The organism is Mycobacterium noviomagense (assembly GCF_010731635.1).
In the GTDB taxonomy this organism is placed as follows: Bacteria; Actinomycetota; Actinomycetes; order Mycobacteriales; family Mycobacteriaceae; genus Mycobacterium; species Mycobacterium noviomagense.
This window is the reverse complement of sequence record NZ_AP022583.1, coordinates 803,362-859,319: the sequence shown is the minus strand read 5'-3', so window position 1 is coordinate 859,319 and position 55,958 is coordinate 803,362. Positions and strand designations below refer to the sequence as shown.

Sequence of the window (55,958 nt, the reverse complement as noted above, 5' to 3'; positions counted from 1 at the left end):
GCCAGCGGGAACCCGGCGTAGGTCAGATCGGGGATCTCGGTGAAGAACGCATAGTTGCCGCCGCTGGCCTGAACACCGCATTCGATGACGTGACCGGCCACCACCGCGCCGGCCAGCTGGTCGTAGTCGGTGCGGCCCCACCCGAAGTGCGCGGCCGCCGGCCCGACGATCACTGAGGCGTCGGTCACCCGCCCGGTGACGACGACGTCGGCGCCGGAATTGAGGCAGTCGACAATGCCCCATGCGCCCAGGTAGGCGTTGGCGGTCAGCGGGGTGCCCAGCCCGAGCTCGTCGGCGCGGGGCAGCAGGTCGTCGCCTTCGACATGCGCCACCTGCACGGATAGACCCAGATGCTTGGCCAGCCCGCGCGCCGCATCGGCCAGGCCGGCCGGATTCAGGCCGCCGGCGTTGGCGACAATGCGCACCCCGCGATCGTGGGCCAGCCCGAGGCATTCCTCCAGCTGGGCCAAAAACGTCTTGGCGTAGCCGCGCTCGGGGTGCTTCATCTTGTCCCGGCCGAGAATCAACATGGTCAGCTCAGCCAGGTAGTCACCGGTGACGTAGTCGAGCTCGCCGTCGGTGAGCATCTCGCGCATCGCGGAGAGCCGGTCACCGTAGAAACCCGAACAGTTCCCGATTCGGACCGCAGGGCTCATTGGCGCCGCTCCTCCTCATCGCTCCGCCGGGCCGGCCGCCAGACGCACCAACCAACCGGTAGGTTAGCGGGTACCGCGGGTGCCACGTCAAGGATGCTCCTTTCGGGCAGGCGGCGTCGCCGGCGGGGCAGTTTTGGCGCTCACCAGGACAGCGACTATCGTGGACCGCAAATATCGCCATCTGCCGAAGAGCCGTTTTCATGGCGATACCCCAGCATTTGAGGAGTAAGGCCCGATCATGGCTGTGCCCAAGCGCAGGATGTCGCGCGCGAACACCCGCAGTCGGCGCGCGAACTGGAAGGCTGCCCGCCCCGAACTTGTCACCGTCACCGTGGCCGGCCGGCAGCACAAGGTGCCGCGCCGGCTGCTCAAGGCCGCTCGCCTCGGTCTCATCGATTTCGACCGTCGCTAGCCCACCGCGGGTCCCACCCGCCGCGCGCTTCTCAGGTCGCTCTCAGGCGATTGGATGACACTGGTGGCCGTGCGAATCCTTGTGGTCGATGACGATCGCGCCGTGCGCGAGTCGCTGCGCCGGTCGCTTTCGTTCAACGGCTACTCGGTGGCGCTGGCTTCCGACGGTGTCGAAGCGCTCGACATGATCGCCAGTGACCGCCCCGACGCACTGGTGCTGGACGTGATGATGCCGCGGCTGGATGGCTTGGAAGTGTGCCGCCAGCTCCGTAGTACCGGCGACGATCTGCCGATACTGGTGCTGACCGCGCGAGACGCGATCTCCGAGCGGGTGGCCGGCCTCGACGCCGGCGCAGACGACTATCTGCCCAAGCCGTTCGCGCTCGAAGAACTGTTGGCCCGGATGCGGGCTTTGTTGCGCCGCACCAAGCCTGACGACGCAGCCGAGTCGGTGGCGATGACGTTTTCTGACCTGACGCTGGATCCGGTGACTCGCGAAGTCACGCGCGGGCAACGTCAGATCAGTTTGACCCGTACCGAATTCGCGCTGCTGGAGATGCTGATCGCCAATCCGCGACGAGTGTTGACCCGCAGCCGCATTCTCGAGGAGGTGTGGGGATTCGACTTCCCGACCTCGGGTAACGCGTTGGAAGTCTACGTCGGGTATTTGCGTCGCAAGACCGAAGCCGAGGGAGAGCCGCGGCTGATCCACACCGTGCGCGGCGTGGGCTACGTGCTGCGCGAAACGCCACCCTGATGTCCCTGTTCCGCCGCCGGCGCCGAGCTCCGCTGCGAGCCACCACCTCGTTGTCGTTGCGGTGGCGGGTGATGCTTTTGGCGATGTCGATGGTGGCGATGGTGGTCGTGTTGATGGCAGCCGCTGTGTACGCGGTGATTTCGGCGGCGGCTTACAAGGAGATCGACAACCAGCTGCAAAGCCGGGCGCAGATGCTGATCGCCAGTGGATCACTTGCGGCTGATCCGGCGAAAGCCATTGAGGGCACAGCTTATTCGGATGTCAATGCGATGCTGGTGAACCCGGGTCGGTCGGTGTACACCGCGCACCAGGAGGGCCAGACGCTCCCTGTCGGAGGGCCGGAGAAGGCGGTGATCCGCGGTGATTTGTTCATGTCGCGGCGCACGGCTGGCGACCAGCGGGTGTTGGCGATCCATCTGCCCAACGGCAGTTCGCTGCTGATCTCCAAGAGCCTGGCGCCGACCGACGCGGTGATGACGAAACTGCGGTGGGTGCTGCTGCTCGTCGGCGGTCTCGGTGTTGCGGTTGCCGCGGTTGCCGGAGCGATGGTCACTCGGGCCGGGCTGCGCCCGGTGGCCCGGCTGACCGAAGCGGCCGAGCGGGTGGCCCGTACCGACGACCTACGGCCCATCCCGGTGTTCGGCAGCGACGAATTGGCAAGGCTCACAGAAGCATTCAACTTGATGTTGCGAGCACTGGCCGAGTCCCGAGAACGGCAGGCGCGCCTTGTCACCGACGCCGGGCATGAACTGCGCACCCCACTGACGTCGCTGCGCACAAACGTCGAGCTGTTGATGGCCTCGATGGAACCCGGAGCACCGCCGCTGCCGGAGCAGGAAATGGTCGATCTGCGTGCCGATGTGCTGGCCCAGATCGAGGAATTATCAACCCTGGTAGGGGATTTGGTAGACCTCACCCGATACGATGCGGGCGAAGTCGTGCACGAGCCGGTCGACATGTCCGAGGTTATCGATCGCTGCCTGGAGCGAGTCCGTCGGCGCCGCAACGACATCCAATTCGACGTCGAGGTAATTCCGTGGCAGGTGTACGGCGATTCCGGTGGTTTGTCGCGCGCGGTGCTGAATCTGTTGGATAACGCGGCCAAATGGAGTCCGCCCGGTGGGCGGGTCGGCGTGAAGATGCGACAGCTCGACTCCGCCTACGCCGAGCTCGTGGTGTCCGACAACGGCCCGGGCATCCCGGCACATGAGCGCAATCTGGTGTTCGAGCGGTTCTTCCGCTCGGCATCGGCACGGTCGATGCCCGGTTCCGGTCTGGGGCTGGCAATCGTCAAGCAAGTGGTGCTTAAACACGGTGGCGCACTACGCGTGGAAGACACCGTGCCAGGCGCTCAGCCCCCGGGCACCTCCATGTTCGTGTTGCTTCCCGGGCGTCCGATACCCGGTGCCACCTATTCGGCACCTGCGGCCGATGCTGCCCACACCGCAAACTCGGAAAACTCTCCAGGTTCCGCGAACGTTGTCTCAGTGGATTCTCAGTCCACGCGGGCAAGGTAGTTGCGGCTACTGTTGAGTACGACGCCACCTCCAAGAAAGAGCAACCCAGCGACATGACGAATCACCCGAGGTATTCGCCACCGCCGCAGCAGCCGGGATACCGTCCGACGCCCAACCAGCCGACGGCGCCCGGTTATGCCGGCCAAGGCCAGCAGTACGACTGGCGCTACCCGCAGCAACCTGGCTACCGGCAGCCGTACGGGCCGTTTGGCGGTGCTGGGCAAGGCCCCGCAGTCGGTGCGCCGCCACCGGCGTACGGTGGTGTGGGCCAAAAACGTTCTCGCGCAGGGCTGTTGGCGGTTGGTGCGCTGGCGATCGCGGTGGTGTCGGCTGGCATCGGCGGCGGAGTTGCGTCGGTTGTCGAGCAGGGCCGGCAGCCGGCAGGCAGCGCAGCCGGCGGGATCGGGGGCGGCGCCGCTCCCAGCGTGCCCGCTGCCAACGCGCCGGCGGGCACGGTCGAGCAGGTCGCCGCCAAGGTGGTTCCGAGCGTGGTCATGCTGGAGACGGACCTGGGCCGGCAGTCCGAGGAGGGCTCCGGCATCGTTTTGTCTCCCGACGGGACGATCCTGACGAACAACCATGTCGTCGCCGCAGCTGCCAAGGGTGCGCGCGACGGCGCACCGCCTGGCGGACCGCCCGGCGCACCGCCCGGCGCGCTGAAAACCACCGTGACCTTTTCTGACGGCCGCACCGCGCCGTTCACGGTTGTCGGAAGCGACCCGACCAGTGACATTGCCGTGGTTCGCGTTCAGGGCATGTCCGGGCTGAAACCGATCACGCTCGGATCCTCGGCGAACCTGCGCGTCGGTCAGCCCGTGGTGGCGGTCGGCTCGCCGCTGGGACTAGAGGGCACGGTGACGACAGGCATTGTCAGCGCGCTCAACCGGCCGGTGTCGACCACCGGGGAGTCGGCCAATCAGAACACCGTGCTCGACGCCATCCAGACTGACGCCGCGATCAACCCCGGCAACTCCGGTGGCGCGTTGGTCAACATGAACGGCGATCTGATCGGCGTCAACTCGGCAATTGCGACACTCGGCGCTGACTCCGCCGACGCGCAGAGCGGCTCGATCGGGCTGGGCTTCGCCATTCCGATCGATCAGGCCAAGCGCATTGCCGATGAGCTGATCAGCAGCGGCACCGCGACGCATGCCTCGCTCGGTGTGCAGGTGACCAGCGACAAGGACACGCCAGGCGCCAAGGTGGTCGATGTGGTGCCCGACGGAGCCGCGGCCAGCGCCGGCCTACCGAAGGGGGTCACTGTCACCAAGGTCGACGACCGTCCGATCAACAGCGCCGATGCGCTCGTCGCTGCCATTCGGTCGAAGGCGCCGGGCGACAAGGTGACCCTGACCTACCAGGACCCCGGCGGTAAGCGGACCGTGCAGGTAACGCTCGGTAAGGCGGAACAGTGATGATGAGAGTCGCCGGTTCGCCGTCAGACCCCAGATATACGGTGGCAACTATGGAACAGCGTGCGGACATCGTCGGCAGGGCACTGGTCGTGGTGGTCGACGACCGCACCGCGCACGGCGACGAGGACCACAGCGGACCGCTCGTCACCGAATTGCTCAACGAGGCAGGGTTCGTCGTCGACGGAGTAGTGGCCGTCGCAGCCGATGAGGTGGAGATCCGCAACGCGTTGAACACCGCGGTGATCGGCGGTGTTGACCTGGTGGTGTCGGTCGGAGGCACCGGTGTCACACCTCGCGACGTCACCCCGGAAGCCACCCGCGACATTCTCGACCGGGAGATCCTCGGCATCGCCGAAGCTATCCGCGCATCGGCGTTGTCGGCCGGCATCGTCGACGCCGGGTTGTCCCGCGGTCTGGCCGGGATATCGGGCAGCACGCTGGTGGTCAACCTTGCCGGTTCGCGCTATGCGGTGCGCGACGGAATGGCCACGCTCAACCCGCTGGCGGCGCAGATCATCGGCGAACTCTCGAGCTTGGAGATCTAGCTCCGGCTCTCAGCGCCTCTCCGCGGGCGCCGATATCACGGCGCGGTCAAGCCTGCGTCACTAATTGCGGTGAACACGCGTAATTGCGCGCGTGGGGACATACCGTTCTTCGGGGCGGCGTCGCGTCGTCCTGGCCATTCGTCCTGGTGGGAGGTGTCGCGTGTTAAAGGGATTCAGGGATTTTGTGATGCGCGAGGACGTGATCACGGTAGCCGTCGGCCTGGTGGTCGCCCTGGCGTTTTCGAACCTGGTCAAGGCCTTCACCGACAGCGTGATCAACCCGCTGGTCGCAGCCGCGCAGCCGCACGCCACGTTCGGGTTGGGCTGGCAGCTAGGCAAGGCCGGCAACAAGGCGACCTTCCTCGACATGGGGGCGTTCATCTCCGCGATCATCTACTTCCTCGTCTTCATGGGGGTCGTGTACTTCGTGATCGTCGTGCCCTATCGGCACATTCAGAAACGCCGCGGGGTCACGGTCTTCGGCGAGGAGCCGGCGACCAAGGCATGCGCGCAATGCATGTCCGACATCCCTGAGGCCGCCAAGAAGTGCAAGTACTGTGCCAGCGAACAGCCGGCGCCGAGCGGCGGCCAAACGCTCAGTGCAGGGTGAGCGTCACCGTCTGAACCAGCGCGGCGCCGGCCACCGCGTGCGCGGTGCGGGCCGGTAAGGCAACGAGGACGACTCGATCGTCATTGCCGCTCTGCACCTTGGGTTTTGGGGACACGAGAACCACGATGGCATCGGTTGCCACGACGCGCGGAGCGTCCTTCGAGTCTTTGTCAGAGGCCGCCAAGATGTCGACGACGTCGCCGGGGCGGACCAGGTCGATCAGCGCGGGATCCGCCGGGTGCAGCGGCACGATCCGCGCACCCTGACCGGCCGCCGATTCGGCTAACCGGCTGCCGAGTAACCGGACATCGGTGAGTACCTCGCCACGCCGTGTCGGCCCGGCCAGTGTCAAACCGACCACACCCCCCAACTCGGCCTGCGATCCATCGGGAATGGTTGCGGTGAGCCGCTTTTCGAGCCGGACGTCATCGGCGGCCAACGCGACGCCTGGGCTGAGGTCGCGTGCGGCGACCACGACGTCCCTACGGTCACCGTCGGGGTTCGAGCGCACGGCCGCGATGCCGGCCAGCACGACGAGCGCGGCAGCGGCAACGCGGCGAGCCAAGACAGTGCGGGTCCAGTCAGGACGCAGCGCCTGCGTGATCTGGGTCAGCAGCGATGGGTTCAACGGCTCCCGCATGCCGCAACGCTAGGCGCGGCATAAGGACGGGGCCGCCGGTCGCGGCCCCTCCTTGTGGATAACCGCCTAGGCCGCCGCGGTGCTGGAGGATGCGGTCGACTTCTCCGCTGAGGTGCTCTTCTCGCCTGAGCTCTTCTCGCTTGAGCTCTTTTCGCTCGAGCTCTTCTCGCCCGACCCGTTGGACGAGCTCTTCGCCGACTCCCGACTGTCAGTGCGGTAGAAGCCGCTGCCCTTGAACACCACGCCGACGGAGTTGAAGATTTTGCGCAGCCGCCCGGAGCACCGCTGGCAGGTGGTCAGCGCGTCGTCAGTGAAGGCCTGCACAATGTCGAAGCGGTTGTCGCATTCGGTGCACGCGTAGCTGTAGGTCGGCACGGATACCTCCGAGTGTGTGAGCTTCGTTAGCACTCTACCGTCTCAAGTGCTAGAACCGCTACATTGGCCGCGTCATTCCTGCGCCGTGCAGGGCGATCATCCCGCGCCCGGGTGTGAGGGCATGCGTCATCGGCACGTCGTGTGGTTCGCACGGGAGCTCGTCGACCAGCTCCTCGTCGCGTACCACTGCAACCAGATCCGCGTGCGGGTACCGGCACCCCAGCGAGCGATCGTAGAAGCCGCGGCCACGACCCAGCCGCACGCCGCGGCGGTCGACCGCCAGTGCGGGAACCAGCACCAGGCTCGCGTCGGCCAGCGCCGACGCCGGCAACCACGGCTCGGCCGGTTCGAGCAGACCGAACCGCCCGGCCACCAATCGGCCGGGCCGGTACTCGCCCCAGCGCAGCGGCATCGGCGTGTCGTCGCTCGTCGTACGCACGACCGGCAGCAACACCCGGCCCACTCGGCGCAGCAGCACGTCGAGCATCTCTATCGACCCGGGTTCTGCGCCCACTGGCACATATGCGCAGACGGTGCCGCCGCTGGTCACAAGCAGCTTTAGGTGCTCGCTGAGCGCGCGCGCCTCGGCGGCGCGAACGTCGTCGGGGACTGATCGGCGAGCAGCCATCAGCTGTTCCCGCAACGCTGCCTTGCCGGCGGTGCCCATCCCCCAACGATGACAGCACCGGCTTTCGTACCGCCACACCGGTCGGCCGGCCTAGTGCGGTTATCGTGTGACCCATGGCGCGCGCATACGTTCCCCGCACGGCGGTCGTACCCGCGGCCGGCTTGGGCACCCGGTTCTTGCCGACCACCAAAACGGTGCCCAAAGAGCTGCTGCCGGTAGTCGACACCCCCGGCATCGAACTGGTGGCCGCCGAGGCGGCCGAAGCCGGTGCCGAACGCCTGGTGATCATCACGTCGCAGGGCAAAGACAGCGTGGTCGCGCATTTTGTCGAAGACCTGGTGCTGGAGGGCACACTCGAGGCCCGCGGCAAGAAAGACATGCTGGACAAGGTTCGCCGCGCGCCGCGACTGATCGAGGTCGAGTCCGTGGTGCAGGATGAGCCGCTCGGCTTGGGCCATGCAATCAGCTGTGTGGAGTCGGTGTTGTCGGCCGACGAGGACGCGATTGCGGTGCTACTGCCCGACGACCTGGTGTTGCCCACCGGTGTGCTGGAGACGATGTCGAAGGTGCGGGCCGAACATGGCGGCAGCGTGTTGTGCGCCATCGAGGTCTCGCTGGAGGAGACCAGCGCATACGGGGTCTTCGACGTCGAGCCCGTTGCCAACGCCGACAAGGACGTACTCAAAGTCAACGGGATGGTGGAAAAACCCAAGCCGGAGGAGGCTCCCTCGAGGTTTGCGGCTGCCGGCCGGTATGTGCTCGACCGCGCCATCTTCGACGCGCTGCGCCACACCGACCGCGGCGCGGGAGGCGAGGTGCAGCTCACCGACGCGATCGCGCTGCTGATCAAGGAAGGCCATCCGGTGCACGTGGTGGTGCATCGCGGGTCCCGACACGACCTGGGAAATCCCGGCGGCTACCTCAAGGCTGCGGTTGACTTTGCACTGGACCGTGATGACTACGGCCCGGACTTGCGGGAATGGTTGGTGGCGCGGTTGGGTCTGGCGGAGCGCTAGCGGCGCTGCCACCGGCGACGATGCGGGCCGCGGAACCGGGCCCTGATGCGCGCGAGGAGAAGCCGGGCAATCGGATCGGTCCGTGAACTTCTCAAAGCTTGACGGCAGGAAGGCGCGCCGTGCGTTCTGTGGAAGAGCAGCAAGCCCGGGTGTCGGCGGCAGCGGTGGCCCCAAGGCCGGTCCGCGTCGCAATCGCGGAGGCGCAAGGCCTGATGTGCGCCGAGGAAGTGGTGACCGAACGCCCACTGCCAGGCTTCGACCAGGCCGCGATCGACGGCTACGCGGTACGCAGTGTCGACGTGCTCGGTGTCGGCAACTCCGATCACGCTGACGGTGAGGGCGCGGAGGCGAGCCTGCCGGTCATGGGCACAATCGAAGCCGGTGCCCGCACGGCCGGAAGGCTGCAGCCCCACCAGGCTATGCGGGTGCAGACCGGAGCGCCGCTGCCCACTTTGGCCGACGCGGTGCTGCCATTGCATTGGACCGACGGCGGACAGTCTCGAGTCCGGGTGCTGCGCGGTGTGCGGTCCGGTGCCTATGTGCGCCGAACCGGTGATGATGTGCAACCGGGTGACGTCGCCGTGCGAGCCGGCACGATCATCGGCCCCGCCCAGGTGGGTCTGCTGGCGGCGGTGGGTCGCGACCGGGTGCTGGTGCACCCGCGCCCGCGGCTGTCGGTGATGGCGGTCGGAGGCGAACTGGTCGATATCTCGCGCACGCCAGGCCCGGGGCAGGTCTACGACGTGAACTCCTATGCCCTGGCGGCAGCCGGCCGCGACGCCGGCGCCGAGGTGAACCGCATTGGCATTGTCAGCAGCGATCCGAAGCAACTTCGTGATGCCGTCGAGGGTCAGATCAACCGCGCCGAGATCGTGGTGATCGCCGGTGCGGTGGGCGGCGCGGCCGCCGAGGCGGTGTGCTCGGTGCTCTCCGATCTCGGCGAGATGGAGGTCACCCGCGTCGCCATGCACCCGGGATCCGTTCAGGGCTTCGGTCAGCTGGGCCGCGAGGGGGTACCGACGTTTCTGTTGCCGGCCAACCCGGTGAGCGCGCTGGTGGTCTTCGAGGTGATGGTGCGACCGCTGATTCGGCTGTCGCTGGGCAAGCGGCAGCCGATGCGCCGGGTGGTGCAGGCCCGGACCCTTTCCCCGATCACGTCCGTGCGCGGGCGCAAGGGTTATTTGCGCGGGCAGCTAATGCGCGATCAGGACACGGGTGAATATCTGGTCCAAGCCCTCGGCGGCGCCCCTGGTGCCTCATCGCATTTGCTGGCGACGCTGGCTGAGGCAAACTGTCTAGTGATGGTTCCCAGTGAGGCCGAGCAGATCCGCACCGGCGAGATCGTTGACGTCGCCTTCCTGGCTCAGCGTGGCTGAGCGGCACGACGGCGCACTCCCGTGACTCTCTGGCCTAGCAGTTCCCGCCATCCCGGCTGGCCGATGGTCGTCGGACCGCTGCGGGTTCCGGCGGGTGTCATCCGGCTGCGGCCGGTGCGGATGCGTGACGCCGCCCAGTGGAGTCGCATCCGGCTGGCCGACCGCGCCCATCTAGAGCCCTGGGAGCCCAGCATCGGGGCGGATTGGACTGTCCGGCATACGATTTCGTCGTGGCCGGCGGTGTGCTCGAGTCTGCGTTCTGAAGCCCGCAAAGGCCGGATGCTGCCGTACGCGATCGAGCTGGGTGGGGAATTCTGCGGTCAGCTGACCATCGGCAACGTCATTCACGGGGCGTTGCGGTCGGCATGGATCGGCTACTGGGTGTCCAGCTCAGCGACCGGCGGGGGAGTGGCTACCGGAGCACTGGCGTTGGGACTCGACCACTGCTTCGGCCCGGTGACATTGCATCGCGTCGAGGCCACCGTGCGCCCGGAGAATGTGGCCAGCCGCGCAGTACTGGCAAAAGTCGGTTTCAGGGAAGAAGGCCTGCTGCGGCGCTATCTCGAGGTTGACGGGGCCTGGCGTGACCACTTGCTGATGGGACTCACCGTCGAAGACGTGTACGGGACGGTGACCTCGACGTTGGTCCGGGACGGGCACGCGAGCTGGGCTTAGAGCTGTGTGCGTTTTCCGGTGGCCACAGCAAGCCACTTCTGCACCGACAAGGTGGCATGACATGGTGCTCGAAAAAGATGGCGTATGTGATATCAGCACCGCTTGGAACCGTGGGGCTGCGAATTCACTTGGCTGGCAACGCATTCTTTACTTGAGGGCGTTTAGAGCCCCGCTTGATAGCGCATCTGACATCAAGGTCGACCAGGCGCTAGCCCTGAAGTAGCGACGCTGAGCCGGGGCGGACAGCCTTGGAGTTCTCGCAGCAAATCCACGTACCTCGGCGTGTTACGGAAGTGACATTTGTGGTTTGCGGTGCTTGTAATCAGCAAATTACAGGTGTGTAATTGTCCTGGCCGGCTGCGCTCAAGCCGGGAAAGGAGCAGGTCACCATGCCAAGCGTCCCGCAATCATTGCTGTGGATTTCGTTGGTGGTGCTGTGGCTGTTCGTGCTGGTTCCGATGCTGATCAGCAAGCGGGATGCGGTACGGCGCACCAGCGATGTGGCACTGGCGACCCGGGTTCTCAACAGCGCCGCCGGTGCCCGGCTGCTCCGACGCACTGGGCCGGCCGCGGGGCACCGCAGCGATCCCGATTGGCAACCACCGGAGAGCTCGGATCTCGACGACGAGCTCGAAGACGAGAACGAGGATGTGCCACTGGCGACGCAGGCGGTCGCGCAGGCGTCTGCAGTCACCGCCGCTACTGACTCCGATGACGAGGGCTCGGCGGCGCAACCCATAGAAAGTGCCGCCGACGAAGGCGAGGCCGAGTCGGTCGCCGAGGAGCAGACCGCTGATGCCGCAGTCGGCGAAGCCGACGTCGACGATATTGACGGTGACGAGGCAGACGAGGACACCGCTCAATACGAATATGTGGACGACACGTCAGGTATCGAAATCGCGGTTGAACCGTCGACGGTGGCCACACCGGTGCCGGCGCGGCGTCATCGATACGAATCGAGAAGTTTTGCCGCGGTCAGTGCCCGCAAATACCGCTTCCGCAAACGGATGCTGATGACGATGTCGGTCAGCATGCTGGCCGCGGGGTTGGCGGCGTACTTCGTGACGCCGACCGCGTGGTGGGCCTGCGGAGGCGTCGGTGGTGTGACGGTGCTCTATTTGGCGTATCTGCGTCGGCAGACCCGGATTGAGCAGCGGCTGCAGCGTCGGCGGATGCAGCGGGTGGCGAGGTCCAGGCTCGGCGTCGAAAACACTTACGACCGGGAGTTCGACGTGATACCGGCGCGGCTGCGGCGCCCGGGCGCGGTGGTGCTGGAGATCGACGACGAAGATCCGATCTTCGAGCACCTCGACTATGCGGCCTTCGCGCGCCACTACGACCTGCCGCGAGCGGCCGGGCAGTAGCGCTGCGGGTTTTAGCTGCCGGCGCCGTGACTGGTAGCCTGCTAGCGGCTAGGGGCTATGGCGCAGTTGGTAGCGCGACTCGTTCGCATCGAGTAGGTCAGGGGTTCGAATCCCCTTAGCTCCACAAAGCAGAAACCCTCTCTGAGCAGCATCAGAGAGGGCCTCTTTGGTTAGCGGGCTAGTCAGGTTCGGGTGTTCCGGCCCGCAACCGGCCCGCAGCAGCCTTTGATTTCGGGTCTCGATCCGCTCGCGCGGCAGCAGCTTTGATGGCCGTATCCAACTCGACCGCCACGGCGTCTAGATCGGTGTCGAACAGGTCCGCGTACACGTCCAGCGTCATCGACGCCTTGGCGTGCCCGAGCATCCGTTGCACCGCCTTCACGTTGGCCCCGGCGCTGATCGCCAGAGACGCTGCGGTGTGGCGTAGGTCGTTCGGGGTGATCGTCGGAAACGACTCGTCGGCCTTCTGGCACGCGGCGACCGCTGGCGCGAACACCCGCGCCCGCCAGTTCGAGTTACGCAGCACACCCCCGCGCATGTCGGTGAACACGAGCGTGTCGCGTGACTTGCCCACCATGAGTGCTGACAGTTCGTCGGCCAGCGCGGCTGGGAAGGGCACCGAGCGACGCTCCCATGTCTTCGGCGTGCGCCACACCAGGCCCCCCGCCTCGGTGACCGACCGCGATACGTTGACCCGGCGACGCAGCATGTCGAAATCCCGCACGCGAAGCGCGGCCATCTCACCCCACCGCAGACCCGTGTACGCCAGGAACCGCACCACAGTGCCGTCCCGCTCGACGGTAGCCGCGAGCGCCACCACTTGAACGTGCGTCAGGTATCCACGGTCAGGGTGTTCGCGTTTGGGCAGCTTCACCCCGTCGCACGGATTACGCGGTATACGGGCCTCCTCGACCGCAGCGCCGAGCACCTGACGTAGCAGACCGAATGCGTTCTCAATGCCCGGCACACCGACACCTTCGCTCTTGAGTTTGGCGACCCACGCCCGCACCGCTGCGGTCTTCACGTCGGCAACCGCCACGGCACCCCACTGCGGTTCAACGCGGCTGCCCCAAGCACTTTTGCGCGTCGCCGCTGTCTTGGCGCTGATGTGGCCTTGCGAGGCGGACCAGGACGTGTAGACCTCGGCGACGGTGAGCACACCGGCTCGTGGCGGCACATACGTGCCGGTGGCGACCTTGGCGGTTATCTCGGAATCGAGCCATTGCTTGGCTGCGCCTTTGGTGTCGAACGACTTGGATTGCTCACAGCCGTCGTCATCGACCCAGCGGGCCTGCCAGCGCAGGCCCCGCCCGTACTTCGCGCTAGGCTCGCGCTTCTCGTTGCCGTGTTCGTCACGGATTGTCTTGTGCCAGCGATCCTCTACACCGGCACGGCGGTTACGACTTGTCATTCGATCGATTCCTCTTTTCGGACCTGCGTCTCCCTGTGTCATGCCGCGGTTCGAACCGTGCGATCTCGTGTAGGGCGTCTCGTGCGCTGTGAAGATCGCGCAGCACCGTTCCGACCGCGCTGCCGAGGGGCTGCCACATAGTGTGTTCACGCGTCATCTCGGGTGTGACGTCACTCCGCGGAACCACCTGGACGCCACGGGCGGCCTCTAGTTCCATGAACCAGTCCTGGATATCGTCCAGCAGGCCACCAATCTCGTGTGCCGCCTTGCTTGCATCCTGTTGCATACTGCGAAGGATGTACGCCACGTCGGTGCGGAGATTCGCCTTCCGCCCGAGCAGCACATCGAGGGACACCCCGAAGAGGTCCGCTATCATCGCTGCCTCATCGACCCTGACACTGCGCTGGCCGTTCTCAACCTTGGCGGCGGTCGTCCAGTGCCAGCCGAGCATCTCCGCGAATTGTCGCTGGGTCCAACCCCTTGACTCACGCTCTGATTTGACTCGTTGCGAAAACAGGTCGTTTTCACGTTTGTGAGTTGCCATATTGGTGCACTGTACTGATTTCGCTTGTTACTTGCAACCATCGTAGTTAGCGTTGTGACAACACCGAAACGGTGTACTACACCAAATCGTCGGCCTGGCCCGGCAACGGAACAGAAAGGACGACCAACATGGACAGCAGCGACTATCTCAGCAGCAGCGACCTCGAAGCACTCACCGGCACCAAGGCCTCTACCTGGCGGTATTGGGCAATGACCGGAGAAGGACCGGCCAGCTTCAAAATCGGACGCCGCCGCGTCTGGCGGCGCTCCACCGTCATGGCCTGGCTCGCAGAACAAGAAGAGGCGACAGCATGACCGCGACCGAGTTCGAGGCACCCCAACGGGTCGTGTCAGTTGTCAGTGCCAAAAAGTACGCGAGCTATTCCTATTACGCCGCCACGGTCTACGAATTGCAACCACGCCGCCGCGATGGCGTACTGACATACCGGCGATGCGAACAATTAGAGCCGCACCGATCATTGCGGCTCGCGCACAACGACGCCGTGGAGCTAGCCGCCCGACTCGACATTCCGTTGTGGAAGCACTTGAGCCACAACATGACTGCGACACTTGCGGTCGAGCTTGCCGATGTTCTTAGCCGCGAATACGACATTGAACCGGCGTGACGGTGATTGATGATGGTGCTATATCCGAAAGAGTTCGCGTTTGCGGACAACAAGCTCGCCAAGGCCATGGGCCTGCCACCACGTGATGATGACTGGGGATGTCTCTTCTGTCTTGATGACCGAGGATTGCGATACACGGTTGTCGGTAGCGGCGACTTCCTGCGCACACTGCTCGACCTCCCGCCAGGGCACGACGTAACAAAGCATCCGCCCTCAATCAACCTGCGGTCTCTGGGGTTTGACGAACTACCCGCCGAAGCATTCCCACTCAAACGGCGCGGCTGGCCCGACCAGTGGACGAACAAACGGTATACCAGCAGTTGGGGTGAGTGAGCGATCATGACCAAACCCACAGACGCCCAACCGGAGCCGCTGGTTCCTGCCCCGGCCCCGGTTGAGCCACTACAACCTTCGTGCTCTATCTGTTTTCAGTGCCCACGTATTCGGGGCTATAAGCGGTGCGCCGTCTGTGGCACCAACGACTTTCGAGGCCGAGCGAGGTAATCTTATGGGCCGCAAACACAACCGATCAGTACGATTCTCGACACGCGTCGAGATGCGGCGACGGCTTGGCGATGGACGGAAACCCAAGAGCAGTAGGACAAATGACTCAGTGATCAAGGGAGACAATGAAGTAGGCTGAGATGCACGAAAGCCCCGGCGTCAGGAACCGGGGCAATCGCAACAGGTTTCGGTGACCAGTTAAACCTTTAGGAACCCGAGAAGGGAACTCCCTTGAACCATGAACCCTCAGAGAAAGGAACTCCGTTGATCCATGTCAGATACTACAGCATACGAGCGCATTCTCGCCGCGCTCGGCGATAACGGCTGCACCGTCAATGCCAATGGCCAACGCGCTCAGGCGCAATGCCCTGCCCATCATGACCGTAATCCGTCACTGTCCATCACCGAGGTACCCGATCAAGCACTCGTCTACTGTCACGCTGGCTGCGACATAGAGGACGTGCTCGCGGCGCTCAACCTCACGCTGACAGACCTTTACAACAATCCGAAGGGTAGGACTACCTACCTCTATCCCGGTGGCCGAAAGGTCCACCGCACGTCCGATAAACAGTTCCGGCAGAGTGGGAACACTAAAGACACCAGTCTGTTTCAGGTCGAGGACATCGGTGATGCCGAGACCGTATACGTGACCGAGGGCGAGAAGGACGCACTCAACCTCACGCACATCTACAAGACGGCAGCTGTCAGTCCAGCGCAAGGTGCTGGCACCGACCCCGACAAATTCGACTGGACACCACTATCCGGCAGACACGTCAAGATCGTTCAGGACAAAGACGAGAAGGGCCGCGAGCACGCGAGCAAGGTCGCCGCGCACCTTAGATCAATCGCCAAGTCCGTTGAGATAGTGGAATCTGCGGTCGGTAAAGATATGTCAGACCACATTGCGGCAGGTAAGACACTCGATGAACTGGTCACGCCATCGCTGCTCGACAAGCTCGGCGTAACCAGCGAATGGCTTGAGAAGCAGACATTTCCAGAGCTTGAAGAAATCGTGCCAGGTCTGATCGTTGAGGGCGTCACCGTGCTCGCAGGACCGCCCAAAGTCGGCAAAAGCTTCCTCACCGGCAACTTGGCGATAGCCGTCGCATCTGGTGGTAAAGCGTTGGGATACATCGACGTTGCTAAGCGCCCGGTTCTGGTGCTCGCGCTTGAAGATGGTCACCGGCGACTACAGAGCCGCTACCGCGACATCCAACTGGGAAAACCGATACCACCCGGTATCACGTTCGTTACGAAAGCCACGCCGGCAGAATGTGTCGCCGTGATGGCCGAATTCCTACAACGCTACGGCTATCTGAAACCGCTGGTCATCCTCGACACGCTCGGGAAAGCCAAGCCGCAGAGGCGGTCCGGCCAAGAGGCATACCTTGTCGATTACGAAGTCGGCGGCAAATTCAAAGCACTGGCCGACTCCTGCCCTGGCGCAGCCATTCTCATCATTCACCACACCCGCAAGGCCGACTCGGGCGATTTCGTGGACCTGGTATCGGGCACACAGGGTATCGCCGGATCGGTGGACTGCATCATCACACTCGCCCGTAAGCGCAAAGAGGCTGAGGCCGTGCTGTCGGTGACCGGGCGCGACATCATGGAAAACGAGTACGCGCTGCTCGTGCAGGACGGATTCCTCTGGCAACTCGACGGCGACAACCTCACCGGCGCGTCGGAACGGTTAGACGTTCGGCGTGAGGAGGCAGCCAAGCAGGTGCAGATGAAAAAGCATGGGGCGAACGGGCAACGGGCCGTGCAAATCATCAACGGGCGCGGCCAGGTGAGGGTCGAGGACATCTCCTTCAAGCTCGGGATGACACCCAAAGCCACTAGTAACCTTCTCAACCGGCTGGCCGACAACGGTTTCATAGTGCGAGTGGAGCGTGGCATATTCCAGTCGCGTAGATACGCGGAGCAACACCCTAGATGGGGTGAGGAATATGAGGAATCCGGGGATAGCGGCGAAAGTCAAGACTACGCGGCAACCAGCGAGAGCAGAGGTCAACCAGACGACCCCTCACATTCCCTACACTCTCCACAATCACTACATTCCTCAGATTCCTCAGGTGTCGCAGCGTTGAAGCGGAAGAACACATGTGGTTGTGGTGCACCTCTGGCACTGCCAATATCCCTTGAGACAGGCCTGTGCGTCGAATGTCGTACAAGTGACTAGTTGCGTCAACCGGATCAGACCTCCGACCACCGAATCCTAGGGGGTTCGTGAACGAACTGCTGGACGCCCTCGGCCCGCACTCAGTTGTTCGACGCGAAGATCAACGAGGGATAGGAGCGAGAGGACGACCTAAGCTGGGTCCATGGGGGTGAAACTGGTCGCACTTATCACGTCGCTGATGCTCGTGTCAGGGCTCGCCGCGTCTTGCAGTGCGGTGCGCCCGCTTCTTCAGACTGAGACCAAGACAGTCACGGTCACCGTCACCGCTGCGCCACCGTCGTCGGCGTGGCCGTCCCCGTTGTCGCCGCAGACCACCACCCGGGCCCCATCTGCTGGCATGGGTCAAGAAGCGCAAGACGGCAACCTAGCTTTCACAGTCACCGAAGTACAGGGACCAAAAAGCGGCGCACTAGCGGTGATCTTGACAATAGAGAACCTGGGCATTAGCGCGCAGACCTACGTCGCCGACTACCAGAAGCTCATCGACGCTCAGGGCCGTGAGTTTTCCGTAGATCTGCACGGACTAGAGGAGGCATCGGCGTTCAACTCACAAGCAATAATCCAGACCGATATCAACCCGGGCGTCAAGCTGAAGGCTGTCTTGGCGTTCAGTGTGCCCGACGATGTGAAGCCGGCTCACGTGGTGCTTCGCGAGTCGATGCATTCACCCGGAGTAGTTGTCAACCTGTCCTAGCGTCTCCGATTTCTTGGTGGCACCCGCTCCCCGAGTGCTAGGCATCCCAGCTTTTCGCGGACGGTTTTGGGCGTCGCGCGCGACTCGGTATCTGTAACCACGAGCTAACCACAGCAAACAATCCGGTGGCGACCGCTCCAGTCCGCTATCGTATCGACAGCCGCGCCATTTGCTGATACAAAGGGAATTCGATTCGGAGACAACGCGATCCGCGCGTATCATAAGCGTTTATGAATGAGCAGGGTAGGCACGGTCGCAGCGCGTATCGAAGTGGATGCCGCTGCAACGTCTGCCGCGCCGCCGAGGCCGCAGCCCGTCGTCGCCAGCGCGCAGCCCGGCCAGACCCGGTGCCAAACGTGGTAGCGCTGCCAAACACCGGCCAGCCGGTGCAGCAGCCGGGGCCGAACGAGCTTGCCGTCCTGGCCGAGGTCGAGTTGCTTCCCCGTGCCGCCGAACACCCGGCCATCGTCGCAGCCGCGATCACCGTGGCTCAGCGGCTCGATGACCCGGCGCACGCGGCAATGACGGCAAGAAACGCGCACGAACTCCGAAACCTGCTCGGCGAACTGAAGGGCCCGCGCAAAAAGACGGGCGGTCGTTTGGCCACGGTCTCGGCAATGGCTGGGAAAGCGGCAAGGAGGGCGCAGTGATACGCGAACGCGAAGACCTGGAACGCGCCGCGACGATGGCGTTGGCGGTGATCAGTGCATTTGAAAGCCCGGATTGGTTGCGCGATATGGCGTTTCGAACATATGAAGACCTTTCCTGGAATCTTCAGTGGAATTACGAGGTATCTGACGGGTCGGAGCGCGGGTTGTTAATCTGGCCGAATGAGTACAGCTGCGCCACAGAGGAATTCATTGTCCGTCTGCCTGACGAGGTCAAAACACGATGCCCCGCCGACGTGATCATCGCCAGGGAAGCGGCTAAAGCAATCGACCAGCAGGGCCATTCCGCAGACTTCCGAATCGAGTGCGCAACATCGTTATACCGCACATTGTGGCGGCTGCTGGATTACGCCGAGGACGCCGGTATCGACCTCGACTGCACTGAGTCAAATGACTCAGATGACTACGTGCTGTTTGAAAAGTACGAGTTACTAGCGCATTTGGCCAAGGTCGCTAACGGCCTCGACGATGACGATGACGAAACAGACGACGACGAAACACATTTGAAACGGAGCACCAATGGCACTCACTAAAGGGTCGATTAGCGGCGACAGCCAGCCGCCGCGCGCACCGGCGGCAGACGCTGCGGCGGTTTACGCCGGTAACGACGCGACCCGTATCCACCGCGAGGCAGGCACAGCCGCCGTGGCAGCGGCGCATACCACCGGCAGCGCGGGCGAATCCGCAATCGGCGCACCGTTTATCGGTGAAGACCACAAGTTGGACGAAGACCGCCGGCACGCGCGACGCTGGTTGCACAGATCAAGGGCGACACGGTTTTCCCGGACTGTACGGCCCATACCCCGGCCCATAGGGCCTGTTCGCAACGTGAAAGGGGCAAGGCAATGGGAGACAAGCCAATTCGGGTGACTAGCCGTGTGGATATGGGTGGACAGTGGTACGGCAAGCATGATGTCAGGCGTGGTGACACCCTTGAAGTCCCAACACCCCTGGACGCGAAACGTCTTGTAGCGCAGGGCTTAGCCGATTACGGCAAGGTTGGCCTGGATCAACTGGGCCGCGCCTACGAGGAAAACCCGAAGTTGATGGACGAGGTCATTCAACAAACGCCGAACCCGGTACCTGAGGAAGCACGCCCGTTACCGGAGTCGATTGTTGGCCGTCACCCGGCTTTCCCTAAGGGACGCGGCGAAGGGTGGTCGGTGGCCTGATGTTTGACGACGAAACTCCTATCTCCAAGCCGTTTTTCACCTGGGACGTCGAGGACTACACTCCTGATCAGGCGCGAGAATGGCTGCGCGCCACGGTTACTGACAAGCGCAACTTTGGTGCGCTCTACGGTCAGATGTATCAATTGGACGAGCGCAGCGGAATACGCCCACCACTGATCTGGGTTGCTGCGCTCCATGACCGCGACAGCATCGTGGACAGCGCCGTGTGGCCGACGTTGGCCGACGACTTGCGCGCTTTCCTTGTGCTGGTTGATGATTCCCAGATTGCACAAGTCACCAACACAGTCATCGAGGCGTACCTGACCCGTTATCGACAAAGGGAGGTATGTCAATGAGCAGTGATCCATCGATGGAGCGGCTACATACAGGTGTGTTCTCCAATGGTCTGCGAGTTGAGACGCGCAGTCTCAACGGCGGCCAAGCCCGCGTAATCGGCGGCTACGCAGCCGTGTTCGGGAAGCGTTCACACCCAATGGGCGGCATCCGAGAGGTTGTAGAACCGTCGTTCTTCAACAAGTCAAAGAGCGACGGCTGGCCCATGGTTGTCGCACGTTTCGAGCACGACCCGCGAATGCTACTGGGTAGCACCGCATCTCGGACGCTGGAATTGAAGCTGGACAACACCGGGCTGGACTACTCAGTCCGGGTCCCCGAAACCCGCAGCGATGTCTGGGAATTGGCCGAGCGCGGCGACCTGCCTGGATCGTCGTTCAGTTTCCAGGCGTACGATGACGACTGGCGTCTGGGTGACGGCGGGATGCCTGAACGTCACCTGGTGAGTGGTCGGCTGATTGACGTCGCGCCAACGGCGATTCCGGCATATCCCGACGCCACCGTGAAGACCTTGTACCGGTCGCTTTCACTGTTCGCTGATGTGGACGAAGAAGACGTGATCGCCCTGGCCGCGCAGGGTGAGCTACGTTCGTTGTTCACGCGCACTGACCTAGCGGTATCCGCGCCGCCGACCGTGTTGCCGGGTGTCGAACACCGCAGCAATGACGCGGCGCAGCGTGAACTTACCCTGAGGCGCAGGCTAAATGAGGAACGCGGCAAGCGATACGGCGGGCTTGACATGACCGATCCGGCCCAGGCGTTGCTGGATCTCTACCGGCGTCGAAACCGTAATCGCGCCAGGCGCTTCGCGCCGGAAACCCGCAGCGTTCTTGACGATTACCAACGCGCCGCGTTCTTGCGGCACTAGAGATTTGCGCGGGCTATACGCCCGCTCACAGCCAGCAGAACAGACGAACGAACACTGACAGGATGAATCCCACGACTCGCCACCGAACGTCGCTCAGCGGTCAATTGGGCGGGAAAACGGTGGCCTAGACGTGCCCAGCCGTCGCCCGCGAAACATGGGGGCGGGCCAGTTCCTGGCTGGGCACCCTGATCACCAAGCCGCTCTGGTCTTTCTGCGTCTTGTCCTTCGCACAGGGCGGTCTGGTGTCTCAGTGCAGGGCTTCCCATGACTCTCAACAAACGGTTCACTACGGGCGTGCATTCCAAGTCCAGCCGGGCAGCCCTTCGAGTCGGCGTTGGCGATCGGCATCAAGTAATGCTTTCTTCTGCCTTTGGCGTTGCGTTGTGACCCATGCACCGAGTTGGTAGCCATCGACGGTGTGAGACTGCGGGACACGGGCATCACCATGGCGTTCGACATAATCCACGAGTCGGCGATAACCCTCCTCCCACTTGTCGGCGCGAGGGTCCCATGTCCATCCGGCCAGTTCCTGAAGTCGGCGTTCGCGGTCTGCGTCAAGTGCGCCTCTGGCGCGGAAGCTGCGTTGGTTGTGCACCCAGTCGCCGAGTTTGTAGCCATCGACAATGTATGGCTTCGGGACGCGGGCATCACCATGGCGTTCGACATAACCCACGAGTCGGCGGAAACCCTCCTCCCACATATCGGCGCGAGGGTCCCATGTCCACCCAGGCAGTTCCTGCAGTCGGCGTTGGCGGTCGCCATCAAGCAGACCGTCGGCGAAGGAACCCCGCTGGATCTTGACCCATGCACCGAGCTGGTAGCCATCGACGGTGTAGGAGTATGGGACACGGGAATCACCGTTAGATTCAACGTATTGCATGAGCCGGTGGTAACCGTCCTCCCATTTGTCGGTGACAGCGTCCCATGTCCACCCCGGCAGGTCTTGCAGTCGCCGTTCGCGATCTGCGTCAAGGGTGCCTTTAGTGCGATTGACGCGTTGCGTCGTGGCCCATGCACCGAGCTGGTAACCATCGACGGTGTATAACTGCGGGACGCGGGCATCACCGTGGCGTTCGACGTAGTCCAGGAGTCTGCGGTAACCCTTCTCCCATGTGTCGTCGTGCCGGTCCCATGTCCAACCGGCCAGTTCGAGGAGTCGGCGTTCGCGGTCGGCCTCCAGGATGCCTTTGGCATGTCTAGTGCATTGTTCGTTTACCCACGCGCCTAGCTTGTAGCCATCGACCATGTAGGACACTGGGACGCGGGCATAACCGTGGCGTTCAACGTAGTCCAGGAGTCGGCTGAACCCCGCCTCCCATTGGTCGGCCAGAATGTCCCATGTCCAGCCGGGCAGGTCTTCAAGCCGATGTTGCAAATCCGCGGCGAGGGTAGCCTTGCGGTGGCGACTGCGCTGCGTGCTAACCCACGAGCCGAGCGAGTAGCCATCCAGGGAGTAGGACTGCGGGACGCGGGCGTGACCGTTGTCATCGAGGAACCGTTCCAGCAGCCCGAACCAGAACTCCCACGACGCGGTGGTCTGCTCAATAAGGCGCACCTCGAAAGCGCGGGCGAAGTCGGCACCGCAGACATCTGGAATCTCGACAATCTTGGGCGGCAGTCGTAATGAACCACGGCTGCCACTAGGTAGCCGTCCGAGCATCCGGCGCAGGTCATCTAACTGTTGGGCCAAGTCTTCGTCGTGGGATCGTAGTGCCAGCAAAACGTCCCAAACCGCCTTGAATGCTGAGTCTTTAAGGACGACATCAGGATTCGGTTCGTCAGTGTCGATGAAAACGGGGATGACGATGGTGCCGATTGTCTTGTCGTCAGCAAGCCGGATGGCACGACCGACAGCCTGGGCGATGTCGATGTCTGATCGTTTTGGGTCGATGAAGGCCACTCCGTCAAGGGTGGGAACGTCGATTCCTTCGGTGAGGCAACGTGCATTAGAGATAACCCCGTGCTCGCCATTACCTACATCGCCAAGACGTTGCAGCCGACGCTGGCGTTCCCAGGCAGACATCGTGCCGTCAACATGATCCGTCCACAGCTTGCCCTTGGGTCGCTGCCGTGCGGGCATCCAATCGATGACGCCAGGAAACGACGCCTTAAACTCTTTGGCCCCCTTGACGAGCCGGTGGAAAGTGATGACCCGGTGCAGTTCGTACTCGCGCATCGCTTTGGCTAGCCCGATCTGTCCAGCCACGGAGCGAGCGTCCTTCACTTCCTTACCGTCAACGGTAATGAACCAACCCTTTTCGGCCCAGTCTCGGTAGGTGGCGTTATCGACACCGATGATGGCGACCTGGTAGTCGGTCAGTAGCTTCAGCTCTATCGCCTGGTGAAAGGTGAGACGGTGGAATACTTTTCCGAATTTCTCCTCGTCGTCCATCGAGGCGAACTCATAACCTGCCTCCTTCGCTGTCTTCAGGACATGAGCCGAGTAGATGCGCGGGGTAGCCGTCATGAACAATCGGCGGTGAGCCTTGATCTTGTTGTCCAGGATGTCCGGATCGATCGCAGGCGTCTTGAGATCAAGCAGCTATTGCGGTGACGCAACTGTTCGACGTTGCGGACCGGGGTGTTGACTTCGGGTGGTACTTGGTTTCTGGTCGCTCTTTTTATTCGCTATTCCGAGCAACAAAACCTTGATGCGGATCATTATGTGCTAAGGGCATCAGCGCGTTTCGGTTGATGACCGGGCGCTATTCGGCTCATGTCAATTAAAGACATGAAAGAGAAATGAGATGAATGACAACAATGCGATTACACAAGCGATCACCGCCGCCATGCTCACCGGGTTAACGGCAACCTGTCTAGGCTTAGCCGCCCCTGCTAGCGCTGACGAGGGGTTCATCGTCTGCCCTGATGGCCATTCGGGTGTCGCCACAACCGTAACCAGCTGTGAGTTCGCGCATAACGTCCTCAGAGGCTATTTCAACCAAGGCGAGCCTGCGATCGTGGTGGCGTACAGCCCGGTGACCGGTGAGGTCTACGACATGCAATGCCAGCCTGGGTTTCCAGCCCTACTCACCGACGGTGAGCGCGTGAGCGCGGTGCGCTGCGTCGGCGGCAACGACGCAGTTGTCGTCCTGTTCTGAGGAGAAGGGAAGTGATTCGAGAATTGATCGGCGGACCGGATTGGAGGCCCGCGACGAAAACCGCGTACTAACCGCGGTGGGGATAGCTGCTGCAATGTTTCTTCGGAAGCGGCCTCCCCTAGCGAGGCGCTATCGCTTAGACGTTATTGCGGGTGTGCGATTGGCTCGCAATGCCAACGCTGGGATCGAAAATCACGTTGCCTTGGCATGGTACTGAGCGCCGGCCGGTGATCGGAACAGCCGAGTGATCACCGGCCGGGCCCAAAGTGTCTCAGCCGGCAACCAAGACGTAAGACACCGGGTCGTCAAGCTCTTAAGCTGTTCGTGCTCTGCAACTTGCGCGAACCGCAGTCTTCGCCGCTGGCTGGTGAAAAAATTGCCGAATGACCGGCTCCCGCGGTGGCTCACGCGTCGGCGAGATGTTCGGACCCTACGAGCTCCGTTCGCTGATTGGGGCGGGCGGTATGGGCGAGGTGTATCAGGCCTATGACACCGTCAAGGATCGCGTGGTCGCCGTGAAATTGCTGCGCCGCGAGTTCGCGGCCGATCCGTCGTACCAGGAGAGGTTCCGTCGCGAATCGCGGGTAGCGGCGCGATTACAGGAGCCGCACGTCATCCCCGTGCATGACTTTGGGGAGATCAACGGGGTGCTTTACATCGACATGCGCTTGGTGGAGGGCCACGACCTTAAGACCGTACTAGCGGAGAACGGCCCGCTGGATCCGGCCCGCGCGACCTCAATCGTCGCGCAAGTGGCCGCGGCCCTGGACGCTGCACATGCCTGCGGACTCGTCCATCGCGACGTCAAGCCGGAAAACGTCCTTCTCAACCGGAACGACTTCGCCTACCTGGTCGATTTCGGCATCGCGCACCTGGGCGGGGAGACAGGCCTTACCAGCGCCGGGGCCGCGATTGGGTCGTGCGCGTACATGGCGCCGGAACGGTTCACCGGCGAGCATGTGGGCCCGCCGGCCGACGTCTACTCGCTGGCATGCGTGCTATACGAATGCCTGACCGGCCATACCCCTTTTCCGCCAGGGGACGTATTGCAAATGATGGCTGCGCATACTATGAGACGCCCCGCTCCACCGAGCGTCACGCGTCCAGAGCTGGCGCGCGATTTCGATGACGTCATTGCCCGCGGCATGGAAAAGCGGCCGGAGTCGCGGTTTGCGTCAGCGGGTGAGCTTGCGCGCGCAGCTAATGCTGCAGCTTCACGCCAGAGGCCGGCTGAAGCTACTCACCCCGATCAGCCAAGGGACACTCGCAGATTTTCTCAACGGTGGCCGAACCCCGAGGGATCCGATTACATTCCGTACAGGGATCACATTCAGCAAGCCGAAGCACCACCGGCAAGGAATAGGTTTGGACGCGGCCCACTGATCCTAGCTGTTGCATCCGGCATCATGCTGCTTGCGGCGCTGGTCGTCGTTTTTTCGGTAATTGTCCGCGACCGCAACGGCGAACGAAATGGCAGGGGGCCGCAAAGCCCGATGGCACCTATCGCGCCAGCGACGACCGAATCAGCAACAACAACTGCGCATTTGCGCCCCAGTAGCCTGCCGGGAACCGACAACCTTGGCTGGACCAGTTACCCTGGTGCGCGTTGCGATCCGGGAACTGAGCCGGCAGTCATGGCTCGCACCACTCAGTCCGTGTTAGTGGTATGCGAGATCCAGCCCGGAAACTTCTACTATCGCGGGGTTCGTCTAAGTGACAGCGCCAGCATCGAGCTGGCAAATGCAGTGCGGTCGTCACAAGGCTTCGACGTGACGAACCCGACGGACGGAACCCGCTACCAGATTCGTCCGACAGGTCTGACTATCGCGCCAGCAACTGGACAAGCGTCTTCCGAGCCAATGCTCGCGTACGCAGCGGGCTGAATGGCGCAATCCTGTTGCCTAGCGCAAGAGCGCAACTCTACTGCCCGGGCGGATATGGCTGCCGGGCTTATGCATTGCTGGTGCGGCAATGAGTGCGCTCGACTATGCCCCAAACAAGGGTGCACCGCGACGGCAAACGTGGATCTCGGGAGAAGTGCTCACTCAGCGTTCCCAGCGACACCGCTAGAATCCGGCGCTCCGGAATCGGGCGCTTTTTTAATTAGGCCCCTGCCATTCGGGGTTGAAGCGCGAGGCAACCGCGCCTGATAGGGATGGGTGGCGGTGTGCTCCAGCCACGCCTGTACGGTGCCCCCGTTGTCCAGGTAGCCCTTCTACTCCTGCACCGGCGCCTGCGCCTGGGGGAAGATCGCGTAGGAACCCACTGGAAGCCAGCGCCCCGGCGCGATTACGTATAGCTCGTACCAGGTATGGGCCTGGACGGTTTGGCGCAGCAGGGTAAGCGTGACTTCACCGATCTGAGTCGTGCCCACCGGCGTAGAGGTGCGGGCTGCATCATGCGGTTCGCCCAGGTACGGGTGGCACCGGCCGACCCGCCGAAAACCGCCCCGTTCACAAGGCTAGCGATCAATCCATACATGTTTCCTCCCGGTTGCATCAACGGCAACGAGACCAGGGTGTTCCGGTCCCCTGCCCGTTGTCTTTTGTGCCGTACTCCCAGTCACCGGAGGCGGGACTAGGGCAACCTCTTCTCAGTTGCAGCTGGTCACGCGGTGATAGCCGGTGTCGCCGCTGTCGTAGCACTGCGTCTGGCAGTCGGCGTGAGCCACACCGGTGCCCAGCGCCAGCGCGCCGATGGCCGCGGCTACCGCAGTAAGAGCCTTGATCATTCCGTCACCTCCTCTCCCAAAAGCACTCACTAATTGGACTCTTCACGGCAATCTCTACGCCTGCAGTTGGTGGGCGATTCATCGGTGACGTCCCGGGCGGATCACTGCCGCGGCGGTTGCGCCGCTAATGGCGGCGCTGAGGATGTGACCGCCAGCGATCTTCATCATGCGAGCGACCCCGATCTCGAGCCGCCGTGGGGCATGCTCTGGTAGAAGCCCTGGCCGAAGTGCCAGGGGCATAGGTCGCGCACGGCGATGCCGACGAACCGGCCCGAGCCGAAGTCGGACAGACCGCTGTGCACATATAGGTCGTTGCTCGCCTCTGCGGGCGTCGACCCGGCGTCTAGCTTGTTGCAGACGTTGATCCCCACAACGAGTTGAGCGCCCGCGCCGCCCTGGTTGTAGAACCCTGCGTTAGTGACGTCTGCCGTGAACTGGCTCGCGGCCACGGCCGCCGCCGCTGCTGCGTCGGTGTCCAGGGTGTCCGCGTGGGCTGACGCGGCCGGGAATGCCGCGCTGCCGATCCCGGCGGCGACGGCGGCGAGGCCGCCGACAATGATCTTTTTCATGGTGGTTCTCATTCGTGTACTGGCAGGACGAATCCCTGCTGTGGTCCGGTCGGGTTTGAATCCTTGGCCGGAGTCGGTCTTGGTGGCCGACACCGTTAGATTCCGGCAAGTGTTTTTAGGAATTTTCAACAGATCTTTGAGGAATCTTTGTGTTTGCCAACGCAGCCTTCGCAGTCAATGTCGACGCAGCTGCCCCAACGTTGCGGTGATCCATCCTTGCCCGACGCTGGTGTCACGCCATCCCCACTGCCCATCAGCCTGCCCGGAAAGTGTTTCGACCAACGTTTCGTCACCAGCACGGAGTCGGCGGCCGCTCTGGAGTACTCGACTGCGAGCACCCACCGGTCCTGATTCGCCTCCCGGACTTAGTACCGCGTCGGAGTGGTTCTTTTCCTTTAGCGCGAGTGAATTTCGAATATGAACTCGTGACTGCCGATGCGAATATGGTCACCATCGACAAGGTCCGCGCTTATGTCGATTCGCTGGCCCTGCACTTCGACACCGTTGGCCGACCGCAGATCCCTAATCATGAAACTGGTTCCGGTGTCGATGATGGCGGCGTGGTGGCGGCTGACGTCGGCATCACTCAAAACGATGTCGTTGTCACGAAGGCGCCCGATCCGGATGTCTGCGGCTTCCAGCGGATAGTGGCGCCCGGCGGTATCGCGCAGCCGAGCGATTACGAACTGGGTGGGAGCCGCCATGCGACGTTTGGAGTGGATTAAGGTTTCCGCTGCAGTGGCTTGGGCCGCTCGTTTGGTGTCCAGGGGCACCTGGCGCAGGATCTTTTCATATAGGGCACTGACGGTGGGATCGGGGTCGATGCCTAGTTCCTCGGCCAGGGTCGTTTGCAGTCGCTGATAGGTGCGCAGAGCATCCGATTGGCGTTTAGTGACGTAGTACGCCGTGATCAGTTGCGCCCATAGCGGTTCATCGTGAGGGTTTTCGGCGGCGAGCTTCTCGAGCTCGCCGACAATGGTGTAGGCGCGTCCACACGCGATTTCGGCTTCCGCGAGGGCGGTATGGGCCCGCAGTTTGTCTCCTGTCAGGGCGGTGGCCCACGGTTCGACGAAGGCAAAGTCGCGCAAGTCCTCGAGGACTGGCCCGCGCCATTCGGCCAGCGCCGCCGACAAGTGGCTGCTGGCTTGTTCGAATCGTCCCGCAGCGGCGGCGTGCACTCCGGCGGACTGTTCGGTGTTGAAACGATCAAGATCACAGGCGGCCTCAGCGACATTGAGTCGATACCCTGGCGGTGCTTTAGCTAGCACCTCGCGCGCGTCGAACCCAGCGTTGCTGAGGAGTCGGCGCAAGTTCGAGACGTAGGATTGGACGGTTACTCGCGCTGCCGGCACTGGTCGTTGATCCCACACGGCGTCAATCAATGACTCGATTGCAACCGGGCGGTTGCGGTTCAGGACGAACATGGCGAGCACCGCCCGCTGTTTCCGGGCGCCCAGGTCCACAGGCGTGCCGTCCACTCTCATCAGCAACGGTCCCAGCACGCCGAACTTGAGACGCGTTCCCCCCATCGTCGCTACCAGCCTTCCAGCTAATCCGGGGGCGTCAGGTCCCCATTATGGCCGCCACCGGCCACGCTTCGGACGGGATCGCCGGATCGGATCCGGGCCGCGGTCTTTAGTTGCGGCAACCGAGTACAGATGAGCGTTGTCGATCGCCAGCCCAGTTTTGGCAACTCAACCAATGGTTTCGGTTTGTCGCACTTGGCGCTGTCACACGGCTTATTGTGTCGCTGAACCGCACTTGCCGTGGAGGTCGAAGTGGACGGGACGCCGTTCGGTCGTTATCGGCTGGTGGAGTTGCTCGGCCGGGGCGGCATGGGGGAAGTCTGGCGCGCCTACGACACCGCGATTGACAGGGTGGTGGCATTGAAGAAGCTGCCAGTGAGTTTCGCGGACGACAAGGTGTTCCGGGAGCGGTTCCGGCGGGAGGCCAGGGCAGCAGCTGGACTTGACGCACCTCATGTGGTCCCGATCCATGATTTCGGCGAGATCGAAGGACGACTGTTTGTGACCATGCGCCTGATCAACGGCCGCGACCTGCAAGAGCTTCTCAACGACGGCCCGCTGCCGCCAACGCGCGCAGTCAAAATCGTTGAGCAGATCGCTTCGGCGTTGCACGCTGCCCACCAGAAAGGATTGGTCCACCGCGATGTGAAACCGTCCAACATCTTGGTTACCGAGGACGACGACGTGTTTGCCTACCTCATCGACTTCGGGATAGCACGAGCTCCGGAAGACAGTGCCCTGACGGGCACTGGAGTACCGATCGGCACTTGGGACTACATGGCCCCGGAGCGTTTCAAGGACGGTACAGCCGATGCCCGCGCGGATGTTTATGCGCTCGCGTGTGTGCTGTACCAGTCGCTTACCCGTCAACTGCCTTTTCCTGGTGAGAGCCTTGATCAGATCGCGGCGGCACATCTGTTCTTGCCACCGCCGAAGCCATCGGAGTTAACCCGCGCCATTTCCAAGCGGATGGACGAAGTCATCGCAAAAGGGATGGCAAAAGATCCAAACCGCCGCTACGGCACCACGAAAGCGCTGGCGAAGGCGGCACGCGCAGCGTTGAGCACACAGTCGGCAGGCGTCCAGCGTGGCCTTGCCATAGAGGAGCTGCAAGAGCGCTTACTGCCGGCCGACATCCGCCCGGTGGTTTCTACACCATCACCCCGGTGGGCCCGGCTTGCCGGCCGACCGCAGGACACTGACCCGGTCGGGCGTGCAGGTTCGGTTACGTCGTCGGCGTTGTCGCCTTCGGTGATGCTTGTGCTTCGATATGCCGTTCGCAGCGACCGCGGTCTGGCATATGCCCAAAACGAAGATTCTGTCTATGCCGGCGCGCGGCTCCTCGCCGTTGCGGACGGGATGGCTACGTCCATCGGCGGCAGCATCGCGTCGCAACTAGTGATTGCGGCCCTGGCTCCACTGGACGATGAACCACCGGGCGACGATATGCTTGCCCAGCTCGAAGCCGCGGTCCGGAGGAGCAACTCGGCCATCGCCGCGCAAGTTGATGTGGAGCCCACGCTCAAGGGAATGGGCACCACGCTGACTGCACTGTTCTTCGTGGGCAATAGAGTTGGGTTGGCGCACATCGGCGGGTCCCGCGCCTATCTGCTCCGTGACGGTGTCCTTACTCGACTGACTCAGGACGAGTTCGTGATGGGACCGGGAGTTTATACGAGCCGACTTACCGCCGCGGAGCGCAAGCGGATGATGCGGCGGCTAACTGGAGATGAGGTGCCGATAACGCTGCAGCAGCTGGAAGTCCGCCCCGGTGACCGCTACCTCCTGTGCACGCCCGGCCTGACTGATTCGGTCAACCAGGGCACTATCCGCGAGGTGCTGCAGATTTCTGACGTTTCCGAAAGCGCCGACCGTCTAATTGAGCTGGCATTACGTGGCGGTGGAACCGACAACGTCACAGTTGTGGTATCCGATGTAGTTCGATACGACTACCGGTCAGGCAAAGAAAACCTGACGAAACCGGCCTGACTGCTTTCCGTGTTACACCAGTCGGTGCCACCATCCGCCGAAGTAATCCCGGTGAACTATACGGTGGACCCACGGCAGCGCCGTTAGCGGTTGGCCAGTTAAACCCTCTGACGTCTCAAAATAGACCACATTTGAGACGTCCGGCATGGGTCGTCACTACAACGCTGACGCCCAGGTGGCGGTGTCTTGAAAGTTGGTCTCAGAAATACCTTTCTCGAATATCGCGTTGAGCCCATTTATGACGCACTCAGCTGCCGGGGCGCCGACGGTGGGTCAGCGGATTGGGTACGTCCGGGTAAGCACCGTCGCCCAGACTCTCGACCAACAGAACGAAGCCCTCGCCGCCGCCGGTGTCACCAAGGTGTTTTCGGACGTGATGTCCGGCGCTCGTGATGATCGCCCGGGTCTGGCCGAGTTGATGGTCTACCTTCGCGAAGGCGACACCGTGGTGGTGTGGAAGTTGGATCGCTTGGGCCGCAACATGCTCCACATCTTGGCGACGGTCAAGGCTCTCACCGACCGGGGTGTCACCCTGGTGTCGGTGTCGGATGGCATCGACTCCAGCACGGCAGCGGGTCGGATGATGATCGGCGTGCTGGGCTCGCTCGCCGAGTATGAGCGGGAGCTGACCAAAGAGCGTACGACCCTGAAGCGGGAGGCGTCCCGGGCCAAAGGCACCCGGTTCGGCAGACCCAAGAAGGTAAAGGACAGAGACCACATCGCTACAGCCAGGCGGATGAGGGCCGATGGACATACCACCAGGGACATAGCCAAGTATCTCGGTGTCAGCCGCGCCACGCTTTACCGGTACCTCGCTGGAGACGATGCGGCCTGACATTGATGTCGGTGGTGTTCGGCGCAGGCGACATATTGGTGCAAGGCAGTGGCGATTACGCAGACGCCGAGGGTGGCGGCGAGGACGGAGGCGGGGCTGCGTCGGTCCACTCCGAGCCGTTCCACCACCGCAATCCGCGTTGGCCATTTTGATACCAGCCTGGCGGCGGCGCACCCGACGTCACCGGACGCGGCGGGTTCGACGGCACCGGCTTCAGGAATGCGGTGATGATCAGGCCGATGATTCCGAGTACCGCGCCGAGCGCGATACCTTCGCCCCATCCTCGGCCCTTCGAGTTCGTCACTAGACCGGCCAACGTGCCGAAGACGGTTCCCCAAATGATTATTGAGATGAGCACCCCCATGGGGAAGCGTAGTGCAGCGCGAGGATTCGTTATGGCGATTCGGCATGCGCCGTCGTCTCGTTTCTTGGAGAACTCGGACTCGGCCTGTGACACTGAGAAATCGGACTCCGCGACCTAGTCCGTTTTCATCCCGGTGTTCAGTCCGCCGCCGATCCCGGATCTTTAGAACTGGAACCGGGTTCGCGAAGTCAAGATGAAGGGTCAGTCCGTCAGACTGATTAGCGCATGCGCGTGGGGTGCCATCCGAAGATGGCGCGGTGAAAACTGGCCCTCTCAGGGGGCGGGGGCTCGACCTCTCCAGGAAGTGCCTGTACGCATCCGAGGAGACGGCTTGGGGGCGGAGCCTGATCCGGGTCGGTGTCGCCGCCTGATTGGTGCGCCGCCGCCGCCACCTGTTCGAGAGCGGTCGTAACGGTAGGTTTGTTGCGGACGATCAGCTTCGTGAACACGTCGACGTACTCCAATGCCGCTCCCATCAGCGCGAAACCAGCGGTAGCTAGGTCGGCAGCCATAGCAGGGGTACCGAAAGGATGAACGGGATCGGCTATCCACACACCTAATTCGTCGTAGTGGTCTTGTTCCATCCCGTTATCAGCACCGGGGGCCAGCTCCGCGATGCTGCCGAGCATAAGCGCAACGGTAGCCGCGTTGCTGTACTGGCGTCCGGCTTGGGGGATGACTTGTAGGATCCCCCTGTGGATGTGGTTACGAAGCTGCTTGCAGACCCAGGCGTAAACCTGTAATCGGACCACGTCACCGAGCAGAGACTCGTCGTACTGGGGCCGAAGATGCTTGGCAATGAATGCTCGTGAGTCTAGCGAGTCTCTTACATCTTCCATGTCGATTGTGGGGTCGAGGAGCGTGCGGTAGAGCCGCCCGTAGATGTCGAATGCTGCTGACAGATAGAGTAATTCACGGTCGAACGCCTCCGCAGCAGCTTCAACGACGTCGGCTTTCCGTTCGCCGAGAGGGTTGGACAGGGCTGCGAGCATGTGGTCAAGAGCCCGGGCCCCACGCGCTAGCCGGACATGTACAGACTCGAGCGCTTGTGCAACTGACCGGACCCCATGGATTGGTCCATGTTGGGTGAGAGTCGTTCATCGGTGGGTACAGCTGGCAGCGTAGCGAGCCGGGGGTTGGTAGCCGAGGGCGGAGTGGCGCCGGTGGTGGTTGTATTCGTGTTTCCAGTCGCTGATGACCACGCGGGCATGCGCCAGTGACCAGAAGCTGTTGATGTTGAGGCATTCGTTGCGGATCCGGGAGTGGAAGGATTCGACGTAGCCGTTGCGCCATGGTTCGCCGGGTGGGATGAAGTACAGGCCGATGTGGTTTGCGGCCCAGTTAGCCATTGCCGCGCAGGCGAATTCGGGTCCGTTGTCGCAGCGCAGGACTGCCGGATAGGTGCCTCGGTGGGCGGCGATCCGTTCGAGCTCGCAGATCAGGTCTTCGCCGGTGATGTTGCGTTCGACCATGTCGCCGAGGCATTCGCGGGTGTGTTCGTCGATGATCGACACGGTCTTGATTGGGCGCCCGTCGGTGGTGACGTCGAACTGGAAATCGGCGGCCCACACCTGATCGGGCGCATCTGCGCTGACTTGCGGGGCCGTTGAGGTGCCGTGGCGTTTGCGGCGTCGCCGCTGCGGCACCCGCAGCCCCTCCTCGCGCCACAGGCGTTGGAATTTCTTGTGATTGACCGGCCAGCCTTCGTCGCGCGCATCGTGGTAGGCGGGCCGAAAGCCCCGGCGCGGATGCTCCTTGGCCCAAGCGCGCACCCAGGCCCGCAACGCGGCATCCGGATCAGCCGGCGTGGTCGACGCTGGTTCGTGTCGTTGGGTGGAGCGGTGTTGCCCGGCCACGCGGCAGGCGAAGCGCTCACTGACTCCCAGCACGTGCTGGAGATGGTCAACGGCCGCCCGCCGGCGTTCCGGGCCTAGAAGTTTCCCTTGGCGATCTCCTTGAGTGCGGCCTTCTCCAATTCGGCGTCGGCCAGCAGCCGTTTGAGGGTGGTGTTCTCGCGTTCGAGGTCCTTGAGCCGCTTGGCGTCCTCAGCCTTGAGCCCGCCGAATTGATTGCGCCAGCGGTGATACGTGGCCTCGGAGACACCCAGGTCGCGGCACACCGCCGCGGTGTCCTTGCCCTCGGCCAACAGCCGATCGGCCGTCATCAGCTTGCGCACAATCTGCTCGGGAGTGTGCCGCTTTCTTGTCGCCATGATCTTGTCGAGCCTTCCTGCCCAAAACCTGGGCTGCCAGACTCTCACACACCGTGGACCAACCAACCGGGGTCAGGCCACAACCTTGGGACCGCCCTCTGCAGCGCCAATGTGTTGCACCGAGACATCAAAGTAGGGCATCGCGCTCGCGACACCCCAGAGGTAGGAATTCACGATGGTTTTGGTCGACTCTGTCGTCGTCAGAATCCCGCCGCCGACCATTTGGCTTACCTCAATGCCGACGATCGGGTTGGATGTCACCCGGAGTTAGTGACCGATGAGCGCCACCGCGTCGTCAGGAGTGACGCTGGCGACCACATCATTGTCGGCGACGTCGGACCTCCCAACGGTCGGCGCGTTGGTCACGATCGCATCGATGCCGAGCGCAGCGGCAGCGGCCGCGTAAGCGGCGGCGTGGTGCCGCTGTTCCATTCTGATCGGATCTCTAGCAGCGGGTGCGGTTTGCGCATCGAGCTGCTGGTAGACGTCGAAGAAGTGCGCTCGGGTGTTTGACGTCTCGCGCTCAGTCTCTGTCCTGATCCAGAAGTACCGGGTGTCCAGTTCCTTAGCCGCGTCCTCGAGCGTGGTGAAGCCGATCTGGCGTACCAACGGCTCGCGCAGCACGTCTGTCCAGGCGGTGGGGACCTCCTCACCGACCGGAACCATGAGCTGAACGTCTATCTCTTCACGTCCGAAGAACCTGGCCAGGTGTCCCTCGGGTGGGCTCGGCACCGTAGTGGTGTCGATCCCCAGCCGTAGCGTCCTGGTCTCGGGGCGGAGCGGAAACAGCGGCGGATGTTTCTCTGTCTCGTCCACCGGCGGTCGAACGTAGCGCATGAATCTATAGTTCGGCTGGCCGCTGGGGATTGCGATCGACATAAGGCGATGCTCCCACAGGGTGATGACACCGGAAGTGTCCCGAAGCCAGGCTGCGATTTCCGTCGTTGAGCTCTTACACACCAAGTGTCGCCCCGTCTGCCTAGGCTGTTTGGCATGACGGATCAACCTAGATTCCTCGGCAAGATTCAATCGGTCGCTGTGCGGGATCTCAGCGTCGCTGAGGATATTTCGTTTCCCATCACAACAAGCGGAACCCAGTCGGTTGGGCTTCGTTCGACCATCCAGGGCTTCAACGACGAGCGGACTGAGATGACAATCTTCGTCCACAAGGCGGGCGAGACGGTCACGGTTGAAGTGGACCCCGACCAACAGTTCGATCGGGTCTGACCCTTTACTCCACCCCCTTGGGCGGCTCGGATGACGAGCGCATCAGTTGTCGCGCAGAGTATCCAGTACTTCGCGGGACCACATCGACGCGACACTGCAGGGACATACCGGGGCGACGCCACCGTGACAGTGGCCGGTGCTCCCTGAGCGCTGATGGTCACCGGCGGAGGTGCGTGCCATCCTGCTTTATGTGTCAAAGATCCTTGTCTGTTCCTATAAATACCTCTGTGATGACCGGTAGCTCGCGCACAGCCAGCCACGTATTGCGGGACAGTTCGTCAAGCGAAGCACTCTCGGGGTGCCTGTTGTTGATGAGATAGCCGCGAACCAACGCACCTGTATCCTGGTCGATCCCTAGGTAATTCATCTTCCACGGTTGCTCGTCACCGAGCGTGATACGCCCGATTGGTTCGACCTTTCCCAGATCTATGTCGCTCATGGGGGCAACAGGCAGGGTGAGCGCGATGCGACTGCCTCGGCGATGGATCGTGAGTTCGGTCGTGCCGTGCGTGGTGATGACCTCATCATCGCTCATGGTGGTGCAGTCTCCTTTTGATCGCAGAGCGGTGCATCGGGTTCGAGTGCAGACGACGTTGAAGGGCCCGCCGCTACCATTCCGGCTCAAAGCGCACGAACGGTCACCGTGTAACTACATTCACCCGGGTTCTCGCGGTAAGTAATTTGCTTGATCTGCTTGTCGTTCCGGTAGAGCCAGACTGCCGCGAGATCACCTAGATGTTCGATCGAGGACCGGTGAGACTTGTTCTCCAGGACATCCGCGATGCCCCCGACGATGTTGGCCGCATCTCCAGCCGGCACCCGGGTCGTCGGCCAGCAGGAACCGCAAGGGTGTACGCGGCAGCAGTTCCTCGTAAACGGCGCGGATCTGGTGCGGCAACGGGTCTACCGCGCTTGTCGACACCGCGACCATCGGGTCGTGCAGCCCGGCCATCCGGATGCGCAGCGCCTCAGCCGCCAACAGGAACTCCACCGAGTCCGCGTCAAACCGCCACCGGCTTTCTGGTGGCTGCACCGCCAGGCGGGCCTCGTCGGTCCGGTACAGCAACCGCTGGCCCAAGCCCCCGTCTACGCCTTGGAATGTCACCGTGACTGCATCCGGCCCGTGGGAAGCCACCGCGAGCACCGTCACCGGCTCCGGCAGCAGACCGGCCACCCGAACGCCCGGCTTCAGCTCCTCCAGACGGGCCGGAACTGCCGACTCTGCTGGATCAGTCATTGACTCCACTCAGTGTGTGCAGGACCATAATTGGAGGATACGAGGGAGGTGTGACGGCATTCGGTCATTGCGCCCACTGACAGCCTGCTCGACACCTTCCAGGGGCTGGTGCGGAACCATTCACGGTCAACTACGACGTAATGAAGACGACGGCCTAGGGGGTGATTGGTGGCGCAACCAGACGAGTCTCGGCGACTCGATCTCGTATACGCACTCTCGTGGAATCACGGTGTGCTTTTCGCTGAGCGTGACGTCGCGCAGCGCGTGGCTCAAATATTGCGCGCCGTAGAAGGGTCCACGACCTGGGGCGAGTTCCATGCGGCGATGCCTGCAGAAGACTGGGACCACGTCGTCGAGCTGTGGGAGAACTGGCATGGAGACGACGACATGCCTCCGGACGACGCCCCTTTCAGCCCTGACGATGTGATGTGGGGTAACGGCGGGGATTACGAAATCAGCCCATGGCTGCCGTTGGTGGAAAGGCAGTGGTTCCCGCAGGACCTGATCGACGAATACGGTGGTGAGGTCGAGTGGGCTAACGGGAATTACGACCAGCTTTACTTGCCCGGCGTATTCGCCGACGACATCGCCGAGGAGCTACGCGCACGCGGCCACCAAGTGGAGAAGACCATCAACGGCGACCTGAATTACTGGTTGAAGTGGCGTGGTGACACTCTGTCAGAGGATGAACAGGCACCCAAATCGGGCACGCCAGAACAGCCGTTAATCGTGATCATTCCTGAAGCTAATTCCAAGGATGAGATCGAGCCCGACGCCCGCCATGTGTTCGAGAGTCATCTACGGAAGACCAGAGCAGAGAGATTAATCGAGTCGTGGCAGCCGCCACCGGGAGATACCACCTGGGGTCCCTACTTCCAGGCCCTGTTTCCGCCCAGGCGCGTAACCGCATTCATCGACTTCAAGCGGAAAACCAGCGGGCTTAACATCGCCCGAAGGCTGTGGGATCAGCGTGAGGACATGCGCCGAGAGTATGAGGCGCTTCACGGCACGGACCATGCCCAGTGGCCGACCCAGCATCCTGGGGTCGTCCTCGACGCGGTCCCTGAGATTGCGCGTCCTGCCTGTCTCGGCTGTCAATGGCTTCACCCCAGGGGTGTCTCGATGGGTGATGTGGACTGGCGAGTCCAAGCCGCCGAAATCGCTCTGCGCCACCAGGACTCCAACGGTGCCTACATCGGCGACAGACGGAATTGACGTCGAAGCGGGTGGCCTGCTCACCGACTTAACATCGACAGCTCCCACCTGACTTAGTCGATCGCCGTCACGACGGCCTGATCGTCTGAGTCCAGCCCTTCGGCGCGGATCGCTTCGCGTTCGATGTCATCCATGCCGGGTTAGACGCAGGACAGAATCGCTCAGTTCCATTGCTGGACAAACGATCACCTCAGTCAGCTTTCAAGACCACCGGAAACGGACTGCGGTTATCGGGGAGGTCTCCGGAGAAGCACGGTGAATCTGCTTTGAGCCCGAATTTTTCGTGGATTGTTGTGAGTGTCGGGGTGTAGATAAGCGAAAGTGCCTGTCCTGCAAGGGATAATTGGACTTCTTTACGGTTCAAAGGTCCTGACGGGAAGGCACTTCGCAGGTGAAGAATATCGCGGTGGCATCGCGGGTGAAAGTTTCCGCCGACGGCCATGGTGTCGTGTCGCATGTCGGGATGGCCATGGTGCGTGAGCTCGCCGAGCTGACCGGGTCGTCGGCGCAGGTCACCGCCGCGTTGGCAGACACCTACCGCGGCCCGTGGGTGTACGCGCCCGGGGATGTCTTCGCTGATCTGGCTGTCGTGGTCGCCGACGGGGCGGACTGCATCGACGCAGTCGGACAACTGTGCGGCGACCGTGAGCATGTCCTGGGTGCGAAAGCCTCGACGACCACGATGTGGCGGCTGGTTGATGAGCGGATCGACGCCGCGCACCTACCCGGGGTGCGTGCCGCCCGGGCTGCGGCCCGAGCGGCAGCCTGGGCCGCCGGAGCCGCTCCGGCACCGGGTGGCTGGTTGCACATCGACATCGACGCTACCCTGGTCATCGACCACTCCGATAACAAGGAGAAGGCGGGGGCTACCTGGAAGAAGACCTTCGGTCTTCATCCGCTGCTGGCGTTTCTGGACCGGCCGCAGATTCAACTACCGGCACTGGCGACACCCGCCAAAGTCGCCAAGTACCTCCACACCACGACCGCTTCGCTCACGCAGGATCGTTACCGGGGGACTAGGCCGAGGTTCATCAAGCGCGGCAGCCGCGTACTTACCGGTGGTCTGACGTCTTGGAATGGTTAGAGCGCAACACATTTCAACGCACCGACGATCCGAAACCTTGGCGATGAGCGACACCGCTGACCGCCTTGCCCAGGCCCTCCGCGACCTCATTAACGAAGCGGTGCAGGAAGCCGTCGACCGGACCCGCCCGACACCGCCGCCTGCACGAGTGGTTGAACGTCCCAGGGTGCCAGAGGAAGATTTCGAAGTGTGCCCCTGGTGCAGCAAAAAGCACATGCGGCACCTCATGCCGGTCACCGAGGCCCGGCAGCAACTCGGCGGCATCAGCCGCACCACGTTCTACGCATTGGTCCCAGAAGGCGAACTGTCGCTACTCAAGATCGGCAGCCGCTCGTTCGTCCAGGCGGAAGATCTCGACGATTTCATCAGGAGAAAGCGATATGACCGCTCCGGTTGAACGCAAGCTGCCCGGCCAACCCGTCGCCCGCGAGGAGCTTGTGCGCGACTACGACGACTGGAAGAGAGCGAACCTCCTTGACGGCCCAGGGCGGGCTGCCATCTTCGACCTGCTTGTCCCGAAGCCCGACGAGACGTATCAGTGGCGCGTCGAACTGGACTGCGGCTGCATCCGCGATGCCGTGACGCTTGGGGACGACGTCGCCAGCCTCCTGGCGAAATCCGACACCTACCACTTCAGCATGCAGAAGCCCTCGGAGAGGGAGATCGCTGAAGCGACCGAGCAGATGAACGAGGAGATCAGAGAAGATCTCAAAGCGAAACGGGACGGCGATAAGCCACCGATCAGGCCCCACCGGCCCAGCGTCCGTGGTAAGGACAAGCTCCCACCCGGGCAGTGGTTGTGCCAGTACAACAGCGAGTGCCGAAGGTATCGCTCGCACGGGGGCCCCGTGCGGGACATCGTCGAGTGGGCCAGGCGTCGAGACGACCTCCACACCATCAAGCCGTTAGAGATCGATGGCAAGGTGATCCGACCCGCGAAGGAGTACGCGCTCTGGGACGTCGTGCTGGGCTGCGGCCATTTCCACCAGGAGCGCACCGAACCCGATTGGAAGCCCGATGACGGTATCGGCCACAACAAGCCGTCCAAGAAGTGGCGGGGCCTGGAGGAGATGCTTGAGATGGTCGCCCACGGCGACCCCGACGAGGAGGAGTACTGGCGGCGCGTCTACGCGGAGAACCATCCCGAGCCTGTGCCCTTTACGCGGTGTCATACCTGCGCATGTCTTCGTTCGGTGGTGGCCTACCAGCGTGTCGGCTGGGTTGCGCCCAAGCCGAAGCCGATCAAGCCGGTGAAGCCAAAGCCGCCACGCCGCGAGACCTTGCAGCGACGCCTACAAAAGCTGGAATCCGAAGCTGCGCAACTACGGGAACAGCTGAAGAATCTCCCCCGCGAAGCGGACCCTGGGTCCGAGTGACTCCTCTTGACGCCGTCAAGGCCCGACACCGAAACCGCAGGTAACAAGCCGGACTGTTAGGGGACGAGGCGTAACGAACCGGCAGGTTGAACAGTATTTCCGCAGGTAGAAGCAGGGGTTCGAATCCCCTTAGCTCCACAGGGTTTGAGCATGTGGGGGCATTGGCGGTAAAACACACGCTATGGCTCGCCCGTAGGACATCGGATCGCGTCAATTAAGGCGGTCCGCGACCATGCCAAGTCGTCGGTGAACAAGTCGGCGTACATGGTCGAGCGTGATGGATGCTTTCGCATGGCCGAGTATCCGGTTGCACCGCAACTACGTTGGACCCGCGCTCAACGCCAAACTGGCAACCGTGTGCCGAAGATCGTGCGGTGTGATCAACGCTTTTGGCCCTGCTGCACGAGGCCGCGGGAACTGAGTGACTGAACGCGACAGCTTTCCCCGGCGGCGGAGCATGTAAGGCCCTGGCAACGTAGGGTCGGTGTCCTGCTCGCCGATTCTCAAGTCGTCAAGTCACGCCCACGAACGCAGCCGTCACGGCTGGAGCCGCGGCGAGCGCCGGCATCGCGTCCACCCGGAGCAATTCCAACCAGCTGACCGGTGCTGACGAAGATGAATGAACCGCGCGAGCCGGCCCACCCCTGCTGAACGCAATTAACAGAAAACCGTCCGTCTGGGCATGAACGGCGATAACATTTCGATGGGTGTATTAGCTAAAGACCCGTGGCAATTCACCCCGGAGAGAAAGGCACGAGTGATGAAAGCACAGACCCGCAAGAGGACGCTCAGGGCTGCCGTAGTGGCCGCGGTGCTGACCGCTGGATTGCTAACATCGGGATGTACGATGCCAACCCCCGGCGGCCCAGTCGCAGCAATGGGAGGGGTCGGCTTCAGCATCGGCTCGCACCACTAGTAGTGGGAGCCGTGAGCTTCGGAATCGGCTCGTAAGGCGTCGCGGCGCCGCTGCACACCATCTTCTAAACCGCGGCCACCGCGCGGTGCGCTCGATTCGCAGACAAGGATCCGGTGGTCTTTCCACTACCCGGGCCTACTCCCGCGAGGCAATCCGCCGCCATAGCGGCATTAATGGCCCCACCGGGTGTTCAAAGGCGAGGGCCGGGGTGTGGGTACACCGGCGCGGCGAGCAACCGCGCGATGGCACGGTAACTCAGCAACTTGCGCCCTGAAAGGGTCCTAACCTGGTGCGAGCGCGGTCACGCCGAGGATTTGAGGCCGTTTACGGAGCGGACAATCAATGCGCATGGAATACGTGTCGCTCTATATTAGCGGGCACTTCGGAGAACTGTACCCATAGATGCTGCTTAATCGCAGGTATGTGAGCTATCGTCACTGTTATGAAGCTACTAAGTGCACCGCCTAGTAAACCCATAAGCAGCGCAATTAATAATTTATGTTGGGGCACTAATTCCCATATATGCAGAATTGGCGCCGCCAACGCTTCATAGAGTCCAATTAAAGTAGCAAAAGAGACAATTGGAACCTTGGCTAACAATAGTCGTCGTCGCTCTGTAGTAATTAATTGGATCCCGCATGCCGGCATGCCCTTTATGGCTAGCATGTAAATGAAGCCAGTGACGATGATACTACCCGCGGCAGAGACAAATCCGAAGGCCATTAGATTCGGCACCAGGGAGAGCGCCAATGCCCCACTAATGCACTGCTGTATCCAAAAGATGACCGCTAACAATAAACCTCCCCATAGCGCGATAATTAGAGGAGGAGCCACCCGCGTAATTACTGCGCTATCAAGATGCGCATGTATTCTCCGAAACGCAATATAGTTCAACAATAGACAAACGGTCAATGTCCCGATAAACCCGATCGACATTCCGTACGCACCGGTAAACGCCATATTCTCGGCAAATGTTACGAAGTTCGCGCCGACGGCCTCAGATAAAGCACTTGAGTCGACGCTTCGCCCGCTTTCGAAACATAACGGCACCAAAGGAACCGTAACTCCTTCTAATAAAGCAAAAATCCAGACCAAGTGCCAGGAAAAGTTAACATTAATTCTCAGGTACCGCTTGTGCATCAATTTCCTAGCCCCTCAAAAGCTTGTAATTTCGCTTTTAGGTCCGGAGTTACTCATAGCCGTCGAACACGGCGGGGATTGTTTCTCCGACGAGTTCACCTCAACCGACTCGAAAGTGACGAGCGTAACCGTTTCCGACAACATTGAGTAAGTTTAAGCCGAGAATCGGTTTGAGTCTCGGTGGCATGCAACGAGTGAACACAAAATTTTCTTCGGGCGCGGGCACGACCTGGTCGACAGGTTCTGGGGCAAGGTGGTGTGGCGCAACGGCGCAAGGTCGGTGCCGATACCGTGCAAGTGCTGACGCGGCCCCTGCCGGTCTTGGCGCGACTGGCGCTTCATACACCGGAAGGCGAGACGTTGGTTATCCTCAGCCGCAGACCCGCAGTCACGGTCACCGGCGAACCGGAGAAGCTGCTGCTATTGTTCGTCGGCTGCGACGCTCGGGCCAGCTTCAATGCACCGACGACGCCAGCCAAGCCTTCCGCGGGCGCGACGAGGTGTGTGAGCTGAGCACGCGTCCGTGCATACGGTCGACACGGGGTACTAGGCTCTCACCGTCGATGCCCTGAGTAGGGTTTTGAAGGAGGTAACCACCCCTATCGGTTCGATCGCTACCTCCCGAGTACCAAGCGCAACACGATTGTTGGGTCGTACACCTCGATCAGCTTCCCGTTCGCCGCGTAACCCAGTGCGCCGCCACCCAGACGACCGCGCAGGGTGACATCGCGCCGCGCGTTAGGGGCCCTCAGCTCGGCTTGCCGGCGGCCACAAACTGCAGCGCGCGCTGGGTCTGCTGCTCCACATCGACGAGGCCCGCCGACCTAAACAGTTCGACGAAGGCATGCCGGTCGAAGAGCCGCAGCCCGATCATCCGGGCACCCGCCGTCATGGCGTATCGGACCGGAGCCGGTTGGCGGGCATAGCTGGTGAGAATGGCGATCCGTCCACCCGGCCGCAGCACCCGCACCATCTCGCGGGCGACCCCGAACGGATCCGGCATCAAGTAGAGCGCCCCGAAACAGCAAACGGCGTCGAACGTTTCGTCCGCGAAGGGCAACTCCCTGGCGTCGCCACGCACATAGCAGATTCCCGGTCCGCTGTTGTCGGCCACGGCTCGAGACAGCATCGGCTCGGAAATATCGAAGCCGACGGCGAGGCCTCCCGGCGGTATTTGCCGCGCCAGCGGACCGGTGAAGTTGCCAGGACCGCACGCCACATCAAGCAATCGATTGGCTTGTGACAAGCGCAAAGCCGTCGCTGCGCGCCGCTGTTCGGCGCTGGTCGTGACGCCGCTGGCAACGAAGAACGCGGCCGGACGCCACAACCGCTCATAGACGGTGGCCACGAAGGGGCTGTTCATCGCCCGCTGAGCAAACGTCGGCACCGGCGACTCGGTTGATTCACCCAATACGTCGAGATATCCGTGCCGCACCGACGCGGTCCTTTCGAGGAGGCCGCGAGTCAGCTCAAGCGGGTCATCATCGCTGCTGTGCATTGGTGGAGTCTGACGTGCCGTTGCCTCGACGCCTACACCGGGCCGGTGCATCCTTGCCGCAGCCGCAGACGACGCCATAGCCTTGGGCAAGTTGGACCCCGGCCGAAAACCTGCGACCCGGCGAGGATGACCAGGGGGTGACGGTCATGGCAATGCGGTCGCGGCCCTGCGTGGCCCGCACGTCGGGGGCGCCGCGGTGACCGAACTGACCAGCCTGCGCGCCGACGAGCTCGCAACCATGGACATCTTCGCCGGATGTCCTGCCCAGGACCTGATGCCGTTGGCCGCCAGCCTGCAGCCCCTGCAAGCGCCCGCCGGTCAGGTGCTGATGCGCCAAGGTGAGCAGGCCGTCTCGTTCCTGCTGATCTCGTCGGGCACTGCCGAGGTCAAGCACATTGGCGACGACGACGTCGTAATCGTCGAGCACGTGTCCGACGGCATGATCGTCGGGGAAATCGCGCTGCTACGCGATATCCCGCGCACGGCGACCGTCACCACCACCACACCGTTGACGGGCTGGATCGGCGATAGCGACGCTTTCGCCCGGATGGTGCATGTCCCCGGCATCATGCAGCGGCTTATCCGCACCGCTCGCCAGCGGCTGGCCGCTTTCGTCGCGCCCATCCCGATCCGCCTTCGCGACGGAACCGAACTGCTGCTTCGCCCGGTGCTGCCCGGCGACATCGAGAAGACCGCGCAGGGACACGTCGAGTTCTCCCACGAGACGCTGTACCGCCGGTTCATGTCGCCACGAATTCCTAGCCCGGCCCTGATGGACTATCTGTTCGAGGTCGACTATGTCGACCACTTCGTCTGGGTGGTGACCGACGCCGACGGCTATCCCGTGGCTGACGCACGATTTGTTCGCGACGAACACGACCCGACGCTCGCCGAGATCGCGTTTATCGTCGCCGATCCCTACCAGGGCCGCGGACTCGGTACCTTCTTGATTGGTGCCTTGACAGTGGCAGCTCGCGTAGCTGGAGTCGAAAAGTTCTGTGGCCGAATGCTTTCCGATAACCTGCCGATGCGCGCGATCATGGATCGTTACGGCGCGCGCTGGGAGCGTGACGATGTAGGAGTGGTCACCACGGTGATCGACGTGCCGCCGCTGCGCGACCTGCCGTTCGGGCGGGACATGGCCGACCAGATCAAACGGGTTGCCCTGCAAGTGATTCAAGCCGTCGGCTGACTCGCCGAAAGCATCGGCTGGCGGCGTGTCGGCGCGTCTGATCCGGGCTGTCCCGTGGTATCAACGGACATGCGGCTCGCGATGGCTGCGGTTGTGGTCATGCTGATGGCGGCATGCGCTCACACGGCCGGCTCTGGCCGACTTGCCTCGGTTGGGTCTTCACCGACCGGCATCATGCGCGTCAACCCGGCCAATATCAAAAGGGTTGCCCGTGAGCTGCCCGGGGGATATGAGGTGACCGGCCTCGCCGCTGCAGCGGTCCCGGCATCAGTCTGGGGTCTGGGAACCGACTTCACGGCACACCCAGCTCAGTGCGCTAGCCTGGCCGACCCCGTCCACGGCCGCAACGAAACAGGACAAGGCTTGTCAGGTTCAGGTTCCGGCGGCATTGTCTACGCCGCAGTCGCGTCGGCGCCGGCGAACGTCGATGCCGCGGTCATTACCCAGTGCCGGCAGTGGACCATGGCTACGCAACATGCCTCGGCCGCAGTGCACCTCGTCGAGCCGCCACACATCGACGGCATCCAAACCGTCGGGATGGCAAGCGAGACAACCACCTCGGTCGAAGGCGGCACGCAAATCGCTTCTCAAGCCCAGACATTCGCCGCGTATCTGGGCGACTATTACGCGTACACCATATTGATCACCGATCCGGGTTCGGTCCATTCGCCGTTGCCGCCACAATTCGTCGCCGACTTATTGGTCAAAACGGTGTCCGCGTTACGCGGCTGATCGTCGCTCCTTTGGTAGCTTCACCATGGTGGTCAGGGCGGTGCTCGCGGTTGTATGTGTGTTTTGGCTCGCCGCGTGCGCACCGGCTGAATCGGCCGGTTCCGCGTCCGCGGACATCGCGAAAGTCGCCGATGTTAAGTCAAGTTTTGGGCCTGAGTTTCAGGTGACCAGCATCGCGCCGACGGGCATCGATCCGAAGTTGTTGGCGGGGCAGAAGTTGCCGGACGGCCTGAAGTTCGAGCCGCCGGAGTGCGCGAAGGTCGCGGCTGCGCCGGCAGTACCGCCCGGCCTGCAGGGCAACATGGCCGCCGTTTCAGCCGAGGGCGACGGCAACCGCTTCATCGCCCTCGCGGTCGAAACCTCCCAGCCGGTGCGGGTCAACGATCCGGGAGCGGGCTGCCAGAAGGTGGGTTTCGCCGGCGGCGCGCTGCGTGGCGTCATCGAGGTGGTCGACGCCCCACACATCGCGGGCACAAGCACCCTCGGCGTGCACCGGATTGTGCAGACGGTCGTCGACGGGAAACCCAGAACGGGCGAGGTCTATGACTACTCCGCTCATTTCGGCAACTGCCAGGTGATCGTCACAGCCAATCCGCTGGTGATGCCAGACAAGCCGGTAGTTCCCGTCAACACGCAGCGCGCCCGCGATCTGCTCGTCAAGGCTGTCGCCGCGGTCCGGGGCTGACTCAGCGCACGTCGCGCGGCCGAAATTGAATGCTGACTCGCGGACCGGTGGGAGCGGACGTCTTGGGAACCGAATGTTCCCACGTGCGTTGACACGATCCGCCCATCACCAGCAGATCCCCATGCCCCTGCGGTAGCCGCAACGATGCACCGCCGCCGCGCGGCCGCAACGCGAAGGTACGGGTGGCGCCCAGGCTGACGATCGCCACCATGGTGTCCTCGCTGCTGCTGCGTCCGATCGTGTCGCCGTGCCAGGCGACGCTGTCGGTGCCGTCGCGGTAAAGGCACAGTCCCGCCGTGGTGAACGGCTCGCCGAGTTCCCCGGCGTAGATGTCGTTGAGTCGCCGGCGTAGCAGCGCCAGCTGCGGATGCGGTGGCACCTCGACGGTCAGGTCGTGAAAGCTCACCAGGCGTGGTACGTCGACGACGCGGTCGTACATGTGGCGGCGCTCGGCGCGCCAGGGCACCGTCGACAGCAGTGCGTCGAACAGCTCGTCAGCGTCGGTCAGCCAGCCCGAGCGGATGTCGAGCCACGCGCCGTCACCGAGGTAGCGGCGTTGGTCGAGCTCGAAGAGCGAGCCCTGAACCGCGATCGCCATGGCCGCCAGTCTATCGCACGCCCGTTCGAAGACGTCGGCTCGGCGCGTCTGCGGCGGCCGGGGGCGGCGGGCATTACCTTGCTATATGTGAGTGTCGCCGAACTGGGCACCAATTCCGAGGTGGGACGGCTGCGGGTGGCCATCCTGCATCGGCCCGGGGCGGAGTTGCGGCGGCTCACCCCTCGCAACAACGACCAGCTGCTGTTCGACGGGCTGCCGTGGGTGGCGCGCGCTCAGGAGGAGCACGACGCGTTCGCTGAGTTGCTGCGCTCCCGCGGTGTGGAAGTGCTGCTGCTGTCCGATCTCTTGACCGAGGCGCTGAACAGTGGGGCGGCCCGGATGCAGGGCATCGCCGCCGCCGTCAACGACCGGCGGCTGGGATTTCCACTGGCACAAGAGCTGTCGGCCTATCTGCGTGGCCTGGATCCGGCCAGCTTGGCGCATGTGCTGATGGCCGGCATGACGTTCACCGAGCTTCCATCGGACACGCGCACCGACGTGTCGCTGGTGCGCCGCATGCACCACGCGGCCGACTTCGTCATCGAGCCGCTGCCGAATCTGGTGTTCACCCGCGATTCGTCGATCTGGATCGGGCCTCGAGTAATCATCCCTTCGCTGGCCCTGCCGGCCCGGGTTCGCGAGGCATCGTTGACGGACCTGATCTATGCCCATCACCCGCGATTCACCGGCGTGCGGCGCGCATACGAATCGCACACCGCGCCCGTGGAAGGCGGCGACGTGCTGTTGCTGGCACCGGGCGTCGTCGCAGTCGGGGTCGGTGAGCGCACCACACCTGCCGGCGCAGAAGCCTTGGCGCGCAGTCTGTTCGACGACGATCTGGCGAACACCGTACTCGCCGTGCCGATCGAGCAGAAACGCGCCCAGATGCACCTCGACACGGTGTGCACCATGGTCGACACCGACGCGGTGGTGATGTACGCGAATGTGGTGGATACCTTGTCGGCGTTCACACTTCAGCGCACCGCCGATGGCGTCAAGATCAGCGACGAGACGCCGTTCGTCGAGGCCGCCGCCAATGCGATGGGCATCGACAAGTTACGCGTCATCGATACCGGATTAGATCCCGTTATCGCCGAACGCGAACAGTGGGACGACGGCAACAACACACTTGCGTTGGCGCCCGGCGTCGTCGTCGCCTATGAGCGCAATATGCGAACCAACGCCCGCCTGCAGGACGCTGGTATCGAAGTGCTGACCATCGCCGCCTCTGAGCTGGGTACCGGCCGCGGCGGACCGCGGTGTATGTCGTGTCCCGCCGCCCGCGACCTGCTGTAGTCGTCGAGATTGCGTGTAGGGCTGCGAGTCACGCCATTTCACGACCCTGTGCGCAATTTCACGGGCCAGCCGCGGCGGCCGAATGCCTCCGACACCCGATGAAGGATGAATCGACGGCTGTGTTCGGCCACCACCCGAATGTCGATCCAGCCCTGACGCTCTATTAGTTCGGCACGTCCGATGTCGTGCACGTATCGCACCCGGTCGGTGCTGTGGTGCTGACCGTCGTAGTCAAGGCCGACCATCGGCTCGTCGTAACCCATGTCGATGAATGCCTCATTGATTCCGTCGGTTACCCGTATCTGCGTTCGCGGCGCCGCTAGGCCGGCGTCGATGAGCAGGAGTCGCAACCACGTCTCTTTTGGTGACTGCGCACCTGCATCCATCAGGGTCAGCGCGGCTGCCGATCGTCGCAGTCCGCGCGCCCTCGGATACCGTTCGGCCAATAAAAGGGCATCACATGCGTTTACGTCGGTCGCGCGGGCCAACGCGTCGAGGTGACACACGGCGACATCGCGCGGCAGATGCCGGGCGAGGTCCAAAGCGGTCCTCGCGGGACTTGTCAGCGCCATCCCGTCAACGACGGCGATCTCGTCCGCCTCGATCCGCTCGTTGCGCACAATAATTCCTGAGGGCGGGCGGCCACTGCGCCAGATCATTTCGATGGGCGTGTCCGCGTCAACCCACAGCGCGCCGTGTAACGCGGCCGCAGCGCGGCCGGCGATCACGCCGTTACGGCCTGACCACAGCCACGCGCCGACGGTACTGCGCCACAGCGACGGAGCAGTTCGCTTACGCGCATAGACGTCCGGAAACAGCGGTGTGTAGTTCCAGCGCAGCTGCCCTCGGGTGAGCGCACCGCGGGCGAGCATCTCCGAACCGATAACCACATCAGACATGCCGTGATACTGACTGGGATGTTCAGCCGCGCGTTGAGATTGCGTGCAGGGTTGTGGATAACCGTGGATCGACAGCCCTCAGTGCAATCTCGCGGCGAAACGCGGCGAAACGCGGCGAAAGGCGGCGAAAGACGGCAAGCCAACAGCTATCGCCAGCTGGGCAGCCAGATCTCCATGTTCCAGGTGGCCTGTGAGATCGGCTGACCGGTGAGCACCGGAAACAACCACGCGAAGTTGGTCAGCACCAGCGCGAGATAACAGGACACCACGATCAGCCCGAGGGTGCGTCGTTCCTGGTTCTGCCCCGGCTGATACAAGATGTCGCCGAGAATAAGCGCGATCGCCATCACCAAAAACGGGGCCATAGTGGCCGCATAGAAGAAGTACATCTGCCGATCGATGTCGGCGAACCACGGCAACCAGCCGGCGCAGTAGCCAACCAGGACCACGGCGTAGCGCCAGTCGCGGCGCACGAGCATCCGCCACGCCGCATAGCCGAGGACTGGCACCGAAAGCCACCACATGGCCGGGGTGCCGACCAGCATCACCGCTTTGACGCACGATTGCGCGCCGCAACCAGGAACGTTCTGCTGGTCGATCGCGTACAACACCGGGCGCAGCGACATCGGCCAGGCCCACGGCTTGGATTCCCATGGGTGGTAGTTGCCCGCCGAATTCGTCAGTCCCGCATGGAATTTATACGCATTATAGGTGTAATGCCACAGCGAGCGAAGGGCGTCGGGCATCGGGAAGGATGCCTGCGGGCCGATCGACTGGCCCACCTCGTGGCGATCGATCGCGGTCTCCGAGGCGAACCACGGCGCATAGGTGGCCAGATACACACCGAACGGGATCAGCAGCAGCGCATAGATCGTCGGCCCGAGGTCACGGCGTAACACCCCCAGCCACGGTCGAGGCACCCGGTAGGCATGGCGGGCGGCGACATCGAACGCCAGCGACATCACACCGAAGAACAAGACGAAGTACAGCCCCGACCACTTTGTCGCGCAAGCCAATCCGAGCAGCACGCCGGCACCGAACCGCCACCAGCGCACCCCAAGCCTTGGGCCCCAGGCTGTTTCGGTGCTGCGTCCCTCCAGAAGCACAATGTGCATGCGTTCACGGACCTCGTCGCGGTCGACGATCAGCGCGCCGAACGCCGCCACCACGAAGAAGGTGAGAAAGCCGTCGAGCAACGCTGTCCGTGACGAAACGAAGCTCACCCCGTCGCCGATGATCAGCAGTCCGGCGATACCGCCGACCAATGTCGATCGGCTGATCCGTCGAACGATCCGCGCCACCAGCGCGACAACGATGACGCCGAGCAGCGCGCCGGTGAAGCGCCAGCCCACCCCGTTGTAGCCGAAGATCGCCTCGCCGACCGCGATCAGCTGCTTGCCCACGGGTGGGTGAACGACCAGACCGAAGCCCGGGTTGTCCTCTACACCGTGGTTGTGCAGCATTTGCCAGGCCTGCGGCGCGTAATGCTTCTCGTCGAAAACCGGCGTGCCCGCGTCAGTCGGCGAACCCAGGTTCACAAACCGGGTCACTGCCGCCAATGCGGTGATCACCGCGGTCATCACCCAGCCCTGCATGCGGTCGAGCGGGCCAAAGTCGGGGACCGGCACCAGCGGCGCAGGGCTGATGACAGGTGCCGCCCGCTCGGCGACGGTGACAGGGCTCTCGCTGGGTGGGGCGGATGTCATCAACCACGATCGTAGGCTTTGGCCCATGAGCGGTGGTCGACTGTTGCTGGGCGCCACCCCGCTGGGGCAGCCGTCGGACGCCTCACCGAGGCTGATCGCCGCGCTGGGCTCTGCTGATGTGGTTGCCGCCGAGGACACCAGGCGGCTGCGCACGCTGGCCAAGGCGCTCGACGTCCACATCGCGGGCCGGGTGGTCAGTTTCTTCGACCAAAACGAGCCCGCCCGGGTTACGGCGCTCGTCGCCGAGATCATTGCCGGCGCGACCGTGCTGCTGGTCAGCGACGCTGGGATGCCCGTCATCAGCGACCCTGGGCATCGGCTGGTGACGGCCTGCGTCGACGCGGGTGTGCCCGTTACGTGCCTACCGGGTCCGTCGGCGGTGATCGCCGCGCTGGCGGTGTCCGGGTTGCCTTCCGACAAGTTCTGTTTCGAGGGTTTCGCCCCGCGCAAGCAGTCAGCGCGGAGGTCATGGCTGGCGTCGCTGGCCGAGGAGCGGCGCACCTGTGTGTTCTTCGAATCGCCGCGCCGGTTGGCCAACTGCCTGCACGACGCGGTCGACCAGCTCGGCGGGGCGCGTCGGGCGGCGGTGTGCCGGGAACTCACCAAGGTTCACGAGGAAGTCGTGCGCGGATCGCTGGAGGAGCTGGCCAAGTGGGCCGACGACGGTGTGCTGGGGGAGATCACCGTCGTGCTAGCCGGGGCGGCGCCGCAGGCTGACCTCCCGGCGCTGGTGGGCGAAGTAAACGAGCTGACGCACCAAGGCATTCGGGTCAAGGACGCATGCAGCCAGGTCGCGGCCGCGCATCCGGAACTGCGCTCGCGACGCGAGCTCTACGACGCTGTCGTGCGCTCGCGGAGCTAACCGGCGCGGGCGGGTGCGGTGACCGCGGATGTGAGGCCGAGGATCGGCGCGGCCTTGTGCAGACACTCGTCCCACTCCGCATCGGGATTCGAGTCGGCCGTGATTCCGCCGCCTGACCCCAACACCGCGTTTCCCGCAGCGTCGAACTCGACAGTGCGGATAGCCACGTTGAGCTCGCAGCCCGCCAGCGGTGACGCGAAACCAACTGTGCCGCAATACACTCCGCGGCTGGGCTGTTCCCATTGCGAAATTAGTTGCCGCGCACGTATTTTGGGAGTGCCGGTGACCGATGCCGGGGGAAAGGCGGCGTCGAGCAGCGCCGAAGTCGGCAGCTCGACGGGCACCCGCGCCGACACCGTCGACACCAAGTGCCACACGCCCGGCGCGCGCCGCACGGCCAGCAGCTCGGGCACGCTCACCGTGCCGGTGATCGCCACGCGGCCCAGGTCGTTACGGACCAGGTCGACGATCATGATGTTCTCGGCGACGTCCTTGACCGAGGCTCGCAGCGCCGAGGGAGACGCCTGCAACGGCAAAGTGCCTTTGATCGGGCTCGACGTGACGACCTCACCGCGGCGCCGCAGGAACAGCTCCGGCGACAGCGAAGCGACGGCCCCCCACGGTCCGGCCACATAAGCAGCTCGAGCCGGCGAGGTGGCGGCAACCGCGTCGACGAAGAAGTCCAGCGGCGCCCCGACCAGGCTTCCGGTGAACTGCGTGCACACGCACGCCTGATAGACCTCGCCCGCGGCGATCGCCTCCAGGCAGGCCAGCACCCCGGCACGGTGTGCCGCACGGTCGGCTGCAGCCCAGTTGATGCCCCAGTCGCGAGGCGGCGCCTGCGTCGCGAGCGCATCCGCCAGCCAGTCCGGCATGGGGGCACCGGAGAGGCTCTCGTAAAACCACTGGCCGCGGTGGTCGCAGCGCAGCACACAATCGGTCCAGCCGCCGGCGGCTTGCGAAACCTGCCGGGGTGCACCGACGGCGGCGTCAGGATAGGAGAGGTAGCCGATCCAGCCGCCGCCCACTGCTGTGCTGTCGCAGCCCGGCCGGACGGCGAAGACATCGCCGGGATCGACCGCTTGCGCCACGACACTCGGTGCGATCACTGCGAGCGCGCCGAACCATTTGCCGGTCAGCGCAGCCGGCGGCGGCAGGCCGAGCCGGTTGGTGGCGTCGCCCACGGCCCGCAGCACCCGCGGGGCTGCGCCGAGGTCGCCAAGCCGGTCGATGCGCACCGTCCTAGCTTGGTGTGTTGCGCCAGCAGACGCAAAAGTCCCCGACCCGCCCCGGCAAAAAGGGGCTTTTGTGTCTTCTCGCCGGTGGTTCAGCCGCGACTGATCTCGCGTGCGGTCGCGATCGCTGTCAGCTTGTCGGGATTGCGGATCGCGTAGAAGTTGGTGATCTTGCCGTCGACTATCTCGACGGTGAAGACTCCCTCGAGCTGGTCGTCGCGGTAGACGACCACGGCCGGCGCGGAGTTGCAGAGCACCATCTCCAGGCGTACGCCGGGCATGCGCCTGACCCACCTGCCCAGACCGATGATCGCGGTGGCGACCTTCTGGGCCCCGACGATCGGCCGGCGCGCCGCTGTCGCCTTGCCGCCACCGTCGGCGGTCCACACCACATCGGGAGCCAGCATTGACATCACGGTCTGCACGTCGCCGTTGGACGCCGCGGCCATGAACTCCGCGGCGATGCGCGCGTTCTGTTCGGGGTCGACGGGGGCGAAGCGCCGACGCCGCGCCTGCACATGTTCTCGCGCCCGGTGTGCGATTTGCCGTACCGTTGAAACGGATTTGTCTACAGCAGAAGCGATTTCGCTGTAGTCGAAGCCGAACACCTCCCGCAGCACAAACACCGCACGTTCGTCGGGGCTGAGCGTTTCCAACAAGACCAGCATCGCCATTGACACCGATTCGGCCAGCACCACATCCGCGCACGGATCCTGCTCTTCGAGCAGCAGCGGCTCGGGCAGCCATGGCCCGACGTAGTCTTCCCGGCGGCGCGCGTCGGCGCGCAGCGCGTTGAGTGCTTGGCGGGTGACCAGCTGGGCCAGATAGGACTTGGTGTCGCGCACAGCCGACAGGTCGACTTGCGACCACCGCAGATAGGCATCCTGCAGCACGTCGTCGGATTCGGTTGCGGAACCAAGGATTTCGTAGGCGATAGTGAACAGCAACGGCCGCAGCAGCGTGAACCGCTCGGCGTGCTCGGACGCATCCGACGAGGCGGTCACGAGACCGTGACCGCCTCGTGTGCGAGCCGCTCGGCCCGCTTGCCGCCCTTGAGCCAGGGGTTCGAACCGGGCTTGGTCGCCTCGCGGCGGATGCCCCACACCGTCCCCTTGCAGACCGCCTCCTTGACCCAGGCTGCGAACCGGCCGCCGAGGGCCAGGTTGATCGGCGTGTCGTCGAAGCGGGCGAGCTGGAAGGTGGCGTGCTTGCGGCCTAGGCTGACGCACTGTCCAACGAACGCCTGGTTCAGCACCGCCGGCTCGGTGCCGGCGATGCGGCTGAGCACCGTGTTGGCTGCCTGCACGCCCATTGGTCCGGCAGCCTGGCAACTCATTCGCAGCGGCTGGCCCGACGGGGCAGCGGCGTCTCCAGCCGCCACGATGCGCGGGTCGTCGATACTCGTCAACGCTTCGTCGGTGAGCAGTCGGCCCAGTTCGTCGGTGTTCAAACCGCTGCGCGCAGCCAAGTCCGGCACACCGAATCCCGCTGTCCATACCGTCACTGCGCTGCGCAGCACCGTGCCGTCGACGAGGCGAACTGCGCCGGGCGAAACCGATGCGACGACGGCGGTTTCAAGCACGTCGACACCGAGCCTGCGCAGACACTTACTCACCGAACGCCGACCAGCTGGACTCAATGACGGGCCGAGCAGTCCACCGCAGACCAGCGTGACGGGGCGGCCCTGCTCGGCCAGCTCCGCGGCTGTTTCGATGCCCGTCAGCCCGGCGCCGACCACTACGACGGGCGCGTCCGGGTGCAGTTCGTCGAGTGCGCGGTGCAGCCGCTGGGCGTATTCGAATTCAGCGATGGCATAAGCGAATTGCTCCGCACCGGGCACCACTGCCGGCGGTGTGCCGGTGCTGCCGACGGCGTAGATCAGATAGTCGTAGTCCAACCTGTCACCCGAGGCCAACACCACCTGGCGGTTGGCGGTGTCGATCCCCTTGGCGGTGTCAACCACCAGCCGGATGCCCTCACCCAGTAACGTGCCGTAGTCGACGGTGGCGGTACCAGTGCCGGCCACGTGCTGGTGCAAGCGGATTCGCTCGACGAACACCGGACGTGGGTTCACCAACGTGATATCGACGTCCGCGCGCAGCCGCAGGTGGTTGGCAGCCAAGGTTCCGGCGTATCCACCGCCGATGACCACGACGCGCGTGCGTGTGTCGGTCATGATGTCTCCTCTTCTCACGGGCGTGGTGCCCTAGAGACACCGCGAACGCGGCGGATGTGACACCGTGTGACCGACGTCACTCATGTCCGGTTAACATCGAACCGCGTCGCGCCAAACGGCTCGCTGGTGCCCAGCGCATAAACGGTCGCCGGCACGACCCGATACACATACCACGGTGGAGGACCCGCCGACTGAGCGCTGTACTCGGCCGTGAGTGCTGAACCGTCGACAACAGCCGGCCAACCTTGCTCGCGCAACGCCGCGGCTGCGGCGTGCAGCTCCGTGTCGTCGGTGACTCGGCGGGCTGTCGCCTCGATGACGAGGTCGAACGGTTCGGTGGCGACGCTGACGACGCAGCGGGGGTCGCGTCCCACGTTGCGGGATTTGCGTGTGTTAGGGCCCGAGGTGAAATACCAGGTGGCGTCGACCCCGACGATGCCGACCGGCATCACATGCGGGCTGCGATCGGGGTTGATCGTTGTCAGCCAAGCGGTGTGGCGATTGGGGCCGCCGCTGCCGGGGCCTTGGCTGAGGTCACTCCTCAATA

58 protein-coding genes, 1 tRNA gene and 2 pseudogenes (2 of these 61 only partly in view) are annotated in these 55,958 nt (G+C 63.3%); 34 read left to right on the top strand and 27 right to left on the bottom strand.

What is annotated here, in order from left to right; all coding sequences use genetic code 11:
• Positions 1-656, bottom strand: the 5' portion of a protein-coding gene (locus G6N15_RS03845) for an acyclic terpene utilization AtuA family protein (protein WP_083087213.1). 1,042 nt of this gene lie to the left of the window's left edge; the window shows 656 of its 1,698 coding nt (coding positions 1-656); the start codon lies at positions 654-656; its stop codon lies beyond the left edge, outside the window.
• Positions 657-894: 238 nt separating this feature from the next.
• On the opposite strand from G6N15_RS03845, the gene rpmF reads away from it, so the two are divergent.
• The 6 genes from rpmF to G6N15_RS03815 all read left to right on the top strand — a co-directional run bounded on the left by rpmF (position 895) and on the right by G6N15_RS03815 (position 5,911).
• Positions 895-1,068, top strand: a complete 174-nt coding sequence (gene rpmF, locus G6N15_RS03840; protein WP_083087214.1) for a 50S ribosomal protein L32 — start codon at positions 895-897, stop codon at positions 1,066-1,068.
• A gap of 69 nt (positions 1,069-1,137) precedes the next feature.
• Positions 1,138-1,824, top strand: a complete 687-nt coding sequence (gene mprA / locus G6N15_RS03835; protein WP_083087252.1) for a two-component system response regulator MprA — start codon at positions 1,138-1,140, stop codon at positions 1,822-1,824.
• The gene (locus G6N15_RS03830) at positions 1,824-3,341 is read left to right on the top strand and encodes a HAMP domain-containing sensor histidine kinase (protein WP_083087215.1); all 1,518 of its coding nucleotides are present in this window, start codon (positions 1,824-1,826) and stop codon (positions 3,339-3,341) included. Before mprA ends, G6N15_RS03830 begins: the two co-directional genes overlap by 1 nt.
• A 53-nt stretch (positions 3,342-3,394) precedes the next feature.
• Positions 3,395-4,756 (top strand): trypsin-like peptidase domain-containing protein, encoded by a 1,362-nt coding sequence (locus G6N15_RS03825; RefSeq protein WP_083087216.1) that lies wholly within the window; start codon positions 3,395-3,397, stop codon positions 4,754-4,756.
• A 2-nt stretch (positions 4,757-4,758) separates the two neighbouring features.
• Positions 4,759-5,301 (top strand): MogA/MoaB family molybdenum cofactor biosynthesis protein, encoded by a 543-nt coding sequence (locus G6N15_RS03820; RefSeq protein WP_083087217.1) that lies wholly within the window; start codon positions 4,759-4,761, stop codon positions 5,299-5,301.
• Positions 5,302-5,461: 160 nt separating this feature from the next.
• Positions 5,462-5,911: a large conductance mechanosensitive channel protein MscL gene (locus G6N15_RS03815; RefSeq protein WP_083087218.1), complete on the top strand. Its 450-nt coding sequence runs from the start codon at positions 5,462-5,464 to the stop codon at positions 5,909-5,911.
• Here the strand turns inward: G6N15_RS03815 and G6N15_RS03810 are convergent.
• The 3 genes from G6N15_RS03810 to G6N15_RS03800 form a co-directional block, all read right to left on the bottom strand.
• The gene (locus G6N15_RS03810; RefSeq protein ID WP_083087219.1) at positions 5,898-6,551 is read right to left on the bottom strand and encodes an SAF domain-containing protein; all 654 of its coding nucleotides are present in this window, start codon (positions 6,549-6,551) and stop codon (positions 5,898-5,900) included. The two genes, G6N15_RS03815 and G6N15_RS03810, sit on opposite strands and share 14 nt — an antisense overlap.
• Positions 6,552-6,617: 66 nt before the next feature.
• Positions 6,618-6,926, bottom strand: coding sequence for an FmdB family zinc ribbon protein (locus G6N15_RS03805; protein WP_083087220.1), 309 nt, complete (start codon positions 6,924-6,926; stop codon positions 6,618-6,620).
• A 58-nt stretch (positions 6,927-6,984) separates the two neighbouring features.
• Positions 6,985-7,593: a 5-formyltetrahydrofolate cyclo-ligase gene (locus G6N15_RS03800; RefSeq protein ID WP_083087221.1), complete on the bottom strand. Its 609-nt coding sequence runs from the start codon at positions 7,591-7,593 to the stop codon at positions 6,985-6,987.
• Positions 7,594-7,667: 74 nt separating this feature from the next.
• On the opposite strand from G6N15_RS03800, the gene G6N15_RS03795 reads away from it, so the two are divergent.
• The 5 genes from G6N15_RS03795 to G6N15_RS03775 all read left to right on the top strand — a co-directional run bounded on the left by G6N15_RS03795 (position 7,668) and on the right by G6N15_RS03775 (position 12,109).
• A complete protein-coding gene (locus G6N15_RS03795) occupies positions 7,668-8,570 on the top strand; it encodes a UTP--glucose-1-phosphate uridylyltransferase (RefSeq protein ID WP_083087222.1) in 903 nt (300 codons plus the stop codon).
• A gap of 119 nt (positions 8,571-8,689) precedes the next feature.
• Positions 8,690-9,946 carry a molybdotransferase-like divisome protein Glp gene (glp, locus tag G6N15_RS03790; protein ID WP_083087223.1) on the top strand — a complete coding sequence of 419 codons (1,257 nt, stop codon included), beginning with the start codon at positions 8,690-8,692 and terminating at the stop codon, positions 9,944-9,946.
• Positions 9,947-10,009: 63 nt separating this feature from the next.
• Positions 10,010-10,621 (top strand): GNAT family N-acetyltransferase, encoded by a 612-nt coding sequence (locus G6N15_RS03785; protein WP_139797795.1) that lies wholly within the window; start codon positions 10,010-10,012, stop codon positions 10,619-10,621.
• Between the two features lie 389 nt (positions 10,622-11,010).
• Entirely contained in the window at positions 11,011-11,985 is a 975-nt protein-coding gene (sepX, locus tag G6N15_RS03780; protein WP_083087225.1) for a divisome protein SepX/GlpR, read from the top strand.
• 51 nt (positions 11,986-12,036) lie between these two features.
• Positions 12,037-12,109: transfer RNA gene (locus tag G6N15_RS03775), tRNA-Ala, on the top strand.
• 54 nt (positions 12,110-12,163) lie between these two features.
• Here G6N15_RS03775 and G6N15_RS03770 read toward each other — a convergent pair.
• Both G6N15_RS03770 and G6N15_RS03765 read right to left on the bottom strand, forming a co-directional pair.
• On the bottom strand, positions 12,164-13,396 hold the full coding sequence (locus G6N15_RS03770; RefSeq protein WP_083087226.1) for a tyrosine-type recombinase/integrase: 1,233 nt from the start codon (positions 13,394-13,396) through the stop codon (positions 12,164-12,166).
• The gene (locus G6N15_RS03765; RefSeq protein ID WP_083087227.1) at positions 13,383-13,940 is read right to left on the bottom strand and encodes a helix-turn-helix domain-containing protein; all 558 of its coding nucleotides are present in this window, start codon (positions 13,938-13,940) and stop codon (positions 13,383-13,385) included. The genes G6N15_RS03770 and G6N15_RS03765 overlap by 14 nt, the downstream gene beginning before the upstream one ends.
• Positions 13,941-14,068: 128 nt before the next feature.
• On the opposite strand from G6N15_RS03765, the gene G6N15_RS03760 reads away from it, so the two are divergent.
• The 9 genes from G6N15_RS03760 to G6N15_RS03720 all read left to right on the top strand — a co-directional run bounded on the left by G6N15_RS03760 (position 14,069) and on the right by G6N15_RS03720 (position 21,010).
• Positions 14,069-14,254 (top strand): helix-turn-helix transcriptional regulator, encoded by a 186-nt coding sequence (locus tag G6N15_RS03760; RefSeq protein WP_083087253.1) that lies wholly within the window; start codon positions 14,069-14,071, stop codon positions 14,252-14,254.
• Complete coding sequence (locus tag G6N15_RS03755) at positions 14,251-14,565, top strand: hypothetical protein (RefSeq protein ID WP_083087228.1); 315 nt, start codon at positions 14,251-14,253, stop codon at positions 14,563-14,565. Before G6N15_RS03760 ends, G6N15_RS03755 begins: the two co-directional genes overlap by 4 nt.
• A 775-nt stretch (positions 14,566-15,340) precedes the next feature.
• The gene (locus tag G6N15_RS03750) at positions 15,341-17,254 is read left to right on the top strand and encodes an AAA family ATPase (protein ID WP_083087230.1); all 1,914 of its coding nucleotides are present in this window, start codon (positions 15,341-15,343) and stop codon (positions 17,252-17,254) included.
• Between the two features lie 142 nt (positions 17,255-17,396).
• Positions 17,397-17,948: a DUF4352 domain-containing protein gene (locus tag G6N15_RS03745; RefSeq protein ID WP_083087231.1), complete on the top strand. Its 552-nt coding sequence runs from the start codon at positions 17,397-17,399 to the stop codon at positions 17,946-17,948.
• Positions 17,949-18,304: 356 nt separating this feature from the next.
• Entirely contained in the window at positions 18,305-18,598 is a 294-nt protein-coding gene (locus G6N15_RS03740) for a hypothetical protein (protein ID WP_139797790.1), read from the top strand.
• Positions 18,595-19,149 (top strand): hypothetical protein, encoded by a 555-nt coding sequence (locus G6N15_RS03735; protein ID WP_083087233.1) that lies wholly within the window; start codon positions 18,595-18,597, stop codon positions 19,147-19,149. The genes G6N15_RS03740 and G6N15_RS03735 overlap by 4 nt, the downstream gene beginning before the upstream one ends.
• A 312-nt stretch (positions 19,150-19,461) precedes the next feature.
• Entirely contained in the window at positions 19,462-19,788 is a 327-nt protein-coding gene (locus G6N15_RS03730) for a hypothetical protein (RefSeq protein WP_139797791.1), read from the top strand.
• Positions 19,788-20,144 carry a hypothetical protein gene (locus G6N15_RS03725; RefSeq protein WP_139797792.1) on the top strand — a complete coding sequence of 119 codons (357 nt, stop codon included), beginning with the start codon at positions 19,788-19,790 and terminating at the stop codon, positions 20,142-20,144. Before G6N15_RS03730 ends, G6N15_RS03725 begins: the two co-directional genes overlap by 1 nt.
• The gene (locus G6N15_RS03720; RefSeq protein WP_163747930.1) at positions 20,141-21,010 is read left to right on the top strand and encodes an HK97 family phage prohead protease; all 870 of its coding nucleotides are present in this window, start codon (positions 20,141-20,143) and stop codon (positions 21,008-21,010) included. The genes G6N15_RS03725 and G6N15_RS03720 overlap by 4 nt, the downstream gene beginning before the upstream one ends.
• Before the next feature lie 286 nt (positions 21,011-21,296).
• Here the strand turns inward: G6N15_RS03720 and G6N15_RS03715 are convergent, their stop codons facing one another.
• A complete protein-coding gene (locus G6N15_RS03715) occupies positions 21,297-23,477 on the bottom strand; it encodes a Helicase associated domain protein (RefSeq protein WP_083087236.1) in 2,181 nt (726 codons plus the stop codon).
• A gap of 280 nt (positions 23,478-23,757) precedes the next feature.
• Between G6N15_RS03715 and G6N15_RS03710 the strand changes: the two genes are divergently transcribed.
• The gene (locus G6N15_RS03710) at positions 23,758-24,111 is read left to right on the top strand and encodes a hypothetical protein (protein ID WP_083087237.1); all 354 of its coding nucleotides are present in this window, start codon (positions 23,758-23,760) and stop codon (positions 24,109-24,111) included.
• 383 nt (positions 24,112-24,494) lie between these two features.
• A complete protein-coding gene (locus G6N15_RS03705; protein WP_083087238.1) occupies positions 24,495-25,994 on the top strand; it encodes a serine/threonine-protein kinase in 1,500 nt (499 codons plus the stop codon).
• Between the two features lie 332 nt (positions 25,995-26,326).
• Here G6N15_RS03705 and G6N15_RS03700 read toward each other — a convergent pair whose 3' ends face one another.
• From G6N15_RS03700 to G6N15_RS03685, 4 genes are all read right to left on the bottom strand, one after another.
• On the bottom strand, positions 26,327-26,485 hold the full coding sequence (locus tag G6N15_RS03700) for a hypothetical protein (protein WP_163747928.1): 159 nt from the start codon (positions 26,483-26,485) through the stop codon (positions 26,327-26,329).
• A gap of 219 nt (positions 26,486-26,704) precedes the next feature.
• On the bottom strand, positions 26,705-26,842 hold the full coding sequence (locus tag G6N15_RS03695) for a hypothetical protein (RefSeq protein ID WP_163747926.1): 138 nt from the start codon (positions 26,840-26,842) through the stop codon (positions 26,705-26,707).
• 164 nt (positions 26,843-27,006) lie between these two features.
• Positions 27,007-27,411, bottom strand: a complete 405-nt coding sequence (locus G6N15_RS03690) for a DUF732 domain-containing protein (RefSeq protein WP_163747924.1) — start codon at positions 27,409-27,411, stop codon at positions 27,007-27,009.
• Between the two features lie 395 nt (positions 27,412-27,806).
• Positions 27,807-28,940 (bottom strand): BTAD domain-containing putative transcriptional regulator, encoded by a 1,134-nt coding sequence (locus G6N15_RS03685; RefSeq protein ID WP_083087240.1) that lies wholly within the window; start codon positions 28,938-28,940, stop codon positions 27,807-27,809.
• A gap of 249 nt (positions 28,941-29,189) precedes the next feature.
• Between G6N15_RS03685 and G6N15_RS23065 the strand changes: the two genes are divergently transcribed.
• Together G6N15_RS23065 and G6N15_RS03670 are read left to right on the top strand one after the other, a co-directional pair.
• Positions 29,190-30,926, top strand: a complete 1,737-nt coding sequence (locus G6N15_RS23065; protein ID WP_232070406.1) for a protein kinase domain-containing protein — start codon at positions 29,190-29,192, stop codon at positions 30,924-30,926.
• Between the two features lie 238 nt (positions 30,927-31,164).
• A complete protein-coding gene (locus G6N15_RS03670; protein ID WP_083087241.1) occupies positions 31,165-31,761 on the top strand; it encodes a recombinase family protein in 597 nt (198 codons plus the stop codon).
• Positions 31,762-31,816: 55 nt separating this feature from the next.
• Here the strand turns inward: G6N15_RS03670 and G6N15_RS03665 are convergent, their stop codons facing one another.
• The 5 genes from G6N15_RS03665 to G6N15_RS03645 all read right to left on the bottom strand — a co-directional run bounded on the left by G6N15_RS03665 (position 31,817) and on the right by G6N15_RS03645 (position 35,216).
• Positions 31,817-32,218: a DUF2510 domain-containing protein gene (locus G6N15_RS03665; RefSeq protein ID WP_139797793.1), complete on the bottom strand. Its 402-nt coding sequence runs from the start codon at positions 32,216-32,218 to the stop codon at positions 31,817-31,819.
• A 125-nt stretch (positions 32,219-32,343) separates the two neighbouring features.
• The gene (locus tag G6N15_RS03660) at positions 32,344-33,117 is read right to left on the bottom strand and encodes a hypothetical protein (RefSeq protein WP_083087243.1); all 774 of its coding nucleotides are present in this window, start codon (positions 33,115-33,117) and stop codon (positions 32,344-32,346) included.
• Between the two features lie 105 nt (positions 33,118-33,222).
• Positions 33,223-34,337, bottom strand: a protein-coding gene (locus G6N15_RS03655; RefSeq protein WP_163747923.1) for an IS3 family transposase whose coding sequence is annotated in 2 segments (ribosomal slippage) — positions 33,223-34,070 and positions 34,070-34,337 — 1,116 coding nt in all. Because the reading frame shifts where the segments join, the coding sequence is not laid out codon by codon here.
• 72 nt (positions 34,338-34,409) lie between these two features.
• Entirely contained in the window at positions 34,410-34,598 is a 189-nt protein-coding gene (locus tag G6N15_RS03650) for a hypothetical protein (RefSeq protein WP_083088555.1), read from the bottom strand.
• Positions 34,599-34,604: 6 nt separating this feature from the next.
• The gene (locus tag G6N15_RS03645; protein WP_083088554.1) at positions 34,605-35,216 is read right to left on the bottom strand and encodes a hypothetical protein; all 612 of its coding nucleotides are present in this window, start codon (positions 35,214-35,216) and stop codon (positions 34,605-34,607) included.
• 114 nt (positions 35,217-35,330) lie between these two features.
• Here G6N15_RS03645 and G6N15_RS03640 point away from each other — a divergent pair, with 114 nt between their 5' ends.
• Positions 35,331-35,564: a hypothetical protein gene (locus tag G6N15_RS03640; protein WP_083088553.1), complete on the top strand. Its 234-nt coding sequence runs from the start codon at positions 35,331-35,333 to the stop codon at positions 35,562-35,564.
• Between the two features lie 193 nt (positions 35,565-35,757).
• Here G6N15_RS03640 and G6N15_RS03635 read toward each other — a convergent pair whose 3' ends face one another.
• Both G6N15_RS03635 and G6N15_RS03630 read right to left on the bottom strand, forming a co-directional pair.
• On the bottom strand, positions 35,758-36,099 hold the full coding sequence (locus tag G6N15_RS03635) for a hypothetical protein (protein ID WP_083088552.1): 342 nt from the start codon (positions 36,097-36,099) through the stop codon (positions 35,758-35,760).
• 276 nt (positions 36,100-36,375) lie between these two features.
• Positions 36,376-36,801 (bottom strand): annotated as a pseudogene (locus G6N15_RS03630) (helicase-related protein); the annotation flags it as partial.
• A 231-nt stretch (positions 36,802-37,032) separates the two neighbouring features.
• On the opposite strand from G6N15_RS03630, the gene G6N15_RS22835 reads away from it, so the two are divergent.
• From G6N15_RS22835 to G6N15_RS03610, 4 genes and pseudogenes are all read left to right on the top strand, one after another.
• Positions 37,033-38,016: a hypothetical protein gene (locus G6N15_RS22835; protein WP_179961778.1), complete on the top strand. Its 984-nt coding sequence runs from the start codon at positions 37,033-37,035 to the stop codon at positions 38,014-38,016.
• Positions 38,017-38,407: 391 nt separating this feature from the next.
• A pseudogene (locus G6N15_RS03620) lies at positions 38,408-38,944 on the top strand (transposase); the annotation flags it as partial.
• Positions 38,945-39,143: 199 nt separating this feature from the next.
• A complete protein-coding gene (locus G6N15_RS03615) occupies positions 39,144-39,497 on the top strand; it encodes a helix-turn-helix domain-containing protein (protein WP_083088551.1) in 354 nt (117 codons plus the stop codon).
• Positions 39,481-40,476, top strand: coding sequence for a hypothetical protein (locus G6N15_RS03610; RefSeq protein ID WP_083088550.1), 996 nt, complete (start codon positions 39,481-39,483; stop codon positions 40,474-40,476). Before G6N15_RS03615 ends, G6N15_RS03610 begins: the two co-directional genes overlap by 17 nt.
• 1,255 nt (positions 40,477-41,731) lie before the next feature.
• On the opposite strand, the gene G6N15_RS03605 is transcribed toward G6N15_RS03610, so the two are convergent.
• Complete coding sequence (locus tag G6N15_RS03605) at positions 41,732-42,532, bottom strand: hypothetical protein (protein ID WP_139797893.1); 801 nt, start codon at positions 42,530-42,532, stop codon at positions 41,732-41,734.
• Between the two features lie 748 nt (positions 42,533-43,280).
• Positions 43,281-44,030: a class I SAM-dependent methyltransferase gene (locus G6N15_RS03595; protein WP_083088548.1), complete on the bottom strand. Its 750-nt coding sequence runs from the start codon at positions 44,028-44,030 to the stop codon at positions 43,281-43,283.
• 238 nt (positions 44,031-44,268) lie between these two features.
• Here G6N15_RS03595 and G6N15_RS03590 point away from each other — a divergent pair, with 238 nt between their 5' ends.
• The 3 genes from G6N15_RS03590 (at position 44,269) to G6N15_RS03580 (ending at position 46,639) form a co-directional block, all read left to right on the top strand.
• The gene (locus G6N15_RS03590) at positions 44,269-45,222 is read left to right on the top strand and encodes a GNAT family N-acetyltransferase (protein ID WP_083088559.1); all 954 of its coding nucleotides are present in this window, start codon (positions 44,269-44,271) and stop codon (positions 45,220-45,222) included.
• A gap of 174 nt (positions 45,223-45,396) precedes the next feature.
• Complete coding sequence (locus G6N15_RS03585) at positions 45,397-45,954, top strand: DUF5642 family protein (protein ID WP_232070341.1); 558 nt, start codon at positions 45,397-45,399, stop codon at positions 45,952-45,954.
• A 28-nt stretch (positions 45,955-45,982) separates the two neighbouring features.
• Positions 45,983-46,639: a DUF5642 family protein gene (locus tag G6N15_RS03580; protein WP_083088558.1), complete on the top strand. Its 657-nt coding sequence runs from the start codon at positions 45,983-45,985 to the stop codon at positions 46,637-46,639.
• A 1-nt stretch (position 46,640) separates the two neighbouring features.
• On the opposite strand, the gene G6N15_RS03575 is transcribed toward G6N15_RS03580, so the two are convergent.
• Entirely contained in the window at positions 46,641-47,237 is a 597-nt protein-coding gene (locus G6N15_RS03575; protein WP_083088546.1) for an alpha-ketoglutarate-dependent dioxygenase AlkB, read from the bottom strand.
• An 87-nt stretch (positions 47,238-47,324) separates the two neighbouring features.
• Between G6N15_RS03575 and arcA the strand changes: the two genes are divergently transcribed.
• Entirely contained in the window at positions 47,325-48,533 is a 1,209-nt protein-coding gene (arcA, locus tag G6N15_RS03570; protein ID WP_083088545.1) for an arginine deiminase, read from the top strand.
• A gap of 38 nt (positions 48,534-48,571) precedes the next feature.
• On the opposite strand, the gene G6N15_RS03565 is transcribed toward arcA, so the two are convergent.
• Together G6N15_RS03565 and G6N15_RS03560 are read right to left on the bottom strand one after the other, a co-directional pair.
• The gene (locus G6N15_RS03565; RefSeq protein WP_083088544.1) at positions 48,572-49,432 is read right to left on the bottom strand and encodes a hypothetical protein; all 861 of its coding nucleotides are present in this window, start codon (positions 49,430-49,432) and stop codon (positions 48,572-48,574) included.
• A 146-nt stretch (positions 49,433-49,578) separates the two neighbouring features.
• Positions 49,579-51,138: a dolichyl-phosphate-mannose--protein mannosyltransferase gene (locus tag G6N15_RS03560; protein ID WP_163747922.1), complete on the bottom strand. Its 1,560-nt coding sequence runs from the start codon at positions 51,136-51,138 to the stop codon at positions 49,579-49,581.
• A 25-nt stretch (positions 51,139-51,163) separates the two neighbouring features.
• On the opposite strand from G6N15_RS03560, the gene rsmI reads away from it, so the two are divergent.
• Entirely contained in the window at positions 51,164-52,000 is an 837-nt protein-coding gene (rsmI, locus tag G6N15_RS03555; protein WP_083088542.1) for a 16S rRNA (cytidine(1402)-2'-O)-methyltransferase, read from the top strand.
• On the opposite strand, the gene G6N15_RS03550 is transcribed toward rsmI, so the two are convergent.
• The 4 genes from G6N15_RS03550 to G6N15_RS03535 form a co-directional block, all read right to left on the bottom strand.
• The gene (locus G6N15_RS03550) at positions 51,997-53,238 is read right to left on the bottom strand and encodes an aminodeoxychorismate synthase component I (RefSeq protein ID WP_083088541.1); all 1,242 of its coding nucleotides are present in this window, start codon (positions 53,236-53,238) and stop codon (positions 51,997-51,999) included. The two genes, rsmI and G6N15_RS03550, sit on opposite strands and share 4 nt — an antisense overlap.
• A gap of 89 nt (positions 53,239-53,327) precedes the next feature.
• Positions 53,328-54,239, bottom strand: a complete 912-nt coding sequence (locus G6N15_RS03545; RefSeq protein ID WP_083088540.1) for an RNA polymerase sigma-70 factor — start codon at positions 54,237-54,239, stop codon at positions 53,328-53,330.
• Positions 54,236-55,411 (bottom strand): NAD(P)/FAD-dependent oxidoreductase, encoded by a 1,176-nt coding sequence (locus G6N15_RS03540; RefSeq protein ID WP_083088539.1) that lies wholly within the window; start codon positions 55,409-55,411, stop codon positions 54,236-54,238. Before G6N15_RS03540 ends, G6N15_RS03545 begins: the two co-directional genes overlap by 4 nt.
• Positions 55,412-55,491: 80 nt before the next feature.
• Positions 55,492-55,958: the 3' portion of a DUF447 domain-containing protein gene (locus G6N15_RS03535; RefSeq protein WP_083088538.1), read on the bottom strand. The gene runs 70 nt beyond the window's last position; the window shows 467 of its 537 coding nt (coding positions 71-537); its start codon lies off the right edge, out of view; it ends in the stop codon at positions 55,492-55,494.

Bases quoted from the DNA above. Each gene is read 5' to 3' on its own strand.
- G6N15_RS03635 (WP_083088552.1), bottom strand. From the start codon at position 36,099: ATGAGCGATGATGAGGTCATCACCACGCACGGCACGACCGAACTCACG.
- G6N15_RS03795 (WP_083087222.1), top strand. From the start codon at position 7,668: ATGGCGCGCGCATACGTTCCCCGCACGGCGGTCGTACCCGCGGCCGGC.
- G6N15_RS03745 (WP_083087231.1), top strand. From the start codon at position 17,397: ATGGGGGTGAAACTGGTCGCACTTATCACGTCGCTGATGCTCGTGTCA.
- G6N15_RS03825 (WP_083087216.1), top strand. From the start codon at position 3,395: ATGACGAATCACCCGAGGTATTCGCCACCGCCGCAGCAGCCGGGATAC.
- G6N15_RS03730 (WP_139797791.1), top strand. From the start codon at position 19,462: ATGGGAGACAAGCCAATTCGGGTGACTAGCCGTGTGGATATGGGTGGA.
- G6N15_RS03760 (WP_083087253.1), top strand. From the start codon at position 14,069: ATGGACAGCAGCGACTATCTCAGCAGCAGCGACCTCGAAGCACTCACC.
- G6N15_RS03690 (WP_163747924.1), bottom strand. From the start codon at position 27,411: ATGAAAAAGATCATTGTCGGCGGCCTCGCCGCCGTCGCCGCCGGGATC.
- G6N15_RS03605 (WP_139797893.1), bottom strand. From the start codon at position 42,532: ATGCACAAGCGGTACCTGAGAATTAATGTTAACTTTTCCTGGCACTTG.
- G6N15_RS03810 (WP_083087219.1), bottom strand. From the start codon at position 6,551: ATGCGGGAGCCGTTGAACCCATCGCTGCTGACCCAGATCACGCAGGCG.
- G6N15_RS03715 (WP_083087236.1), bottom strand. From the start codon at position 23,477: ATGACGGCTACCCCGCGCATCTACTCGGCTCATGTCCTGAAGACAGCG.
- G6N15_RS03660 (WP_083087243.1), bottom strand. From the start codon at position 33,117: ATGCTCGCAGCCCTGTCCAACCCTCTCGGCGAACGGAAAGCCGACGTC.
- G6N15_RS03590 (WP_083088559.1), top strand. From the start codon at position 44,269: ATGGACATCTTCGCCGGATGTCCTGCCCAGGACCTGATGCCGTTGGCC.
- G6N15_RS03640 (WP_083088553.1), top strand. From the start codon at position 35,331: ATGACGGATCAACCTAGATTCCTCGGCAAGATTCAATCGGTCGCTGTG.
- G6N15_RS03830 (WP_083087215.1), top strand. From the start codon at position 1,824: ATGTCCCTGTTCCGCCGCCGGCGCCGAGCTCCGCTGCGAGCCACCACC.
- G6N15_RS03670 (WP_083087241.1), top strand. From the start codon at position 31,165: ATGACGCACTCAGCTGCCGGGGCGCCGACGGTGGGTCAGCGGATTGGG.
- G6N15_RS03770 (WP_083087226.1), bottom strand. From the start codon at position 13,396: ATGACAAGTCGTAACCGCCGTGCCGGTGTAGAGGATCGCTGGCACAAG.
- G6N15_RS03800 (WP_083087221.1), bottom strand. From the start codon at position 7,593: ATGGGCACCGCCGGCAAGGCAGCGTTGCGGGAACAGCTGATGGCTGCT.
- G6N15_RS03750 (WP_083087230.1), top strand. From the start codon at position 15,341: ATGTCAGATACTACAGCATACGAGCGCATTCTCGCCGCGCTCGGCGAT.
- G6N15_RS03705 (WP_083087238.1), top strand. From the start codon at position 24,495: ATGACCGGCTCCCGCGGTGGCTCACGCGTCGGCGAGATGTTCGGACCC.
- G6N15_RS03575 (WP_083088546.1), bottom strand. From the start codon at position 47,237: ATGGCGATCGCGGTTCAGGGCTCGCTCTTCGAGCTCGACCAACGCCGC.
- G6N15_RS03720 (WP_163747930.1), top strand. From the start codon at position 20,141: ATGAGCAGTGATCCATCGATGGAGCGGCTACATACAGGTGTGTTCTCC.
- G6N15_RS03560 (WP_163747922.1), bottom strand. From the start codon at position 51,138: ATGACATCCGCCCCACCCAGCGAGAGCCCTGTCACCGTCGCCGAGCGG.
- G6N15_RS03595 (WP_083088548.1), bottom strand. From the start codon at position 44,030: ATGCACAGCAGCGATGATGACCCGCTTGAGCTGACTCGCGGCCTCCTC.
- G6N15_RS03785 (WP_139797795.1), top strand. From the start codon at position 10,010: ATGGTCGTCGGACCGCTGCGGGTTCCGGCGGGTGTCATCCGGCTGCGG.
- G6N15_RS03820 (WP_083087217.1), top strand. From the start codon at position 4,759: ATGAGAGTCGCCGGTTCGCCGTCAGACCCCAGATATACGGTGGCAACT.
- G6N15_RS03615 (WP_083088551.1), top strand. From the start codon at position 39,144: ATGAGCGACACCGCTGACCGCCTTGCCCAGGCCCTCCGCGACCTCATT.
- G6N15_RS03565 (WP_083088544.1), bottom strand. From the start codon at position 49,432: ATGTCTGATGTGGTTATCGGTTCGGAGATGCTCGCCCGCGGTGCGCTC.
- G6N15_RS03710 (WP_083087237.1), top strand. From the start codon at position 23,758: ATGAATGACAACAATGCGATTACACAAGCGATCACCGCCGCCATGCTC.
- G6N15_RS03765 (WP_083087227.1), bottom strand. From the start codon at position 13,940: ATGGCAACTCACAAACGTGAAAACGACCTGTTTTCGCAACGAGTCAAA.
- rpmF (WP_083087214.1), top strand. From the start codon at position 895: ATGGCTGTGCCCAAGCGCAGGATGTCGCGCGCGAACACCCGCAGTCGG.
- G6N15_RS03610 (WP_083088550.1), top strand. From the start codon at position 39,481: ATGACCGCTCCGGTTGAACGCAAGCTGCCCGGCCAACCCGTCGCCCGC.
- G6N15_RS03725 (WP_139797792.1), top strand. From the start codon at position 19,788: ATGTTTGACGACGAAACTCCTATCTCCAAGCCGTTTTTCACCTGGGAC.
- G6N15_RS03540 (WP_083088539.1), bottom strand. From the start codon at position 55,411: ATGACCGACACACGCACGCGCGTCGTGGTCATCGGCGGTGGATACGCC.
- G6N15_RS03645 (WP_083088554.1), bottom strand. From the start codon at position 35,216: ATGTCGATCGCAATCCCCAGCGGCCAGCCGAACTATAGATTCATGCGC.
- G6N15_RS03685 (WP_083087240.1), bottom strand. From the start codon at position 28,940: ATGGGGGGAACGCGTCTCAAGTTCGGCGTGCTGGGACCGTTGCTGATG.
- sepX (WP_083087225.1), top strand. From the start codon at position 11,011: ATGCCAAGCGTCCCGCAATCATTGCTGTGGATTTCGTTGGTGGTGCTG.
- G6N15_RS03695 (WP_163747926.1), bottom strand. From the start codon at position 26,842: ATGATCAAGGCTCTTACTGCGGTAGCCGCGGCCATCGGCGCGCTGGCG.
- G6N15_RS03755 (WP_083087228.1), top strand. From the start codon at position 14,251: ATGACCGCGACCGAGTTCGAGGCACCCCAACGGGTCGTGTCAGTTGTC.
- rsmI (WP_083088542.1), top strand. From the start codon at position 51,164: ATGAGCGGTGGTCGACTGTTGCTGGGCGCCACCCCGCTGGGGCAGCCG.
- G6N15_RS03585 (WP_232070341.1), top strand. From the start codon at position 45,397: ATGCGCGTCAACCCGGCCAATATCAAAAGGGTTGCCCGTGAGCTGCCC.